General features: G+C 70.6%; 51 protein-coding genes, 1 tRNA gene and 3 pseudogenes (1 of these 55 only partly in view). 23 read left to right on the forward strand and 32 right to left on the reverse strand.

Annotated features, from left to right (window positions below; all coding sequences use genetic code 11):
- The 5 genes from AC2W7E_RS09390 to AC2W7E_RS09410 all read left to right on the forward strand — a co-directional run.
- A partial coding sequence (locus AC2W7E_RS09390) for a putative PEP-binding protein (protein ID WP_485988982.1) occupies positions 1-1,049 on the forward strand: 1,049 nt, incomplete at its 5' end.
- Positions 1,046-2,680 carry a PTS mannitol transporter subunit IIBC gene (locus AC2W7E_RS09395; protein ID WP_303709472.1) on the forward strand — a complete coding sequence of 545 codons (1,635 nt, stop codon included), beginning with the start codon at positions 1,046-1,048 and terminating at the stop codon, positions 2,678-2,680. The genes AC2W7E_RS09390 and AC2W7E_RS09395, both read left to right, overlap by 4 nt.
- A complete protein-coding gene (locus tag AC2W7E_RS09400; RefSeq protein WP_025105671.1) occupies positions 2,677-3,111 on the forward strand; it encodes a PTS mannitol transporter subunit IIA in 435 nt (144 codons plus the stop codon). Before AC2W7E_RS09395 ends, AC2W7E_RS09400 begins: the two co-directional genes overlap by 4 nt.
- Positions 3,108-4,262, forward strand: coding sequence for a mannitol-1-phosphate 5-dehydrogenase (locus tag AC2W7E_RS09405; protein WP_485988983.1), 1,155 nt, complete (start codon positions 3,108-3,110; stop codon positions 4,260-4,262). Before AC2W7E_RS09400 ends, AC2W7E_RS09405 begins: the two co-directional genes overlap by 4 nt.
- Before the next feature lie 36 nt (positions 4,263-4,298).
- Complete coding sequence (locus AC2W7E_RS09410; protein WP_485988984.1) at positions 4,299-5,045, forward strand: alpha/beta hydrolase; 747 nt, start codon at positions 4,299-4,301, stop codon at positions 5,043-5,045.
- On the opposite strand, the gene AC2W7E_RS09415 is transcribed toward AC2W7E_RS09410, so the two are convergent.
- From AC2W7E_RS09415 to AC2W7E_RS09460, 10 genes are all read right to left on the reverse strand, one after another.
- Complete coding sequence (locus AC2W7E_RS09415; protein ID WP_485988985.1) at positions 5,042-5,911, reverse strand: carbohydrate kinase family protein; 870 nt, start codon at positions 5,909-5,911, stop codon at positions 5,042-5,044. The two genes, AC2W7E_RS09410 and AC2W7E_RS09415, sit on opposite strands and share 4 nt — an antisense overlap.
- Before the next feature lie 27 nt (positions 5,912-5,938).
- Entirely contained in the window at positions 5,939-7,045 is a 1,107-nt protein-coding gene (locus AC2W7E_RS09420) for a polysaccharide deacetylase family protein (RefSeq protein WP_062764737.1), read from the reverse strand.
- Position 7,046: 1 nt separating this feature from the next.
- Positions 7,047-8,162: an adenosine deaminase gene (locus AC2W7E_RS09425; protein ID WP_485988986.1), complete on the reverse strand. Its 1,116-nt coding sequence runs from the start codon at positions 8,160-8,162 to the stop codon at positions 7,047-7,049.
- A 48-nt stretch (positions 8,163-8,210) separates the two neighbouring features.
- Positions 8,211-9,503: a thymidine phosphorylase gene (locus AC2W7E_RS09430; RefSeq protein WP_485988987.1), complete on the reverse strand. Its 1,293-nt coding sequence runs from the start codon at positions 9,501-9,503 to the stop codon at positions 8,211-8,213.
- Positions 9,500-9,919, reverse strand: a complete 420-nt coding sequence (locus AC2W7E_RS09435) for a cytidine deaminase (protein WP_062636553.1) — start codon at positions 9,917-9,919, stop codon at positions 9,500-9,502. Before AC2W7E_RS09435 ends, AC2W7E_RS09430 begins: the two co-directional genes overlap by 4 nt.
- A gap of 28 nt (positions 9,920-9,947) precedes the next feature.
- Positions 9,948-11,231, reverse strand: a complete 1,284-nt coding sequence (locus AC2W7E_RS09440; protein WP_082749974.1) for an ABC transporter permease — start codon at positions 11,229-11,231, stop codon at positions 9,948-9,950.
- The gene (locus AC2W7E_RS09445) at positions 11,231-12,538 is read right to left on the reverse strand and encodes an ABC transporter permease (protein WP_303709465.1); all 1,308 of its coding nucleotides are present in this window, start codon (positions 12,536-12,538) and stop codon (positions 11,231-11,233) included. Before AC2W7E_RS09445 ends, AC2W7E_RS09440 begins: the two co-directional genes overlap by 1 nt.
- Positions 12,535-14,049: an ABC transporter ATP-binding protein gene (locus AC2W7E_RS09450; RefSeq protein ID WP_485988988.1), complete on the reverse strand. Its 1,515-nt coding sequence runs from the start codon at positions 14,047-14,049 to the stop codon at positions 12,535-12,537. Before AC2W7E_RS09450 ends, AC2W7E_RS09445 begins: the two co-directional genes overlap by 4 nt.
- 105 nt (positions 14,050-14,154) lie before the next feature.
- Positions 14,155-15,273 carry a BMP family lipoprotein gene (locus AC2W7E_RS09455; RefSeq protein WP_025105660.1) on the reverse strand — a complete coding sequence of 373 codons (1,119 nt, stop codon included), beginning with the start codon at positions 15,271-15,273 and terminating at the stop codon, positions 14,155-14,157.
- A 147-nt stretch (positions 15,274-15,420) separates the two neighbouring features.
- Positions 15,421-16,536 carry a mannose-1-phosphate guanylyltransferase gene (locus AC2W7E_RS09460; protein ID WP_060921492.1) on the reverse strand — a complete coding sequence of 372 codons (1,116 nt, stop codon included), beginning with the start codon at positions 16,534-16,536 and terminating at the stop codon, positions 15,421-15,423.
- A gap of 165 nt (positions 16,537-16,701) precedes the next feature.
- Here AC2W7E_RS09460 and sdhC point away from each other — a divergent pair, with 165 nt between their 5' ends.
- The 6 genes from sdhC to AC2W7E_RS09490 all read left to right on the forward strand — a co-directional run bounded on the left by sdhC (position 16,702) and on the right by AC2W7E_RS09490 (position 22,379).
- Complete coding sequence (sdhC, locus tag AC2W7E_RS09465) at positions 16,702-17,136, forward strand: succinate dehydrogenase, cytochrome b556 subunit (protein WP_081811659.1); 435 nt, start codon at positions 16,702-16,704, stop codon at positions 17,134-17,136.
- Positions 17,136-17,576, forward strand: a complete 441-nt coding sequence (locus AC2W7E_RS09470) for a succinate dehydrogenase hydrophobic membrane anchor subunit (protein WP_025105657.1) — start codon at positions 17,136-17,138, stop codon at positions 17,574-17,576. Before sdhC ends, AC2W7E_RS09470 begins: the two co-directional genes overlap by 1 nt.
- Positions 17,577-17,595: 19 nt before the next feature.
- Positions 17,596-19,422 (forward strand): succinate dehydrogenase flavoprotein subunit, encoded by a 1,827-nt coding sequence (sdhA, locus tag AC2W7E_RS09475; RefSeq protein ID WP_025105656.1) that lies wholly within the window; start codon positions 17,596-17,598, stop codon positions 19,420-19,422.
- A gap of 2 nt (positions 19,423-19,424) precedes the next feature.
- Positions 19,425-20,192: a succinate dehydrogenase iron-sulfur subunit gene (locus tag AC2W7E_RS09480; protein ID WP_485988989.1), complete on the forward strand. Its 768-nt coding sequence runs from the start codon at positions 19,425-19,427 to the stop codon at positions 20,190-20,192.
- Positions 20,193-20,324: 132 nt separating this feature from the next.
- Complete coding sequence (locus tag AC2W7E_RS09485) at positions 20,325-21,530, forward strand: YihY/virulence factor BrkB family protein (RefSeq protein WP_303709464.1); 1,206 nt, start codon at positions 20,325-20,327, stop codon at positions 21,528-21,530.
- 9 nt (positions 21,531-21,539) lie between these two features.
- Positions 21,540-22,379 carry an exodeoxyribonuclease III gene (locus AC2W7E_RS09490; protein ID WP_025105653.1) on the forward strand — a complete coding sequence of 280 codons (840 nt, stop codon included), beginning with the start codon at positions 21,540-21,542 and terminating at the stop codon, positions 22,377-22,379.
- Here AC2W7E_RS09490 and AC2W7E_RS09495 read toward each other — a convergent pair.
- Positions 22,376-23,038 (reverse strand): DUF4166 domain-containing protein, encoded by a 663-nt coding sequence (locus tag AC2W7E_RS09495; protein ID WP_485988990.1) that lies wholly within the window; start codon positions 23,036-23,038, stop codon positions 22,376-22,378. The two genes, AC2W7E_RS09490 and AC2W7E_RS09495, sit on opposite strands and share 4 nt — an antisense overlap.
- A 62-nt stretch (positions 23,039-23,100) precedes the next feature.
- On the opposite strand from AC2W7E_RS09495, the gene trpS reads away from it, so the two are divergent.
- Positions 23,101-24,105 carry a tryptophan--tRNA ligase gene (gene trpS / locus AC2W7E_RS09500; protein ID WP_374459396.1) on the forward strand — a complete coding sequence of 335 codons (1,005 nt, stop codon included), beginning with the start codon at positions 23,101-23,103 and terminating at the stop codon, positions 24,103-24,105.
- A 445-nt stretch (positions 24,106-24,550) separates the two neighbouring features.
- A complete protein-coding gene (locus AC2W7E_RS09505; protein ID WP_485988991.1) occupies positions 24,551-24,763 on the forward strand; it encodes a hypothetical protein in 213 nt (70 codons plus the stop codon).
- A gap of 21 nt (positions 24,764-24,784) precedes the next feature.
- On the opposite strand, the gene pth is transcribed toward AC2W7E_RS09505, so the two are convergent.
- Together pth and AC2W7E_RS09515 are read right to left on the reverse strand one after the other, a co-directional pair.
- Positions 24,785-25,366 carry an aminoacyl-tRNA hydrolase gene (gene pth, locus AC2W7E_RS09510; RefSeq protein WP_025105649.1) on the reverse strand — a complete coding sequence of 194 codons (582 nt, stop codon included), beginning with the start codon at positions 25,364-25,366 and terminating at the stop codon, positions 24,785-24,787.
- Between the two features lie 96 nt (positions 25,367-25,462).
- On the reverse strand, positions 25,463-26,080 hold the full coding sequence (locus AC2W7E_RS09515; protein WP_025105648.1) for a 50S ribosomal protein L25/general stress protein Ctc: 618 nt from the start codon (positions 26,078-26,080) through the stop codon (positions 25,463-25,465).
- A gap of 224 nt (positions 26,081-26,304) precedes the next feature.
- Between AC2W7E_RS09515 and AC2W7E_RS09520 the strand changes: the two genes are divergently transcribed.
- On the forward strand, positions 26,305-26,430 hold the full coding sequence (locus tag AC2W7E_RS09520; RefSeq protein ID WP_255218687.1) for a hypothetical protein: 126 nt from the start codon (positions 26,305-26,307) through the stop codon (positions 26,428-26,430).
- Here the strand turns inward: AC2W7E_RS09520 and AC2W7E_RS09525 are convergent.
- Positions 26,415-26,939, reverse strand: a complete 525-nt coding sequence (locus tag AC2W7E_RS09525; RefSeq protein WP_374459400.1) for a gluconokinase — start codon at positions 26,937-26,939, stop codon at positions 26,415-26,417. The genes AC2W7E_RS09520 and AC2W7E_RS09525 overlap by 16 nt on opposite strands.
- Before the next feature lie 17 nt (positions 26,940-26,956).
- Positions 26,957-28,015 (reverse strand): D-2-hydroxyacid dehydrogenase, encoded by a 1,059-nt coding sequence (locus tag AC2W7E_RS09530; protein ID WP_374459402.1) that lies wholly within the window; start codon positions 28,013-28,015, stop codon positions 26,957-26,959.
- Positions 28,016-28,223: 208 nt separating this feature from the next.
- Between AC2W7E_RS09530 and gndA the strand changes: the two are divergent.
- Positions 28,224-29,632: pseudogene (gene gndA / locus AC2W7E_RS09535) on the forward strand (NADP-dependent phosphogluconate dehydrogenase).
- Between the two features lie 51 nt (positions 29,633-29,683).
- Here gndA and AC2W7E_RS09540 read toward each other — a convergent pair.
- The 3 genes from AC2W7E_RS09540 to AC2W7E_RS09550 all read right to left on the reverse strand — a co-directional run bounded on the left by AC2W7E_RS09540 (position 29,684) and on the right by AC2W7E_RS09550 (position 33,244).
- Positions 29,684-30,934 carry an FAD-binding oxidoreductase gene (locus AC2W7E_RS09540; protein ID WP_485988992.1) on the reverse strand — a complete coding sequence of 417 codons (1,251 nt, stop codon included), beginning with the start codon at positions 30,932-30,934 and terminating at the stop codon, positions 29,684-29,686.
- 76 nt (positions 30,935-31,010) lie between these two features.
- The gene (locus tag AC2W7E_RS09545) at positions 31,011-31,730 is read right to left on the reverse strand and encodes an ABC transporter ATP-binding protein (protein WP_485989048.1); all 720 of its coding nucleotides are present in this window, start codon (positions 31,728-31,730) and stop codon (positions 31,011-31,013) included.
- Between the two features lie 47 nt (positions 31,731-31,777).
- Positions 31,778-33,244 (reverse strand): ABC transporter permease, encoded by a 1,467-nt coding sequence (locus AC2W7E_RS09550; RefSeq protein ID WP_485988993.1) that lies wholly within the window; start codon positions 33,242-33,244, stop codon positions 31,778-31,780.
- A gap of 164 nt (positions 33,245-33,408) precedes the next feature.
- On the opposite strand from AC2W7E_RS09550, the gene AC2W7E_RS09555 reads away from it, so the two are divergent.
- Both AC2W7E_RS09555 and AC2W7E_RS09560 read left to right on the forward strand, forming a co-directional pair.
- Positions 33,409-34,137: a response regulator transcription factor gene (locus AC2W7E_RS09555; protein WP_025105641.1), complete on the forward strand. Its 729-nt coding sequence runs from the start codon at positions 33,409-33,411 to the stop codon at positions 34,135-34,137.
- 26 nt (positions 34,138-34,163) lie between these two features.
- On the forward strand, positions 34,164-35,651 hold the full coding sequence (locus tag AC2W7E_RS09560; RefSeq protein WP_485988994.1) for a sensor histidine kinase: 1,488 nt from the start codon (positions 34,164-34,166) through the stop codon (positions 35,649-35,651).
- A gap of 258 nt (positions 35,652-35,909) precedes the next feature.
- On the opposite strand, the gene AC2W7E_RS09565 is transcribed toward AC2W7E_RS09560, so the two are convergent.
- From AC2W7E_RS09565 to AC2W7E_RS09590, 6 genes are all read right to left on the reverse strand, one after another.
- Positions 35,910-37,484, reverse strand: a complete 1,575-nt coding sequence (locus tag AC2W7E_RS09565; RefSeq protein ID WP_485988995.1) for an FAD-dependent oxidoreductase — start codon at positions 37,482-37,484, stop codon at positions 35,910-35,912.
- The gene (locus AC2W7E_RS09570) at positions 37,481-38,374 is read right to left on the reverse strand and encodes an FAD:protein FMN transferase (protein ID WP_485988996.1); all 894 of its coding nucleotides are present in this window, start codon (positions 38,372-38,374) and stop codon (positions 37,481-37,483) included. Before AC2W7E_RS09570 ends, AC2W7E_RS09565 begins: the two co-directional genes overlap by 4 nt.
- A 15-nt stretch (positions 38,375-38,389) precedes the next feature.
- The gene (locus AC2W7E_RS09575; protein ID WP_062636521.1) at positions 38,390-38,866 is read right to left on the reverse strand and encodes an FMN-binding protein; all 477 of its coding nucleotides are present in this window, start codon (positions 38,864-38,866) and stop codon (positions 38,390-38,392) included.
- A 92-nt stretch (positions 38,867-38,958) separates the two neighbouring features.
- Positions 38,959-39,993 carry a ribose-phosphate diphosphokinase gene (locus AC2W7E_RS09580; protein ID WP_025105636.1) on the reverse strand — a complete coding sequence of 345 codons (1,035 nt, stop codon included), beginning with the start codon at positions 39,991-39,993 and terminating at the stop codon, positions 38,959-38,961.
- A gap of 7 nt (positions 39,994-40,000) precedes the next feature.
- Positions 40,001-41,431, reverse strand: a complete 1,431-nt coding sequence (glmU, locus tag AC2W7E_RS09585) for a bifunctional UDP-N-acetylglucosamine diphosphorylase/glucosamine-1-phosphate N-acetyltransferase GlmU (protein ID WP_025105635.1) — start codon at positions 41,429-41,431, stop codon at positions 40,001-40,003.
- 1 nt (position 41,432) lies between these two features.
- A tRNA-Gln gene (locus tag AC2W7E_RS09590) sits at positions 41,433-41,504 on the reverse strand.
- Between the two features lie 121 nt (positions 41,505-41,625).
- On the opposite strand from AC2W7E_RS09590, the gene AC2W7E_RS09595 reads away from it, so the two are divergent.
- Positions 41,626-42,135 carry a GNAT family N-acetyltransferase gene (locus AC2W7E_RS09595; protein ID WP_249521350.1) on the forward strand — a complete coding sequence of 170 codons (510 nt, stop codon included), beginning with the start codon at positions 41,626-41,628 and terminating at the stop codon, positions 42,133-42,135.
- Entirely contained in the window at positions 42,132-42,626 is a 495-nt protein-coding gene (locus tag AC2W7E_RS09600; protein ID WP_025105633.1) for a MarR family winged helix-turn-helix transcriptional regulator, read from the forward strand. Before AC2W7E_RS09595 ends, AC2W7E_RS09600 begins: the two co-directional genes overlap by 4 nt.
- Positions 42,627-42,838: 212 nt before the next feature.
- On the opposite strand, the gene AC2W7E_RS09605 is transcribed toward AC2W7E_RS09600, so the two are convergent.
- Positions 42,839-43,309 (reverse strand): RrF2 family transcriptional regulator, encoded by a 471-nt coding sequence (locus AC2W7E_RS09605; RefSeq protein ID WP_485988997.1) that lies wholly within the window; start codon positions 43,307-43,309, stop codon positions 42,839-42,841.
- 62 nt (positions 43,310-43,371) lie between these two features.
- Between AC2W7E_RS09605 and AC2W7E_RS09610 the strand changes: the two genes are divergently transcribed.
- Both AC2W7E_RS09610 and AC2W7E_RS09615 read left to right on the forward strand, forming a co-directional pair.
- Entirely contained in the window at positions 43,372-44,121 is a 750-nt protein-coding gene (locus AC2W7E_RS09610) for an SDR family oxidoreductase (protein WP_485988998.1), read from the forward strand.
- Positions 44,122-44,339: 218 nt separating this feature from the next.
- The gene (locus AC2W7E_RS09615) at positions 44,340-45,263 is read left to right on the forward strand and encodes a pseudouridine synthase (protein ID WP_366215282.1); all 924 of its coding nucleotides are present in this window, start codon (positions 44,340-44,342) and stop codon (positions 45,261-45,263) included.
- Positions 45,264-45,269: 6 nt separating this feature from the next.
- Here the strand turns inward: AC2W7E_RS09615 and AC2W7E_RS09620 are convergent, their stop codons facing one another.
- The 6 genes and pseudogenes from AC2W7E_RS09620 to AC2W7E_RS09645 form a co-directional block, all read right to left on the reverse strand.
- The gene (locus AC2W7E_RS09620) at positions 45,270-45,929 is read right to left on the reverse strand and encodes a methionine ABC transporter permease (protein WP_025105629.1); all 660 of its coding nucleotides are present in this window, start codon (positions 45,927-45,929) and stop codon (positions 45,270-45,272) included.
- Complete coding sequence (locus AC2W7E_RS09625) at positions 45,929-46,972, reverse strand: methionine ABC transporter ATP-binding protein (RefSeq protein WP_025105628.1); 1,044 nt, start codon at positions 46,970-46,972, stop codon at positions 45,929-45,931. The genes AC2W7E_RS09620 and AC2W7E_RS09625 overlap by 1 nt, the downstream gene beginning before the upstream one ends.
- Positions 46,973-47,077: 105 nt before the next feature.
- Positions 47,078-47,980, reverse strand: coding sequence for a MetQ/NlpA family ABC transporter substrate-binding protein (locus AC2W7E_RS09630; RefSeq protein WP_025105627.1), 903 nt, complete (start codon positions 47,978-47,980; stop codon positions 47,078-47,080).
- A gap of 101 nt (positions 47,981-48,081) precedes the next feature.
- Positions 48,082-49,859: pseudogene (locus AC2W7E_RS09635) on the reverse strand (Na+/H+ antiporter).
- Positions 49,860-49,898: 39 nt separating this feature from the next.
- Positions 49,899-51,743: an ABC-F family ATP-binding cassette domain-containing protein gene (locus tag AC2W7E_RS09640; protein WP_374459420.1), complete on the reverse strand. Its 1,845-nt coding sequence runs from the start codon at positions 51,741-51,743 to the stop codon at positions 49,899-49,901.
- Positions 51,744-51,785: 42 nt separating this feature from the next.
- On the reverse strand, positions 51,786-52,550 hold the full coding sequence (locus AC2W7E_RS09645; RefSeq protein WP_374459421.1) for an alpha/beta fold hydrolase: 765 nt from the start codon (positions 52,548-52,550) through the stop codon (positions 51,786-51,788).
- A 102-nt stretch (positions 52,551-52,652) separates the two neighbouring features.
- Here AC2W7E_RS09645 and AC2W7E_RS09650 point away from each other — a divergent pair, with 102 nt between their 5' ends.
- Positions 52,653-54,059 carry an HNH endonuclease signature motif containing protein gene (locus AC2W7E_RS09650; RefSeq protein ID WP_485988999.1) on the forward strand — a complete coding sequence of 469 codons (1,407 nt, stop codon included), beginning with the start codon at positions 52,653-52,655 and terminating at the stop codon, positions 54,057-54,059.
- Between the two features lie 98 nt (positions 54,060-54,157).
- Positions 54,158-55,338 (forward strand): annotated as a pseudogene (locus AC2W7E_RS09655) (Cmx/CmrA family chloramphenicol efflux MFS transporter).
- Positions 55,339-55,445: 107 nt separating this feature from the next.
- Here the strand turns inward: AC2W7E_RS09655 and AC2W7E_RS09660 are convergent.
- Positions 55,446-56,418: the 3' portion of a substrate-binding domain-containing protein gene (locus tag AC2W7E_RS09660; RefSeq protein WP_025105621.1), read on the reverse strand. Its footprint extends 146 nt past the window's final position; only the last 973 of its 1,119 coding nucleotides appear in the window; its start codon lies beyond the right edge, outside the window; the stop codon is at positions 55,446-55,448.

Consider the following 56,418-nt stretch of genomic DNA (forward strand, 5'->3'; position numbering starts at 1 on the left):
GCACTCGACCCAGCCCGGAGCGATGCTCCCCGAGATCCTGCAGGCAGCGGGTGCACACGTCAGCCGTCACGGCGGCGTGCTCACCGTGCGGGCCGGTTCCGGAATCCGCGGACTGGATCTCCGCCGACGGCACGCCGGTCGCGCTGCTCGCGAACCTGGGGAAGCCCGCCGACGCCGCCGACGCGGTCGCGCGGGGGGCCGAGGGCGTCGGCCTGTTCCGGACGGAGTTCCTGTTCCTCTCCGCGTCGCAGGCGCCGACGGTCGCCCAGCAGCGGGACGCCTACCGCGAGCTCCTGGAGGCCTTCCCCGGCAAGAAGGTCGTCGTGCGGATGCTCGACGCGGGGGCCGACAAGCCGCTGGCCTTCCTCAACGACGCACACGAGGAGAACCCGGCCCTGGGATTGCGCGGCCTGCGGGCACTCCGCGCGAGCGAGGACATCCTCCGCGAGCAGCTGACCGCGCTGGCCGAGGCCGAGGCCGCGACCGACGCCGACCTGTGGGTCATGGCACCCATGGTGGCCACCGTCGAGGAGACCGTGTACTTCACCGGCCTCGCCCGCGAGTACGGGCTGAAGACGGCCGGCGTCATGGTCGAGGTGCCCTCCAGCGCCCTGCTCGCCGACCGGGTGCTCGCGCACGCCGACTTCGCGTCCATCGGCACCAACGACCTCACGCAGTACACGATGGCTGCGGACCGCCTCCTCGGCTCCGTCGCGTCGTTCCAGGACCCCTGGCACCCCGCGGTGCTGCGCCTGGTGCGCGAGGTCGGCGAGGCCGGTGCCCGTCTCGGCAAGCCCGTCGGCATCTGCGGCGAGGCCGCGGCCGATCCGCTGCTCGCCGTCGTCCTCGTGGGCCTCGGTGCGACGAGCCTGTCCATGGCACCGTCCGCCCTCGCCGACGTCCGCCAGGCGCTCGCCGCCCGGACTCGCGACGATGCCCTCCGTCTCGCGGAAGCCGCGCTCGGCGCGGACGACGCCCCCTCCGCCCGCACCGCTGCGGCGACCCTCGCCGCGGCACTCCCCCCTCATCAGAAAGAGACCACATCATGACGACGACGTCACCCGCCGCCACCGCCCCCGGTGGCCTCCGCGTGGGCGTGCAGCGTTTCGGCACGTTCCTCTCCGGCATGATCATGCCGAACATCGCGGCCTTCATCGCCTGGGGCTTCATCACGATGCTCTTCATCCCGAAGGGCTTCTTCGGGGCCGAGAGCCCGTTCGGCTGGCACTGGGCCGGCGTCGCCGAGATCATCGGCGGCGGCGGCGACTCCGCCGTCCTCGGCTGGCAGGGCGCGATGACCGCGGTCGCCGAAGGCGCGGACGGCAACATCCTGGCCTATGTGGGCCTGGTCGGCCCGATGGTCACCTACCTACTGCCCCTCCTGATCGCGAACACGGCCGGACGCATGGTCTACGGCGAGCGCGGCGGCGTGGTCGCCACGATCGCGACCGTCGGCGTGATCGTCGGGACGAACATCCCGATGTTCCTCGGCGCCATGATCATGGGCCCGATCGCCGCCTGGATCATGAAGCAGGTCGACAAGCTGTGGGACGGCAAGATCCGCCCCGGCTTCGAGATGCTCGTCAACAACTTCTCCGCCGGCATCCTGGGCATGATCCTCGCCATCGTCGGGTTCTTCGCCTTCGGCCCGGTCATGCTCGGCATCAGCGCCGCGCTGGGGGCGGCCGTCGACTGGCTTGTCTCGCTCAACCTGCTGCCGCTCGTGTCGATCATCGTCGAGCCGGCCAAGGTGCTGTTCCTCAACAACGCCATCAACCACGGCGTGTTCACCCCGCTGGGGATCGAGCAGGCCGCGGAGACGGGCAAGTCGATCCTCTTCCTCATCGAGGCGAACCCCGGCCCCGGCCTCGGTCTGCTGCTCGCCTTCACCTTCTTCGGGGTCGGCGCGGCGAAGGCCTCCGCTCCCGGTGCCGCCATCATCCAGTTCTTCGGCGGCATCCACGAGATCTACTTCCCGTATGCGCTCAGCAAGCCGACCACGATCCTCGCTCTCATCGCGGGTGGAGCGGCCGGTGTGACCACCAACATGGTCCTCGGCGGCGGGCTCGCCTTCCCGGCGGCCCCGGGCAGCATCATCGCCGTGACCGCCGCGGCCATCGGCCCCGGCGTCGCCAACCTCCTCGTCGTCTACCTGTCGGTCATCATCGCGGCGACCGTGACGTTCCTCATCACCGGCGTCATCCTGCGGGCCTCGCGCAAGCGCGACCTCGCCGCCGAGGGCGACGCGTTCGGGGCGGCCATCGCACAGACCGAGGCGAACAAGGGCAAGTCGTCCGCGGCGATGGACGCCCTGCGCACCTCGACCGCGACGACGGCTCCGGAGACCACGCCGGCTCTCGCCACCACCGCCGTCGCGGCGGCCCCGATCGAGACCATCGTGTTCGCGTGCGACGCCGGCATGGGCTCGTCCGCCATGGGTGCCAGCGTGCTCCGCAACAAGCTGAAGAAGGCCGGCATCGAGGGCGTCACCGTCACGAACGCCGCCATCGCCAATCTCGACGGCGCCGCCGACGTGGTCATCACGCAGCAGCAGCTCACCGACCGGGCCACGGCGAAGTCGCCGGACTCCCTGCACGTGTCGGTGGACAACTTCATGAACTCGCCGAAGTACGACGAGGTCGTCGAGATGGTCAAGGAACAGCGAAAGGACGAAGAATGAGCGTTCTCACTGCCGAGCAGGTCCGCATCCACCCGGGAGGCGCGTCGCGCGACGACGCCCTCCAGGAGGCGACGGACATCCTCGTCGCCGCCGGTGCGGTGACCCCGGCGTACGTCGACGCGATGCGCCAGCGCGAGGAGACGGTGTCGACGTACATGGGCAACGGCCTGGCCATCCCGCACGGCACGAACGAGGCGAAGGACGCCATCCTCGCCTCCGCCCTCTCCGTCGTCCGCTACGACGGCGGCGTCGACTGGGACGGCGAGCAGGCGCGGTTCGTGATCGGCATCGCCGGCGTCGGCGACGAGCACCTCGACATCCTGTCGCGCATCGCGATCCTCTTCTCCGAGGAGGACGACGTCGCCCGGCTGGAAGCGGCGGCGACGCCGGACGAGCTGTTCGCTCTCCTCTCGGAGGTGAACGAGGGATGAAGGCGGTCCACTTCGGGGCGGGCAACATCGGGCGCGGTTTCGTCGGCCTGCTCCTGCACGAGGGCGGTTACGAGGTCGTGTTCAGCGACGTCGCGGACGCGCTCGTGGAGGCGATCGACCGGGCGGACTCGTACACCGTGCACGAAGCCGGCCCCGGAGGGACCGACCACGTCGTCTCCGGGTTCCGTGCGGTGAACAGCCGCACGGACCCCGCCGTGGTCGCGGAGGAGGTGGCGACGGCCGACGTCGTCACGACCGCCGTGGGCCCCACCGTGCTGCGGTTCGTCGCCCCGTCAATCGTCGCCGGACTCGCGCTGCGCTCCCCCGAGGCCGCGCCGCTGCAGGTGATGGCCTGCGAGAACGCCATCGGCGCCACCGATCAGCTGCGGCAGGAGATCGTCGCCGCGGCGGGGCCGGATGCCGATACGCTGCTCGGCCGCGCCGTGTTCGCGAACACCGCCGTCGACCGGATCGTGCCCGCGCAGCCGGAGGGCGGCGGCATCGACGTCACGGTGGAGCCGTACTTCGAGTGGGCGATCGAGGCCCGGCCGTTCGGCGACACCCCGCCGCGCATCCCCGGCGCCCACTTCGTCGACGACCTCGCTCCGTACATCGAGCGCAAGCTCTTCACGGTGAACACCGGTCATGCCGCCACCGCGTACTTCGGTGCACGGGCGGGCATCGAGCGGATCTCGGACGCCCTCGCGGACGAGGCGATCGCCGCGCAGGTCTCCGCCGCCCTGGAGGAGACCTCGGCGGTGCTGGTCGTCGAACACGGTCTCGATCCCGCGGAGCTCGCGCAGTACCGCGCGACCATCCTCGAACGGTTCCGCAATCCCGCACTGGTGGACACCGTGCAGCGCGTCGGCCGGCAGCCGCTGCGGAAGATCTCCCGGCACGAGCGCTTCATCGGTCCCGCGGCGATGGCCGCCGAGCACGGGCTGTCGACGGACGCGCTCGTGGCTGCCGTCGCCGCCGCGCTGGAGTTCGACGACCCTGCCGACGAGCAGGCGGTCGAGCTGCAGACGCTCCTCCGCTCCGAAGACCCGGCAGGCTTCACCGTCCGCGCCACGGGGCTCGATCCGGAGCACCCGCTCTTCCCCGCCGTCCGCGACGCGGTGGCGCTCCGTCAGGCGGCACTCGCCGGCTGAGCGGACGCGGCGTCCGGGCGGAGTAGCGTTGCTGCTGTGCAGCAGAAGCCCCGACGCCGCGTCCTGAGACGAGTCCTGTGGAGTGTGGTGATCGTCCTCGTGCTCGCCGTCGGCGGGATCCTCGTGTGGAGCCAGGTCGGCGTCATGGCCGCGGAGCCCGAACCGCTCGCCGCCGTCCGGGACAACCCCGCGATCACGGTGAACGATGCCGAGGAGGGGATCGTCCTGGAGCCGGCGGACGGCGCCTCGGACCGCGGACTCGTCTTCATCCCGGGGGCGAAGGTCGACCCGTGGGCCTACGCCTCGATCCTCCAGGGGATCGCGGAGGAGGGCACCACGGTCGTGATCACGCGGCCCTGGCTCAACCTCGCCTTCTTCGATCCCCGCGGCCTCGGCTCGTTCACGAGCGCGGCGCCCGACGTGGACACCTGGGCCGTGGGCGGCCACTCCCTCGGCGGGGTGCGCGCCTGTCAGCTCGCGACGGACGCCGATGCCCTCGTCCTCTTCGCCTCCTACTGCGCGACCGACCTCGCCGGAACCGACCTCTCGGTGCTCAGCGTCTCCGGCGGTGAGGACGGCCTCTCCACACCCGAGAAGATCGCGGACGCCCGCTCCGAGCTCCCCGCGGACGCCGAGTTCGTCGAGATCGACGGCGCCTCCCACGCCTCCTTCGGCGACTACGGCCCCCAGTCCGGTGACGGTACCCCGACCATCGACGGCGAGGAGATGCACGCCGAGGTCACCGAGGTCGTCGGCGGCTTCCTGGAGCAGGTCGCTCCCTAGGCCGCCCGCGGATCACCGAGGATCGGGTCGAGCAGCGGATGCAGGTGCCGGGTGGTCAGCACTCCGGTCGCCGAGCGCGCACCCGCCGAGAGCGCCGACGCCAGGTCCGCCCCCGCCAGCCGCGCGTCGAGGACTCCGGCCAGGAACGCGTCGCCCGCGCCATTGGTGTCGACGACGGTGGTCGGCAGCGCGGGCACCCGCAGCTCGGCGCCGTCCGCTCCGACCGCGACCGCTCCCTCCGCGCCGAGCGTGCACACGGCGAACGCCGCTCCCTCCGCGACGACGGCGCGGAGGAACTCCACCGGCGCGGCCAGCCGATCCGCGTTGCAGAAGGCCGCCGCGGCCGCCGCCAGGAAGGGCCGGTGGTACCCGTCGACGCCGTCATAGTCGTGCACGTCGACCCAGAGCGGCGTGCCGCTGCCCGCCGCGAGCGGGAGCAGCCGCCGGGGCTCGGCGGCCAGATCGAGCACGACGGCGTCGGCCGCGGCCATCTCGGCGGCATGCGCGGCATCGTCCGTGCCTGTCGTCTCCGCCGGCGTGGAGAGGTACAGCGACACCCGGTCGCCCTGCGCCGTCATGAGGTTGAGGTGCCGCTCCGTGGTTCCGTCCGTCCACTGCGCGACCACCCCGGCCGCCTCCAGTGCCGCACGCACCCGCAGCCCCTCCTCGTCCTCCCCGGCGACGGCATGCAGCACGACGGATCGGCCGAGCGCCGTCAGGCTCAGCGCCTTGCCCGCACTCGTGCCGCCGACCGTCTCCCAGCTCGCCTGCGCGAACTGCATGTGCGGCACGGGCTCGGGGAGCCGGTCGAGGAGGACCATGCGGTTCCAGGAGGCGGGACCGGCGAGGAAGACGGAAGCGGGCATGCCCTCATCCTCGCGCCTCGTGCGGGGTCACCCGATGCGCGACACCAGGGCATCCAGGCCCATTCCGTAGTCGATGCGCACGACGGGGAGTGCCAGCTTGTCCGTCCCGATCACCACGTATCCGGGATCGATGGTCCGCGCCAGCTCGTAGCCCGCCTGGCGGACGCCCTCCTTCGCCGTGTCGTCGTAGTGGCCGAACGGGTAGGCCACCACCTCGCGGACGCCGAGCACGTCCCCCGACGTGGTGAGATCGGCGGCGATCTGCGCGGGCGTCCCGTTGACCATGCGTCCCCTGCCGTCCTCGCCGGCCTGATGCATGTCATGGGTGTGCGAGCGCCGCTGGACCCACGGCGAGGGCGCGGGGTCCTGACGATAGGCCGTGACCATGAACGAGGTGCTGAGGAGCCGGTGTGCGTCCACCACCGGCACCGCGAGGTCGAACCACGTCTGATCGGCGTCGTCGTCGGTGATGATGACGCTCCGCGCCGGGAGGGAGAGCCGCCCGTCGATGAACGCGCTGAGCTCGTCCCAGGTCGGCAGATAGAAGCCGGTGGTCGCAATGTGCGCCATGTGCGCCTCGAAGTCGCCGATGTACGCGTAGTTGCCGCGCAGCCACCCCTTCTCCCCTGCCGGGTCGGCCGTGAACTGGTGGTACATCAGGATGGGTACGCGCACGCCCTCGGCCGCGTTCTCCTCGGGCGTCTTCCAGGCGGCGAAGAGCTCCGTCTGCTGCTGCTCGCACGCGACCGGATCCGCGCCGTTCACCCGAGCTTCCACCGTGAAGGCGGCGGCAGCGTCGGCGCTGGCGTACCAGCCCGCGAACACCCGACCGTCGAGCCGAGGGATCGGCAGCCCCCGATACGGCTCGTCCTGGAGCTGCAGCATCGGCGCGGTCGGCGCCCCCTCGCCGCGGAAGGTGACCGCGCACGCGCGGGGATCGTCCGCGTCCGCCAGGATCTGCTGCGACGGCGTGAGCGGAGGCGCCGTGACGCTGCCCTGGGCCTTCGGAATCCGCTCTTCTGGCGTGCGATGGAGCCCCGCGAACGCCGCGACGGCCCCTCCGACGACGACGACGGCGACGAGCGCGCCGACGAGTCCGGCTCGTGACCGCGACGACCTCCCCCCGGAGCGCATGTCAGGCGTCGAAGCCCTCGGCGATCATCTCGACGAGTTCCTCCCGTTCCTCGACGGGGAGGAAGGCCGCGGCGGCGGCGTTGAACTGGAAGGCCTCGAGGTCGTCGAGGTCGTACTCGAAGGTCTGCACGAGCAGCGCCAGTTCCCTGGTGAGCGAGGTGGCGCTCATGGTGCGGTTGTCCACGTTCACGGTCACCGCGAAGCCGAGCTGGTAGAGCAGGTCGAACGGGTGATCGGCGAGCGTCTTGCCCCACGCGGCGACCGCCCCCGTCTGCAGGTTCGACGACGGGGAGAGCTCCAGCGGGATCTCCCGGTCGCGCACCCAGCGCGCGAGGTCGCCGAAGCGCACCTGCACCTCGTCGCCCTCCTGAGTGACGACCTCGAGGTCCTCCGCGATGCGGACGCCGTGTCCGAGGCGGAGCGCACGACCGTCCAGCAGCGCCGAGCGGATCGAGGCGAGGCCCGCCGCCTCCCCCGCATGCACGGTCACCGGGAAGAAGTTCTCGGAGAGGTAGTCGAATGCCGCGCGGTGGTCGGACGGCGGGAAGCCGTCCTCGGGTCCGGCGATGTCGAAGCCGACGGCACCCCGTCCGCGGAAGTCCACAGCGAGCTCGGCGATCTCCCTGGCGCGGTCGGTGTGCCGCATGGCGGTGAGGAGCTGTCCGACGCGGATGCTGCGACCGTCCCGGTCCGCTGCGTCCTCGCCCTCCTCGATCCCCTGCTGCACGGCCTCGACGGCGTCCTCCAGCGAGAGACCGCCGGCCTGGTGCTGTTCCGGTGCCCAGCGCACCTCGCCGTAGATGACGCCGTCGGCCGCGAGGTCCTGCACGAACTCGCGCGCCACGCGGGTCAGTCCCTCCCGGGTCTGCATGACCGCGGTGGTGAGCTCGAAGGTCTTCAGGTACTCCTCCAGCGACCCTGCGTCGCTCTTCTTCGCGAACCAGGAGCCGAGCGCCGCCGGGTCGGAGGCCGGGAGGTCGAGACCGATCGCGTCGGCGAGCTCGATGATCGTGGCCGGACGCACGGCGCCGTCCAGGTGGTCGTGCAGCGACACCTTCGGCAGACTCCGCAGGGAGACGCCCTGGATGGCGACGTCGCCGTTCGCATCGATCGACATGGGGATCCTCTCGGTCGCGGGGTGTCCGTCCAGGCTAGCGCCCGGGCCTCACGCCGTGATGCGCTCGCGGACGATCGGACCCACGGTCGGCGCCTCGTCGCCGAGCTCCCAGGCCCCTTCGAGTGCCTCGATGGCCCGGGGGAAGCGCGCCTCGTCCGCCGCCGACAGCGTGAACAGCGGCTGCCCGGCGGCGACCCGGTCACCGGGCTTCGCGTGCAGGTCGATGCCCGCCTCGAAGATCACCGGGTCCTCGGCCCGCGCGCGGCCGGCGCCGAGACGCCACGCGGCGATGCCGAAGGGGAGCGCGTCCATCCGGGTCACGACGCCGTCCGCGGGCGCCGTGACGACGTGCGTCTCCCTCGCGAGCGGGAGGGCCGCGTCGGGGTCGCCGTCCTGGGCGCGGATCATCGCCTTCCAGGTGTCCATGGCGCGGCCGTCGTCCAGCGCCGCCTCCACGTCCGCATCGGGCCGGCCGGCCAGGGCGAGCATCTCCCTGGCGAGCGCGATGGTCAGCTCCCGCACGTCGGCGGGTCCCCCGCCGGCGAGGATCTCGACCGACTCGCGGACCTCGTTCGCGTTGCCGATCGCGCGGCCCAGCGGGACGTTCATGTCGGTCAGCAGCGCCGTGGTGGCGACGCCGGAGTCGGTGCCGAGCGCGACCATCGTGCGGGCGAGCTCGCGGGCGCGGTCGATGTCCTGCATGAAGGCGCCGGAGCCGAACTTCACGTCCAGGACGAGAGCGTCGGTCCCCTCGGCGATCTTCTTCGACATGATGCTGGAGGCGATCAGCGGGATGGCCTCGACCGTGCCCGTCACATCGCGGAGCGCGTAGAGCTTCTTGTCGGCGGGAGCGAGACCCGACCCCGCGGCGCAGATCACGGCCCCGACGTCACTCTGCATCTGCGCGAACATCTCCTCGTTGCTGAGCGCCGCGCGCCAGCCGGGGATGGACTCCAGCTTGTCGAGCGTGCCGCCGGTGTGGCCGAGGCCGCGGCCGCTGAGCTGCGGGACCGCCACGCCGAACGAGGCGACAAGCGGGGCCAGCGGCAGGGTGATCTTGTCGCCGACGCCGCCCGTGGAGTGCTTGTCCACGGTCTTCTTGCCGAGGGTCGCGAAGCTCATCCGCTCGCCGGACGCGATCATCGCGTCGGTGAGCACGCGGATCTCGTCGCGCTCCATTCCGCGCTGGAAGATCGCCATCGCGAAGGACGCCATCTGCGCGTCGGACACGTAGCCGCGCGTGTAGGCGTCGACCATCCACCGCAGAGCGGGCTCGGGCACGACGCCCCCGTCGCGCTTGGCACGGATCACATCGACCGCGTCGAACGGCTCCACGGTCATCGTCCTTCTCCCTCGGGTCCCTGAGCCTGTCGAAGGGCGCGCGGCCCGAACGCATCGGGCAGCACCTCGTCGATCGTGCGGATGCCGGAGACCGTCTCCAGCAGCATGCCGGGTACGGCGTGCTCGAACAGCAACTGCCGGCATCGGCCGCAGGGCATGATGGTCTCGCCGTCGTTGTTCACGCACACGAAGGCGACGAGCTGGCCGCCGCCGGACATGAACAGGTCGCCCACGAGCGCGCACTCGGCGCACAGCGTGACGCCGTACGAGGCGTTCTCGACGTTGCAGCCGGCCACGATCCGCCCGTCGCTGACGAGCGCCGCCGCCCCCACGCGGTAGCGGGAGTACGGCGCGTACGCCTTGGTCATGGCCTCCGCGGCGACTTGGCGCAGCTCGTCCCAGTCGATGTCCGTCATGGTGATGACTCCTTCTTCCCTGCGGGTTCTACGACTTGATGTACGGCTTGCCGCTGGCGGCAGGACCCCGGATCTGTCCGGCGAACCCGGCGACCGCGAGCAGGGTGACCACGTACGGCAGCATGAGCATGAACTCGCCGGGGATCGGCGTCTTCAGGATCGAGAGCAGGTTCTGCAGGTTCGTCGCGAATCCGAAGAGCAGGGCGGCGAGCGTCGCGCGGATCGGGTCCCAGCGTCCGAAGATCACCGCGGCGAGGGCGATGAACCCGAGCCCGGCCGTCATCTCCTTGCCGAACTGCGGGACCGAGACGAGGGTGAAGTACGCGCCGCCGATGCCGGCGATCGCGCCCGCGAGCAGCACGTTCCAGAACCGCGTCGGGTTGACCCGGATGCCGACCGTGTCGGCCGCCTGCGGGTGCTCGCCCACGGCGCGGAGGCGCAGGCCCCACTTGGTGCGGTACAGGCCCCACGCGACGACGGCCACGGTGATGAACATGAGGTACACGATGAAGGTCTGGTTGAAGAGCACCGGACCGATGATCGGGATGTCGCTCAGCACCGGGATCTCGATGCGGGAGAAGCGCACCGGGGTGTTCAGCTCGGCCTCGTTCGGGGCGAGGAGCGCGCCGTAGAGGAAGCCGGTGAGGCCGGTGACGAGGACGTTGAGGACGACACCGACGATGACCTGCTCGACGAGGTACTTGATCGCGAACGCCGCCAGCACGCTCGCGACGAGAACGCCGCCGATCATGGCGCCGATGAGGCCCACGAAGGCGTTGCCGGTGATGCTGGAGAGCAGCGCCGCCGAGAACGCGCCGAGGAGCAGCTGCCCCTCGATGGCCACGTTGACGACACCGGCCCGCTCGCCGATGACACCGCCGAGCGCGCCGAACACGAGCGGCACCGACAGCGACACGGCGCCGAAGAGGAGGCTCGTGACGGGGACGAGACCCCCGGCCGCGGCCCAGACGAGGAACGCGAAGACGGCGAGCACGCCATAGGCGACGATGAGCCAGATCGACGGCGCACGGTACGTCCATGCCCGGAGGAAGGCCCCGACCGTGAGGACGACGAGCACGGCGAAGACGACCCAGAAGGTCGGCGCGGTGGGCAGCTCCACGTCGGGGAGCTCGAAGGCCGACGTGCGGTCGCCGAGCCGGAAGGTGCTGATACCGCTGCGCGGCACGGCGAGGAAGAGCACCGCCAGCAGCGCGGTGACCACCGCGAGGCTGATCGGCGCCTTGAGGTGGCGCTCCCGGACGGTGGCGAGCTGCACCGTGCCGTCGGCGGCTTCGGTCTGCACCAGCGACATCATGCCGTCACCGCCTTCTTCGCGGCCTTCGCTCTCGCCTTGGCCGCCTTCTCTGCATCGGACTTGGGGAGGAAGAACACCGTGCGCAGCAGCGGCGGCGCGGCGATGAACAGCACGACGAGCGACTGCACGACGAGCACGATGTCGACGGGGATGTCCTGCGCCTGCATCGAGAACGAGCCCGCCTTGAGGGCACCGAACAGGATTCCGGCCGCGAAGGTCCCCCAGGCGCGGCTGCGCCCGAGGAGGGCGACCGTGATGGCGTCGAAGCCGATGCCGGCGTCGATGGTCTCGGTGACGCCGGTGGTGACGGCGCCCTGGAGCTGGTTCATCCCGGCGAGGCCGGCGAGGGCGCCCGCGAAGAGCATCGCGTAGACGTAGACGCGCTTGACGCTGATGCCCGCGGCGCGAGCGGCGTGCGGGTTCTCCCCCACCGCGCGCATGCGCATGCCCAGCGAGGAGCGCTCGATGAGCCACCACACGAACACCGTCGCGATGACCACGATGACGAAGCCGAGGTCAAGCAGCGGGAACTGCGGGCCGAGCAGGGTCGGGAACTGCGCGCTCTCCGGCGTGGCCGAGCCGAGCGCCTGGTTGGTCCCCGGCTTCTGCAGGAGCCCGGGCGTGCGGATCATCCACAGCAGCAGGTAGTACGCGATGTAGTTGAGCATGATCGTGAGGATCACCTCGTGCGCACCCGTGCGTGCCTTGATGAGACCGGCGATGCCGCCCCAGAGCGCACCGCCGGCGATACCGGCCAGCAGCGTGACGGGGAGGTGGAACCAGATCGGCAGGTCGAGGTTGAAGGTCAGCAGGGCCGCGACCGCGACGCCGACGAGCATCTGACCGCGGGCGCCGATGTTGAACAGACCGACGCGGAAGGCGAGCGCGACGCCCAGACCGGCGGCGATCAGCGGAGCCGCGAAGCCCAGCGTGTTCGTCAGCGGACGGATCTGGGCGGCGAAGTCGGCGCCGCGGGCGTTGAAGATCGCTCCCCGGAACAGCGCCTCGTAGCCGTTGTAGACCGCGTTCCAGGCCGCGACGAACGTGTCGCTCGGCTTGGCGAAGAAGTACCCGGAGGCCTTCTGCACGTCTTCGTTGGTGAAGGCGATGAGGATGCCGCCGACGATGAGCGCGAGGACGATCGCCAGGATCGTCGTGACGGCGCTGCCGCGGAGGATCTCCTTGAGGACGACGTTGCCGCGCGGAGGCGGGGGTACCTCGTCCGCGAGGCCCGTGCTGGGCGGGAGCTGCTCGGGAGGCAGCCCCTTCGTGACGTCTCCTGCACCGGGTGTCGCGCCGCTCACGCGGTCACCTCCGCATCGGCCGCTCCGGCCATCATGAGTCCGAGTGTCTCCCGGGGCGTGTCACCGGGGACGATGCCGACGATGGTGCCGCGGTACATGACCGCGATCCGGTCGGCGAGGGCGGCGACCTCGTCGAGCTCGGTCGAGACGACGATCACGGGGATGCCCGCGTCCCGCGTCTCGATGATGCGCTTGTGGATGAACTCGATCGAGCCCACGTCCACCCCGCGGGTCGGCTGCGCGGCGACGAAGAGCCGCAGTTCGCGGCTCATCTCGCGGGCGATCACGACCTTCTGCTGGTTGCCTCCGGAGAGGGTGCCCGCGGGGGTGTCCGGGCCCTGCGTGCGGATGTCGTACTCCGCGATGCGCTCCTTCGCGAAGTCCTCCAGGGCCCCGCGGCGCAGCGTCCCGGCCCGGCTGAACGCGGGATCGTCTGAGCGGTCGAGGATGAGGTTCTCGGCGACCGAGAACCCGGCGACGAGGCCGTCCTCGGTGCGGTCCTCCGGCACGAACCCGACGCCGGCGTCGAGGATGCCGCGGACGCTCTTGCCCACGAGCTCGGTGCCGTCGAGGATGATGTTCCCCTCGACGCGTGCGGCGAGGCCCACGATGGCCTCGACGAGCTCGGTCTGGCCGTTGCCCTGCACACCGGCGACGGCGAGGACCTCGCCGGGTCGCACGGTGAAGTCGACGTCGTCGACGACGATGGCTCCAGTGGCGGTGAGCACGCGGAGGTTGCGGACCTCCAGGCCGCCCTCGCCCAGCCGCGGAGCCTCCTTGTGCACGGTCAGCTCGACCGCGCGGCCGACCATCAGCGAGGCCAGTTCGGCGTTGGTGGCGGTCGGCGAGGCCTCCCCCACCACCTGACCGAGCCTGACGATCGTGATGCGGTCGGCGACCTCGCGCACCTCGCGCAGCTTGTGCGTGATGAAGACGATCGCGGTGCCCTCGTCTCGGAGCTGGCGCATGATGGCCATGAGCTCGTCGGTCTCCTGCGGCGTCAGCACCGCGGTCGGCTCGTCGAAGACGAGGACCTTGGCGTCGCGGGACAGCGCCTTGATGATCTCGACGCGCTGCTGCACACCCACCGGAAGGTCGCCGACGACGGCGTCCGGATCGATGTCGAACCCGAACCGCGCGGCGACCGCGCGCACGTGCTCGCGGGCCTTCGCGATGTCCAGCGTGCCGAGGCCCTTGGTCTGCTCGTGCCCGAGCATGACGTTCTCGGCCACCGTGAACACCGGCACGAGCATGAAGTGCTGGTGCACCATGCCGATGCCGGCGGCCATCGCGTCGCCCGGGCCGCGGAAGTGCTGCACGACGTCGTCGAGGAGGATCTCGCCCTCGTCGGCCTGATACAGGCCGTAGAGCACGTTCATCAGCGTCGACTTGCCTGCGCCGTTCTCGCCGAGGAGAGCGTGGATCTGACCGGGTTCGACCACGAGATCGATGTGGTCGTTCGCCACGAGGCTGCCGAATCGCTTGGTGATGCCGCGAAGTTCGAGCTTCATATCTGCACCTTATCCAGAAGAGTCACCGAGGAGAATCGTCGCCGCCCACAGTGCGGGGCGAGTGGCAGCCTGCGCCACTCGCCCCGTGCTGGGTACGGCTCCGACTCAGCGGGTGGGAGAGTTCTCGGACTCCACCGTGATGTCACCGGAGATGATCTGCTCCTGCAGAGCGGACAGCTCGTCCGTCAGGCCCTCGGGCAGGTCTGCCTCGAAGTCGCCGAAGCCGGAGAGCTTGACGCCCTCGTTCTCGAGCGTGCCGATGTAGGGCTCCGGGTCGAACTCGCCGGCGGCGGCCGCGAGCGTCGCGTCGCGGACGGCCACGTCGATGGCCTTCATGATCGAGACGAGCGTGATGTCGGCGACGCTGGGGTCAGCGACGGCGAGGTCGCTGTCGACACCGAGCATCAGCGTGTCCTTGCCGCTGTCGTTGATCGCCGCTGCGGCGCTCTGGTAGACCGGGCCGCCGACGGGGAGGATGACGTCGACACCCTGGTCGAGCACGCCCTGGGCGGTCTGCTTGGCCGTGTCGTTGGCGTCGAAGCCACCCGTGAAGGAGCCCTTCTGGGTCTCGGCGTCCCATCCGAAGACCTGGACGTCGGCCGACTTGTCCTCGTTGTACTTCTCGACGCCGAGCTGGTAGCCGTCCATGAAGACCGCGACCGACGGGATCTGCATGCCGCCGAAGGTGCCGACCTTGTTCACGCCGGCCTCCGCGGACCAGGCGGCCGCCGCGTAGCCACCGAGGTAGGCGGCCTGGGCGGTGTCGAAGACGAGGGGCTTGATGTTCGGCGCGTCGGTGGTGCCGTCGAAGTCGTTGTCGGCCCAGTCGTCGATGATCGCGTAGTCGATGTCGGGGTTCGCGAGCGCGGACTCGACCGTGGCGGCGGACAGCTTGAAGCCGACCGAGACGATGAGCGAGCAGCCCTCGGAGACGGCGGTCTCGAGGTTCGGCGCGTAGTCGTTGTCGTTCGCGGACTCGAACTCCAGCGGCTTGATGCCGAGCTCGTCGGCGGCGCTGTCCATGCCCTCCTTGGCCGACTGGTTGAACGACTTGTCGTTCCAGCCGCCGGCGTCGGAGATGAGGCAGGGCTTGAAGTCGGAGTCGACGGGGGCGGATCCGCCCTCGGACTCGTCGGTCGGCGCCTGACCGCAGCCGGCAAGAGCGAAGACGACACCGGCGGCGACCGTCGCGCCGAGCAGCTTCTTGGTGGTGGAGATGGTCACGGATGCCTCCCTCAACGAACCCGCGGCCATCGCGGATCGATCAAAGTTACCTAGTGTTTCGACGTTCGTGCACGTCGGCCCCGGGCGGCCGGGCCAATGGTTACAAAGCTGAAATCAACCCTGCCGATGAGCACAGACCGATGCTCATCAGAGCACGTCGCCCTGTCCGTTGAGTTTCAACGACTCCACCACGCCCTTCACCCGCTGCGCGTTCTCGACCGTCGTGACCAGGAGCGCGTCGGGGGTGTCGACCACGACGATGTCCTGCACGCCGACGAGGCTGATCACGCGGGTGGTCTGGCTGACGAGGATGCCGCTGGCCGCGTCGGTGAGCACCCGGGCACGGGGGCCGAGGACGGCGAGGTCGTTCTTGCGGCCGTTCGTGATGAGCTTCGTCAGCGAGGCGAAGTCCCCCACGTCATCCCAGTCGAAGTGCCCGGGGACCACGGCGAGGCGCCCGCGCCGCGCCGCCGGCTCCGCGACGGCGTAGTCGATCGCGATCTTCTTCAGCCGCGGCCAGATGCGGTCGACGGCGGGCCCGCGGAGCTCCCGGTCGTCCCAGGCCTCGGCGAGCTCGAGCAGACCGGCGTGCAGAGCGGGCTCGTTGGCCGCGAGCTCGTCCAGCAGGACGCTCGCCTTCGCGATGAACATGCCCGCGTTCCACAGGTAGGTGCGCTCGGCGAGGTAGGCCTTGGCAGTCTCCAGATCCGGCTTCTCGACGAAGCTCTCGACGAGGGCCGCCTCCCTGGCGCGCTCGACGACCAGCTCCGGCCCCTTCTTGATGTAGCCGAAGCCGACCGCCGGCTCGGTCGGCGCGATGCCGATCGTGCAGATGTAGCCCTCCCTCGCGACCTCGACGGCGTCGCGGACGGCGAACTCGAAGACCCGCGTGCCCCGGATGACGTGGTCGGCGCTGAACGAGCCGATGATGACGTCCGGGTTGCGCCGGTGCAGCACGGCCGCCGCCAGCCCGATCGCCGCCGCGGACTCGCGGGGCTCGGACTCCAGGAAGACGTTGAGGTCGGCGATCCCCGGCAGCTCCGCCTCCACCGCCGCCCGGTGCGCGCGCCCGGTGACCACCGCGATCCGGTCCGGACCGGCGAGCGGCTCCAGACGGTCCCACGTGTCGCGCAGCAGCGAATGCCCGGACCCGGTGAGATCGTGCAGGAACTTCGGGGCGTCCGCCCGGGACAGCGGCCACAGCCGACTGCCGATGCCGCCGGCAGGGATGACCGCGTAGAAGTCTTCGATCGGCTCGCTCATGCAGGCCAGCGTAGCGGCGGGCCCGACTTAGGATCCCCTTCGTCGCCCGGGGCGTCCGCGCGGGAATAGGATGGACACCGATCGGGCGTGCCTGACCCTCCTCCAGGCCAGATGTGGACGAAGCAGCGCACGCGACCGAAACACATCGATCCAGGGAGGACGACCGTGTCCACAAGCGCTCGCTTGACACCGTCGATTTCGGAAACCACGTCCAAGACCCCCCGCGGCACCCTCTATCGGGGTCGCGAAGGCATGTGGTCGTGGGTGCTTCACCGCATCACCGGAGTCGCCATCTTCTTCTTCCTGTTGGTGCACGTGCTCGACACGGCGCTGATCAGGGTGTCGCCGGAGGCGTACGACGCGGTCATCGGCACATACAAGAACCCGGTCATGGCGATCGGCGAGGTCGTCCTCGTGGCGGGCATCGTCTTCCACGCCATGAACGGCCTGCGCATCATCGCCGTCGACTTCTGGTCGAAGGGCGCCAAGTACCAGCGCCAGCTCTTCTGGGGCGTGCTGCTCGTGTGGGGCGTCATCATGGCCGGCTTCGTCCCGCGCCACCTGATGCTCGCGTTCGCCGGCTTCGGAGGAGGACACTGATGACCGCCCAGACCGTCGCCGCTCCCGCCCGTCGCCAGCGCGGCGTCAACCTCGAGAAGTGGGGCTGGGTCTTCATGCGCGTCTCGGGCGTCGTGCTCGTCGTGCTGATCTTCGGCCACCTCTTCGTGAATCTCATGGTCGGCGAGGGCATCCACGCCCTCGACTTCGCCTTCATCGCCGGCAAGTTCGCCACCCCGTTCTGGCAGTGGTGGGACGTGCTGATGCTCTGGCTCGCACTCATCCACGGTGCCAACGGCATGCGGACGATCGTGAACGACTACGTGACCAACCCGACCGCGCGCAAGGCGCTCGTCTGGGCCCTCGGCCTGGCCGCGGGCCTGCTCATCCTCCTCGGCACCCTGGTCGTCTTCACGTTCGACCCGTGCCTGGGTGTGACCGAGTCGAGCACGCTGTGGGAGACCTGCCAGGCGCAGGGCTAGAAGAAGAGGCAAACGAGAAGTGACTACCCAGACGCAGGATTCCGTCGTCCGTGACGGCGTGCACTACCACCAGTTCGACATCGTCATCGTGGGCGCCGGCGGCGCCGGCATGCGGGCGGCCATCGAGGCCGGCCCCGGCGCGAAGACGGCCGTGATCTCCAAGCTGTACCCGACGCGCTCGCACACCGGTGCCGCGCAGGGCGGTATGGCGGCGGCCCTCGCGAACGTCGAGGAGGACTCCTGGGAGTGGCACACCTTCGACACCGTGAAGGGCGGCGACTACCTCGTCGACCAGGACGCGGCGGAGATCCTCGCGAAGGAGGCCATCGACGCGGTCATCGACCTCGAGAACATGGGTCTCCCCTTCAACCGCACCCCCGAGGGCAAGATCGACCAGCGTCGCTTCGGCGGTCACACGGCCGAGCACGGCAAGACCCCGGTCCGCCGCGCCTGCTACGCCGCCGACCGCACCGGTCACATGATCCTGCAGACGCTGTTCCAGAACTGCGTCAAGCTCGGCATCAACTTCTTCAACGAGTTCTACGTGCTCGACCTCATCACCGTGAAGGACGCGGCGGGCGCGACGCAGATCGCCGGCGTGGTGGCCTACGACCTCGCCACGGGCGAGCTGCACGTCTTCCAGTCCAAGGCCGTGATCTTCGCGACCGGCGGTTTCGGCAAGATCTTCAAGACGACCTCCAACGCGCACACCCTCACGGGCGACGGCGTCGGCATCGTCTGGCGCAAGGGCCTCCCCCTCGAGGACCTCGAGTTCTTCCAGTTCCACCCGACCGGCCTCGCCGGCCTCGGAATCCTCCTCACCGAGGGCGCCCGCGGCGAGGGTGCGATCCTGCGCAACGCCTCGGGTGAGCGCTTCATGGAGCGGTACGCCCCCACCATCAAGGACCTGGCGCCCCGAGACATCGTCGCGCGCTGCATGGTCCAGGAGGTCGCGGAGGGCCGCGGCGCCGGTCCCCACAAGGACTACGTGCTGCTGGACTGCACGCACCTGGGCGCCGAGGTGCTGGAGACCAAGCTCCCCGACATCACCGAGTTCGCCCGCACCTACCTGGGCGTCGACCCGGTCGTCGAGCCGGTCCCCGTCATGCCGACCGCGCACTACGCCATGGGCGGCATCCCCACGAACAACAACGGCGAGGTGCTCGCGGACAACGACACCGTCGTCCCCGGCCTCTACGCCGCCGGCGAGTGCGCCTGCGTCTCGGTGCACGGCGCCAACCGCCTCGGCACGAACTCGCTGCTCGACATCAACGTGTTCGGCAAGCGGTCCGGCCGCAACGCCGTCGAGTACGTCAAGACGGCCGAGTTCGTCCCGCTGCCGGAGAACCCCGCCGGGTTCGTCTCCGACATGCTCGAGGGCCTGCGCAACAACCAGGGCACCGAGCGGATCGCGGTCCTCCGCAAGACGCTGCAGGACGAGATGGACAAGGGCGCGCAGGTGTTCCGCACGCACGAGTCGCTGCAGCACGTCCTCGGCGTGATCGCGGAGCTCCGTGAGCGCTACAAGAACGTGCACGTCGACGACAAGGGCCACCGGTTCAACACCGACCTGCTCGAGGCCGTCGAACTGGGCTTCCTGCTCGACATCGCCGAGGTCGTCGTCTACGCCGCGCAGAACCGCGAGGAGAGCCGCGGCGGCCACATGCGCGACGACTTCCCGAAGCGCGACGACGAGAACTACATGAAGCACACCATGGCGTACCTCACGGGCGACCCGCACTCCTCCGACCCGAGCGACCACATCAAGCTCGACTGGAAGCCGGTCGTCTTCACCAAGAACGACAAGGGCGAGTTGAACTACCCGCCGATGGAGAGGAAGTACTGATCATGTCGAACGCCATCGCCGAAGCGCCGGCCGAGACGACCGAAGACACCGGGATCCAGTCCTTCATCGTCACCTTCAACATCCGCCGGTTCGACCCCGAGGTCGACGCCGAGCCGCACTGGGTCGACTACGACGTGGAGCTCTACTCCACCGACCGCGTGCTCGACGCCCTGCACAAGATCAAGTGGGAGGTCGACGGCTCGCTGACCTTCCGCCGCTCCTGCGCCCACGGCATCTGCGGTTCCGACGCCATGCGCATCAACGGCCGCAACCGCCTGGCCTGCAAGACGCTGATCAAGGACCTCGACATCTCGAAGCCGATCTACGTCGAGGCCATCAAGGGCCTGCCGCTGGAGAAGGACCTCGTCGTCGACATGGAGCCGTTCTTCGCGTCGTACCGCGAGGTGCAGCCGTTCCTCGTCGCGAACTCCGTGCCGGAGAAGGGCAAGGAGCGCACGCAGTCCATCGCCGATCGCGAGATCTTCGACGACACCACCAAGTGCATCCTGTGCGCCGCGTGCACCTCGTCGTGCCCGGTGTTCTGGACCGACGGCCAGTACTTCGGTCCGGCCGCGATCGTCAACGCGCACCGCTTCATCTTCGACTCGCGCGACGAAAACGCCGCGGTGCGTCTCGACATCCTCAACGACAAGGAGGGCGTCTGGCGCTGCCGCACGACCTTCAACTGCTCCGAGGCGTGCCCCCGCGGCATCGAGGTCACCAAGGCCATCGCCGAGGTCAAGCAGGCAGTCCTCCGCGGGCGTCCCTGACGCGCCGGCACAGGCAACCACGCGAGAACAGGCGGTCCCGGACGGGGCCGCCTGTTCTCGCGTCTGCGCCTGTTCTCGCTGAGGCAGGCCGGGCGCGCGAAGGCGGGGCCCGCGCTTGGGTAGGGTGGGGGCGTGTCCGAGCCCGGTTCGGCGACCGACGGTCGCCTCGATGCCGCGGTCGAGCGCGCGACCGCGCTGACCCGACGCACCCTCGGCCTCTTCCCGGTGCGGGTGTGGCGGCACTTCCTGCAGCACAACGGCTTCCTGCTCGCCGCCGGGGTGAGCTATCAGGCGCTGTTCGCCATCTTCGCCGCGATCTACCTCGCGTTCGCCATCGCGGGCCTCTGGCTCGGCGGCAGTGAGGAGGCGGTGAACGGCCTCATCGACATCATCAACAACTACATCCCGAACCTCATCCTCGACGAGGGCGGCGTCTTCACCCCCGCGCAGGTGCAGGAGATCGCCTCGAACACCAGCGGATTCCTCGGCATCACCGGTCTCATCGCCCTCGGCACGGTGATCTGGACCGCGATCGGGTGGGTGACCTTCTCGCGGCGGGCCGTGCGCGACATCTTCGGCCTCGAGCCCGACCGCCGCAGCTACCTCCTCCTCAAGGCGCGCGACCTGCTCGCCGCCCTGATCTTCGGCGTCGCGCTCATCGTCGGCTCTGCCCTCAGCTCCGCCAGCGCCGCGGTCCTCAGCTGGGTGCTGTCGCTGCTGGGCTGGGATGCCGGCTCCGACGGAGTCAACATCAGCATCCGGATCGGCACCGTCCTGGTGTCGTTCGTCCTGCTGACGGGAGCGCTGGCGGCGATGGTGCGCTTCCTCACCGGCACCTCGCTGCACTGGGGCACGATCTGGCCGGGAGCCCTCCTCGGCGGCGCGGCCATGACGGTGCTGCAGTTCGGGGTCGGGTTCCTGCTGAGCTACACGCCGTCGAACCCGCTGCTGGCGACCTTCGCGATCTTCGTCGGACTGCTGCTGTGGTTCCGGGTGAACGGGGTGGTCATGCTCGTCGCCGCCTCGTGGATCGCCGTCGCCGCCCAGGACCGCGACCTCCCGCTCCTGCTGCCGACGGAGGCCGAGCGGCGGGTGGCGGAGCACGCCACGCTGCTCTCCGCGGCACGGATCCGACTGCGCGACGCCCGCGCCGCGCGCGACGAGGCCCCGTGGTACCAGAGCTGGGCGGCCGGGCACGCCGTCCGCGCGGCGGAGGACGAGGTCGCACGGCTGGAGGCCTCCGCTCCCCCGCCCGCACCCCCGACCTCCCCTCTCGCGCAGCGCCTGCTCTCCGAGCTCGATCACCGTCAGAACCGCGATGTCGGCGGTGCTCGTTAGGCTGGAGGAATGCCTCACCTGCGTATCGCCTCGGTCAATGTCAACGGGATCCGGGCGGCCGCCCGCAACGGGATGAGCACGTGGCTGGACGCCGCAGACATCGACATCCTCACCCTTCAAGAGGTGCGCGGGCAGGACGAGCACATCGAGGCCGCCCTTCCCGGCTGGACCTTCGTGCACGACGAGGCCACGGCCAAGGGGCGCGCGGGCGTCGCGATCGCCAGCCGCCTCCCCGCGCTCGCCTCCCGGGCTGACTTCGGCCCGGAGGACTTCGACTCCAAGGGGCGCTGGATCGAGGCAGACTTCCTGATCGGCGACCGTCCGCTCACCGTCGTCAGCGCCTACGTGCACTCCGGCGAGGCCGACACCCCCAAGCAGGACGAGAAGTGGAAGTTCCTCGACGCGTTCGAGGCTCGACTGGCGAGCCTGAACACCGACGGCGCCCTCGCCCTCGTCACCGGCGACCTCAACGTGGGGCACCGCGAGCTCGACATCAAGAACTGGCGCGGCAACCGCACCAAGGCCGGCTTCCTGCCGCGCGAGCGCGCCTACTTCGATCGCTTCCTCGGTGAGGCCGGGACATCGGTCACCGGCGTCGACGGCTCGGTCGGCACGGGCCTGGGCTGGGTCGACGTCGGACGTCGCTTCCACGGCGAGGTGGACGGGCCGTACACCTGGTGGTCCATGCGCGGGAAGGCCTTCGACAACGACTCGGGATGGCGCATCGACTACCACTTGGCCACGCCCGCTCTCGCCGAGCGCGTGCAGGCGTACCACGTGGCCCGTGCGGCCGCGTACGACCAGCGCTGGAGCGACCACGCGCCGGTCGTCGTCGACTACACCTACTAACCCGGTTCCGGCCGCTCGGAGGGCGACGGATCCGACTCCCGGTACCATCCGCGGTACTCCAGCACGGTGCCGAGCATGGGGTTCACGGCGCGCATGTCGATCGTGCGCCGGCGGTGCTCGGCGTCCCAGCCGTCGACGAGGTCCACGCGCACGCCGAGCGGTCCGGGCAGAGCGAACCGCCGCCCGAACAGCCGCAAGGCGACCCGGACGGTACGCATCCGCAGGAAGCCCTCCGCCGTCACACTGCACTCCTCGATGAGCTCCACGCGGCCACGGGCGCCGAGGAGATTCCGCACCAGCCCCGGCCGCACGCTCACCGTCAGCCGGTCCACGATCCGTGCCGTCCGACCGGGGAAGAGGAACTCGCGGGTGGAGTCGAGCGTCGCGCGGCCCGTCGCCGCGCGCCCGGTCGTCGTGCGCAGCACGAACGGCACGTCCCGCCCCGACGTCGGCACCAGCAGCCCCGGTCCCACGATCGGACGCGCGAGGGCCGCCCAGCGGCCGAACCGGCTCCCCGCGACCGCGAACACGCCCTCCGCGTGCCCCGCCGAGACGGGCGCACGGTACTGCGCGAGGATCTCCGGGTGGAGGCGCTCCGCCTCCGTGCCCAGGGCGTCGAGGAACACCTGTCCGCGTCTCAGGGGCATGCCGTCCGTCATGACGTCAGCGTAGGGGATGCGACGGCGCCGGGCACCGCGGCGCGGGCGCATAGGATTGACGGGTGAACAAGCCTCGCCTCTACTCCGGAATGCAGCCCTCCGCCGACTCCCTCCAGATCGGCAACTACATCGGCGCGCTCCTGCAGTGGCGGGAGCTCCAGACCTCGTATGACGCGTTCTTCTCCGTCGTCGACCTGCACGCCCTCACGGTCGCCCAGAACCCGGCCGAGCTGCGCGAGAAGACCCGCCGGACCGCCGCGCAGTACATCGCCGCGGGCATCGAGCCGTCGCAGTCGACGCTGTACGTGCAGTCACACGTCCGTGCGCACGCCGAGCTCGCCTGGATCCTCAGCACGATCACCGGCTTCGGCGAGGCCGGACGGATGACCCAGTTCAAGGACAAGTCGGCCCGCTACGGCGCTGATGCGACCAGCGTCGGCCTCTTCACCTACCCGGTGCTCATGGCCGCCGACATCCTGCTGTACCAGACCGATGTCGTGCCGGTCGGAGACGACCAGAAGCAGCACGTCGAGCTCACCCGCGACCTTGCGGAGCGCTTCAACTCGCGGTTCGGCGAGACCTTCACGGTGCCGGTCCCGGTCATCCAGAAGGAGACGGCGCGCATCTACGACCTGCAGAACCCGACGGCCAAGATGTCGAAGTCGGCCGAGAGCGACGCCGGTGTGCTGTGGATGCTCGACGACCCGGCGAAGTCGGCGAAGAAGATCATGCGCGCGGTGACCGACAACGAGGGCTCCGTGCGGTTCGATCGCGAGGCCAAGCCGGGCGTCTCGAACCTGCTCACCATCTACGCCGCGTTGACCGGACGCCAGATCCCCGCGATCGAGGACGAGTACGCGGGCCGCGGATACGGCGACTTCAAGAAGGGCCTCGCCGAGGTCGTCGTGGAGGAGTTCGCTCCGGTGCGCAGCCGTGCCCTCGAGCTCCTCGACGACCCGGCGGAGCTGGACCGGATCCTCGCCGAGAACGCCGCCCGCGCCGACGCCGTGGCCGATCGCACGCTGTCCGACGTGTACGACCGCGTCGGACTGCTGCGCCGGGTGTGAGCCGCGGCCGAGCCTAGGATGACATCGTGACCGACCCGCAGCTACCCCCTCCGCCCGGCGCCGTGCCGCCCCTGCCCTCGGCGACCTCGGTCCCGCAGGAGCCGGTATCCGGTGCGGTCCCGCCGCCCGCGTATCCGTCGACACCGCCGGCCGCTCCGGCACCGTACCCGCCCGCGTATCCGCCGGCACCCACTGCCGCGCCTCCCGGCGCGTATCAGGTGCCTGTGGGCGGCTACGCGGCACCGTCCGGCTCGTACACCGCACCGGATGCCGCGCCGAAGCCCTCGGGGTTCCTCGGCCTGATCGCTCTCGGCCTCTCGATCCTCGCGGCCGTCGTCATGCCGATCATCGGCGGCGTCAGCGCCTTCGAGGTCGGCCGCCGCATCCCGCAGGGCGTCAGCGGCTCCACGAGCGATCTCGGGTTCCTGTCCCCGCGCGGGACCAGGTGCTGTGGACGGAGCTGTCCTTCTGGGCCGGCACGGTGTTCGGCATCGCCGCGATCGTGCTCGGCATCATCGCGATCCGCCGGAAGCGGGGGCGCGGAGCGGGCATCGCCGCGCTCATCGTCGCCGTCCTCGGCGCGATCATCTTCTTCGTCGCCGTCTTCACCGCTTTCGCCGTCGGCGGGGCGGCGGGGTACGCCACCTTCACCACCTGACGCGCGGCGCGCGCCGGAACCTCAGCGGGGGGCGTGGTGCTTCTGCTGTGCGGCAAGAAGTCCTTCGTCGACGAGGAGCTCGACGGCGTCGGCCGCGTCGCCCACGAGCAGGGGCAGGTTCGCGCGCTCGTCCTTGCCGAACGGGGAGAGCACCCAGTCGGCCGGGTCCTGACGCCCCACCGGGCGACCGATGCCCACGCGCACCCGGGGGAAGTCCGGGCTCGTGAGCGCTCGCGCGATGTCGCGGACGCCGTTGTGCCCGCCGTGGCCTCCCCCGGTCTTGAGCTTGACCGTGTCGAACGGGATGTCCAGCTCGTCGTGCACGACGACCACGTGATCGAGGGGGACGGAGTAGAACCGGGCGAGCGCCGCGACGGGCGTGCCCGAGACGTTCATGAACGTGTTCGGCTTCGCGAGCACGAGCTTGTCGGCGCCGGGGCGGAGCCAGGTCTCCACGACCCGCGCGCCCCCCTTGTGCTCCCGGAAGCTCTCGCCGCGGCGGGCTGCGAGCTCGTCGACGACCATCTGGCCGATGTTGTGGCGGGTCGCTTCGTAGCGGGGTCCGGGGTTGCCGAGACCGACCACGAGCCAGGTCGCTGCCATTCCTCGTCCTCTCTCGCCGGAGCCGTCGCCCCGGTCAGGATACGACGGAGGGGACGCGATCCGATCGCGTCCCCTCCGTGATGAAGCAGGCGGAGATCACTCCGCGGCGGCCTCCTCGGACGCCTCGGCGGCACCCTCGGCGGACTCGCCCTCGGTCTCCTCGTCCTCGACCGGAGCGGCCGGGACGGAGATGGCGACCACGAGGACCTCGGCGTCGGTGAGGAGCGTCGAGCCCTTCGGGAGGGTGACGTCGGCGGCGGTGATGTGCGCGCCCTCCTCGAGACCCTCGACCGAGACCTCGATGTTCTCGGGGATGTGCGTGGCCTCGGCCTCGACCTGGATGGTCGTGGCGTCGAGGTTGACGATGGTGCCGGGGGCCGGCTCGCCGGTCACGACGACGGGGACGTCGATGGCGACCTTCTCACCCTTCTTCACGACCAGGAGGTCGATGTGCTCGATGATCTGGTGCACCGGGTCCTTCTGCACGTCCTTGACGAGGGCGAGCTGCGAGGTGCCCTCGATGTCGAGGTCGAGCAGCGCGTTGGCGCGGCGGATGATCAGGGAGACCTGGTGACCCGGCAGCGCGACGTGCACGGGCTCGGTGCCGTGGCCGTAGATGACCGCGGGGATCTTGCCGGCGGCGCGCAGACGACGGGCGAAGCCCTTGCCGAAGCTGCTGCGCAGCTCGGCGTGGACCGTGGTGTCTTCAGACATGAGGTTCTCCTTCGGGCACGCAGCGAAGGCGCCGCGCGGTGGTCTTGGAATTGTGGACTCGAACGCGGACGCGTGAGGAAAGCCACCGGGCTTGCTTCGCCGCGTCGATCACGGACGTCCGCGCACGCGCAGAAGCGTCCCTCGCCGAGGTACGACTCCATGGTACCGGATGACCCGATAGGCTGAGGACACCGGTCCCCTCTGCAGAAATTCGGAGTACCTCCATGCTCGACGCCGCGTTCCTCTCTCACGTCCTCCTCTGGGTGATCGGCGCCATGTCGCTGTGCGCCGCCGTCGCGACCGGCGCCGCCCTGTTCTCCCTCGGCCGCTCGGGCTACCGCAAGGACTGAGCGTCCCCCGGCGCTCTCGTGATCGCGATGAGCGCCTTCCGGATCGCCGCCACCTCGCGCCTCAGCGGAAGCGCGGCATCGACGCGGAGCCCGACCTCGTCGTCCCGCAGCGGTTCCCACGCGTCGAGCTGGGAACCGAGCAGCGCGGCCGGCATGAAGTGATCGGGCCGGTCGCCCAGCCGTCGTGCGAGCGTCTCCCGAGCCACCCCGAGCTCGACGAAGACGGCGTTCGGCGCCTCCGCCCTGATGGCGTCCCGGTAGTGCCGGCGCAGGGCCGAACAGGCGACGACGATGCGCGTCTCGGCGGCGAGCGTCCGTCCGACCACGCGGAGCCACGGCATCCGGTCGTCGTCGTCGAGAGGGATGCCCGCCGCCATCTTCTCGACGTTGGTGAGCGGATGCAGGTCGTCCCCGTCCACGAAGCGCGCCCCGAGGTCCTCGGCCAGCGCCGCGCCCACCGTCGACTTCCCGGAGCCGCTGGGCCCCATCACGACGATGCGCACGCTCATGCCCGTCGCCTCCCGGCTCAGTAGAACTCGACCGTGTCGACCACGGCACGCAGCTCCCGGCCGTCGAGCAGCCGGGTGGCGTTCTCGGCGAACCTCCGTGCGATGCGCTCCTCCTCCTTCGAGCTCAGAGCCGCCGTGTGCGGGCTGACGAGGACGCGGGGGTGCGTCCAGAGCGGCGAGTCGGCGGGCAGCGGCTCCTGCTCGAAGACGTCCAGCCCGGCGAAGCCGACGCGGCCATCGTCGAGCGCGGCGAGAAGCGCCGTCTCGTCGACGACGCTGCCGCGTCCGACGTTGGTGAGGATGACCCCGGGCTTCACGGCCCGGAGGACCTCCTCCCCGATGAGATGCCTGGTCTGCTCCGTGCCCGGCAGCGTGACGACGATCGCGTCGACCTCGCCCACCGCGTCCACGAGCTCGTCGGGCGCGATGAGACGGTCGACACCCTCGACCGCGCGGCCGGAGCGGCTGGTTCCCCACACCCGGGCGCCGAGCGCGTGGAAACGGCGGGCGCACTCCGCGCCGATGCCGCCGAGTCCGACGACGAGCACGGTCATCTCGTCGACCTGACGCATCTCCCAGCGGTCGGGCCAGGTGCGCTTCCGCTGGTCGTCGAGCAGCCGCGGGAGGTCCTTCGCCCCGGCGAGCACCGCGAAGAGCGCGAACTCGGCCAGCGTTCCGCCGTGGACGCCCGCGCTGGTGGTGAAGACGATGCGGTCGAGGTCGGCGCGGTCGAGTCCCGCCGCCTTGACGGTGCTGCCGCCCCCGGCCGCCGTGGTCATGACCCAGCGCAGTCCCGGATTGGCGGATACCGTCCGCGCCAGCGCCTGCGGGTCGACATCGGGGATGCCGAAGAGCACGTCCGCGGAGTCGACGAGATCGTCGAACGCGCGCTGCTGTTCCGGGGTCCGGCTGAATTCCGGGTCTCCCGACCAGTCGGCAGGGCCGCGCATAGGAGGCACGAGCGCCGCATCGTGGACGACCTCGAGCCGCGGCTCGAGCTCTTCGATAAGCCCGCACAGCTCCTCCGCCAACGGCACCGCGACGACGGCGCGGACCTTCTTCTCGGACTCCGTCACGACCGACTCCCTCCAGCTCCTGTGCTCTCCTCAGCGTAGAGGTCCCGAGCGTCCCGGCCGCCCGGCACCGCGGACGATGACCGGGTCGCGTCACGGGTGCGCCTCGATCCGCCCTACAGCGATACGCTGAACTCAACCCTTCTTCACGATCGAGGAGCCTTCCGTGCCCGAAGCATCAGCGAACATCGGAGTCGTCGGACTCGCCGTCATGGGGTCGAACCTCGCCCGCAACCTCGCGAGCCGCGAGGGCAACACCGTGGCGATCTTCAACCGCAGCTACGAGAAGACGCAGACCCTCCTCGACGAGCATCCCGAGGCGGGCTTCATCCCGGCGAAGACCTACCAGGAGTTCGCCGATTCGCTGCAGAAGCCGCGTACCGCCATCATCATGGTCAAGGCCGGAGCTCGACCGACGCCGTGATCGACTCTCTCGTCGAGGTCTTCGAGCCGGGCGACATCATCGTCGACGGCGGCAACGCCTACTTCCCGGACACCATCCGCCGCGAGAAGGCCGTCCGCGAGACCGGCATCAACTTCGTCGGCGCCGGCATCTCCGGCGGCGAGGAGGGGGCCCTCACCGGCCCCTCGATCATGCCGGGCGGCTCCGACGAGTCCTGGGTCACGCTCGGGCCCATCCTGAAGTCCATCGCCGCGGTCGCCGAGGGCGAGCCCTGCGTGACGCACGTCGGCCACGACGGCGCCGGCCACTTCGTCAAGATGGTGCACAACGGCATCGAGTACGCCGACATGCAGCTCATCGCCGAGGCGTACGACCTCATCCGGCGCGGCACCGGCAAGACGCCCGCGGAGATCGCCGAGATCTTCGCCGAGTGGAACCGCGGCGAGCTGGAGTCGTACCTCATCGAGATCACCGCCGAGGTGCTGCGGCAGGTCGACGCGTCCACCGGCAAGCCGCTGGTCGACGTCATCCTGGACCAGGCCGGCGCGAAGGGCACCGGCGCCTGGACCGTGCAGACCGCGCTCTCCCTGGGCGTGCCGGTCTCGGGTATCGCCGAGGCGACCTTCGCCCGCTCCCTCTCCTCGCACCCCGAGCAGCGCGCGGTCGCCGCGGCGCTTCCTGGCCCGGACGAGGAGTTCACGGTCCCGGCCGACGAGGTCGACGCCTTCGTCGAGGACGTCCGCCTGGCGCTTTACGCCTCCAAGATCGTCGCCTACTCGCAGGGCTTCGACGAGATCCGCGCCGGTGCCGCCGAGTACGGCTGGAACATCGATCTCGGTGCGATCTCCAAGATCTGGCGCGGCGGCTGCATCATCCGTGCACAGTTCCTGAACCGGATCGCGGACGCCTACGCCGAGACCCCCGACCTGCCGGTGCTGATGACGGCTCCGTACTTCGCCGAGGCGCTCACCCGCGGCCAGGCGGCATGGCGCCGCGTGGTGGTCACGGCGGCGCAGTCCGGCATCCCGGCTCCGGCGTTCTCGTCGTCGCTGTCGTACTACGACGGCATCCGCGCCGACCGCCTCCCGGCCGCTCTCGTGCAGGGCCAGCGCGACTTCTTCGGTGCGCACACCTACAAGCGCATCGACAAGGAGGGCACCTTCCACACGCTGTGGTCGGGCGACCGCTCCGAGATCGAGGCCGAAGACACGCACTGACCTCGGGTCTTCGAAGGGCCGGGCACCGCAGGGTGCCCGGCCCTTCGTGCGTCAGACGAGGATGTTGTGGTTGCGGCGGAACACGTTCTGCGGGTCCCACTGCGCCTTCACCGCCCGCAGACGCGCGTAGCCGTCGCCGTCGTACATCCCGGACACCGCGTCCGGCCGCTCGCGGTCGACGAAGTTGCTGTACTCGGCGAGGCGGCGCCCGACGATCCGCTGCGCGTCGGCGGCGGCCTTCTCACGCTGCTGCTCGTCGAGCATCCCGGGGACGTCGAAGGCACCGGCCATGACGAACCACGTGGCGCTGCGCGCCGGGAAGGCCGTCTCCTCCTGCTGCACGTCGCCGAACGCCCCGCCGAGGGACCGGAGGAAGACGACCGAGGCGGGGTACTCCCGCCGATAGGCCACCAGCCGATCGATCGTCTCGTCGTCGAGATCGGCGACGAGACCGTTCCCGCCGAGGAACCCGGGAGGGGCGGGGGCCTCGCCGCCCTCGGGCTGCGGCATCTCCATCAGGATGTCCCGGTAGGCGGGCTCGGTGATCTCCGTCGTGACACCGTCGAGCGCGGTGATCGGCGCCAGTTCCACGCGCAGCGCTTCCGGGTCGGGCGCCGCCCATACGGAGGTCAGCCGGGCATCGGCCGGAGCACTCGGGTCCATGGGCGGCACGCCCATGTACGTGACGGTGAGCTCGCGCGGGGCGTCGCGGAGGAGTTCGCGCGCGGCCCGGAGCACGGCGGTCGCGTCGCCGTCGACGACGGACTCGGCCAGCGCGATCCCCGGCAGGCGATGCGCGTCGAAGTCGAAACGGGTGACGATGCCGAAGTTGCCGCCACCGCCGCGCAGCGCCCAGAACAGGTCGGGATGCTGCGTGGCAGACACCTCCACCACGTCTCCGCTCGCGGTGACGACCTGGGCGCCGACGAGCTGATCGACGGCGAGGCCCCAGGCGCGCACCATCCAGCCGATGCCGCCGCCGAGCGTGAGGCCGCCGACACCGACGCTGGCCGTGTCGCCGGAGCTCAGGGCGAGGCCGTGGCCGGCGAGGGCTGTCGCGACATCGCCCCAGACCGCACCGCCACCGATGCGCACAGCGGTGCCGTCGACCTCGATCGAGGAGAGCTCCCCGAGTTCGAGCCGCAGACCGGGAGCGGAGGCGTGGGACCAGGGCCCGTGTCCGCCGGAGACGACGGTCAGGGGGACAGCCTCCTGCGCGGCGGCGCGGACGAGCGCGGCGACCTCGGAGACGGTGGAGGGACGGTGGACGGTGGGCTGTGCGGATTCGACGTGGTCGACCATGAGCACACGGTAGACCCGGGGTCGGACATCGGGGAAGAGGGGCGGCCCACCGTCCGCCCCTCCCCCGCGCCGCCCGCTATCGGGTGATGTCCCTCACCGTCCCCTGCGTCAGACGCAGCCGTTTCGTCGCCCGCCGCGCCACCGCGGAGTCGTGCGTGACGACGACCATCGTGATGCCCTCCGCGCAGAGGCGTTCCAGCAGGTCGAGGATCTCGTCGCGCATCCTCTCGTCGAGGTTGCCCGTCGGCTCGTCCGCGAGCAGCACCCGGGGGCGCTTGACGATCGCCCGCGCGATCGCGACACGCTGCTGCTGCCCACCGGACAGCTCCGCCGGACGATGGTCTCCGCGGTCCGCCAGGCCGACGTGGGCGAGAGCGGCGGCGACCCGGGTGCGTCGTTCCGCCGGGTCGATGCCGAGCGGCTCCAGGGCCATGTCGACGTTCTCCGCCGCCGTCAGCGTGGGGATCAGGTTGAACCCCTGGAAGACGAATCCGATCTCCTGCGCGCGGATCCGTCCCAGCTCCGACGGCGAGGCCGACGACAGTTCACGGCCGTCCAGCTGCAGCGTCCCGGAGGTCGGTCTGTCGAGCGCCCCCAGTAGTTGCAGCAGCGTCGACTTGCCCCCTCCGGTCGGCCCCTGGATCGTGACGAAGGCGCCGGGCATGATCTCCAGGTCGACGCCGGTGAGTGCCGTCACCCTCCGTCCCCTCCGCGTATAGGTGCGGGTGACGCCCGTCGCCCGGTACAGCGGGGTCGCCGCCGACGAGGCCGGAACGCGGGCCTCGGAATCCGTCATCGTGGTCATCTCGGTCTCCTTCTCTCCTGTGTGGTTCGCGACGCCGCTCATGCGACGGACCGCAGGGCCTCGGCGGGGCTCAGCCGCGCCGCCCGCCAGCCTCCGAAGGCGCCGGCGACGAGCCCGCCCAGCACGGCGAGGCCCACGGCGGCGACGAGCACCCAGGGGGTCAGCGGTGCCTGCAGCACGATGTCGGTGGCGGTCTCCGCGCCCGGGGCCATGCCGCCGGGGCCGCCGAAGCCGCCTCCTCCCTCCGGGCCTCCGCCGACGGCCGCGGAGCCGGCGGCCACGGTCGGCTGCGCGACGGTGATGATCAGGATCCCGGCGAGGCCGAGCACGAGACCTGCCGCTCCTCCGAGGAGTCCCTGCACCATCGACTCCCCGGCGACCTGGCGCACGACGCGGCCGTTCGACCACCCCATCGCCTTCAGGGTGCCGAACTCGCGGGTGCGGCGGCCGACGCCGGAGAGGGTGAGGAGCACCGAGAGCAGCACGGCGACGGCGAGGACGATGATCGACAGCCAGGTGCCGAGGTTCGTGACGAGCGCCGTCGCGTTCGAGAGCGAGCCGGACACGGTCGCGGCGAGCTCGGACTGCGAGGAGACGGTGGCGTCGGGAAGCTCCTCCGCCAGGGCCGTCTGCACCTCGTCGATGGACGCCGCCGAATCCGCCTGCACGTACACCGTGGAGATCACGTCCTCCACCCCGGCCAGCTCCTGCGCGGTGTCGAGCGGGAGGTAGACATCCGCCGCGGTGTCTGCGGCATCCGACGCCGACGTGAGGAGGCCGACGACCTCGACGTCGGAGCCCGCGACGTCCAGGGTGTCGCCGACGGCGATGTCCTCGCTCGCGGCGTACGTGCTGTCCACCAGCGCGACGAGCGCTCCGCTGTCATCGGTGTCCAGCCCACGCCCCTCGCCGATCGCGGCGGAGGCCAGCGGGCCGACCTCCGACGCGGACGGGTCGATGCCCAGGACGGTGAACGAGTCGATGCCGAAAGCACCGCCTCCACCCCCGCCGCCACCCTGCGGAGGAGCCTGGCCCTCCGCGGGCGCCTCGCCGCCCTCCGCACCGTCCTGCCCGCCGAAGCCGCCGCTCGGCAGCTCACCGGAGAAGGTCGAGTTCGTCAGGCTCAGCGCACCGGTCGCGGCGGCGACGCCGTCGGTACCGGCCACCGTGTCCAGCACCGCCGCATCGAGCGTCGTCCGGCCGAAGTCCGTGCGCAGGGTCGACTGCTCCAGGGTCGTGGTCTCGCCGTCGCTCTCCCCCGCGTCCTCGTCGAACTCGAACCGCGGCCCCGTCCCGTCGCCCGGTTCCGCGGCGGCACCCGTGACGGTGAGATCCGTCCCGACCCCGTACACCGCCGCGAGCGACTGCGCCTGGGCGTCGCGCACACCGGTCGTCAGGGCGTTCACCACGATCACGAGTCCGATCGCGATCGCGAGACCGATGGCCACGATCGCCGTCTGCTTCTTGCGGCCCGCGAGTTCGCGCCGCAGATATCGTCCGTACATGTCTCTCCTCCCGCCGCGACGATCGCGGCGCGGAACCGACGCTAGGGACGGCCGTTATGCGGATTCGAGGGACGGATGATGAGGGTTCTATGAGGCGGACATCTCCCAGAGAACCCATAGCCCGCTCCATAGAAATCACATAGGAAGTTCCGCAGAATAGAGGCATGACCAGCGACCTGCCCGAACTGCGCCGCCCCGACGGCTCCCCTTTGCGCATCCTCGCCGTGGACGACGAGCAGATGCTCACCGATCTGCTCGCGATGGCCCTGCGCATGGAGGGCTGGGAGGTGCGCACCGCCTCCTCCGGTCTCGAGGCGATCCAGGTCGCGAAGGAGTTCGAGCCGGACGCCCTCGTGCTCGACATCATGATGCCCGACCTCGACGGGATGGCCGTGCTCAAGCGTCTCCGCGAAGCGGGCAATCTCGTCCCCGTCCTCTTCCTCACGGCCAAGGATGCCGTGGGCGACCGCGTCGCCGGGCTCACCGCCGGGGGCGACGACTACGTGACCAAGCCCTTCAGCCTGGAGGAGGTGATCGCCCGGCTCCGCGCGATCATCCGGCGCACCGGACACGCCAGCGCCGACGACGGGCAGTCGATCCTCCGGGTCGCCGATCTCACGCTCAACGAGGACAGCCACGAGGTCGTCCGGGACGGCGTGGAGATCGAGCTGACCGCGACCGAGTTCGAACTGCTGCGCTACCTCATGCGCAACGAGCGCCGGGTGCTGTCCAAGGCGCAGATCCTGGACCGCGTCTGGAGCTACGACTTCGGCGGCAAGTCGTCGGTCGTGGAGCTCTACATCTCCTACCTCCGGAAGAAGATCGACGCCGGGCGCACGCCCCTCCTGCACACCGTGCGCGGCGTCGGCTACATGATCAAGGCCCCGCAGTGAGCGGAGCGACGGTGACGCGACGGCCCATGAGCCTGCAGACGCGGCTGATGACCGCGGTGATCGGGTTCGTGTCGCTGATCCTCGTCATCGTCGCCGTCATCACCAGCGCCACCCTCGGCAGCACGCTCGAGGACCAGCTCGACAACAAGGTGAAGAGCTACGCCGCGACGATCCGGGATCGGATCGTGGAGGGCATCGCACCGTCCGAGGCCACCGTCGACAACATCCTGTATCGCCTGGACCCCATGCCCGGACTTCTGCTGTCGCTCGGCAGCCCCATCGCGGGACCGAGCGGCGTCGCCTTCGAGGACAGCCGCGGGGCGCTGAACAGCACGCCGCAGCCGCTCACCCCCGGTCAGCTGCAGCAGCTCTACGGAACGGTCGCACTCGGGACCCCTGCGACGGTCTCCTTCGACGGTCTCGGCTCGTATCGGGTCGTCGCGACCACCGCGAGCAACGGCGTCGTCGTCGTCACCGGGCTCCCGCGCGACGACATCCAGCATCAGCTCACGCAGCTCCTCACCGTGATCCTGCTCGCGACGGCGGGCGGCCTGATCCTCCTCGCCCTGACGACGGCGGTCACGATCCGTGTCGGGCTGCGGCCACTGCGGGCGGTTGCGGCGACCGCGACGAGGGTCGCCAATCAGCAGCTCGACCGCGGCGAGGTCAGCATCACCGAACGCGTGCCGGCGAGCGAGGCCGATCCGCGGACGGAGACCGGGCTCGTCGGCGCCGCGCTCAACAAGCTCCTCGACCACGTGGACACGTCCCTCTCGGCGCGGCAGAAGAACGAGGAGCAGATGCGCCGGTTCGTCGCCGACGCGAGCCATGAGCTGCGTACGCCCCTGGCCTCGATCCGCGGCTACTCGGAGCTCTCCTTGCGGGCACTGCGTCAGGCACCGGAGGCGACGAAGGAAGACGCGGTCATCGAGGGCACGACCTCCTCCCTGGAGCGCATCCAGGCGCAGTCGCTGCGGATGACGCGGCTCGTGGAGGACCTCCTGCTCCTGGCCCGCCTCGACGAGGGCCGCGAGCTCGTGTACGGCACGGTCGACCTCGCCCAGCTCGCCCTCGAGGGCCTCTCCGACGCGCGGCCGACCGCGGCCGACCATCACTGGAACATCGAGGTGCCGGACGAGCCGGTCACCGTCCTCGGGGATGCCGGGCGGCTGCATCAGGTCGTCGCGAACCTGCTGGCCAATGCCAGGACCCACACCCCCGCGGGGACCACGGTGACGCTGAGCGTGGCCCGGGAGGGCGACGAGGCCGTGCTCCGCGTGCACGACGACGGCCCGGGGATCGATCCCGCCCTCCGCGACGAGCTCTTCGCCCGTTTCGCCCGCGGGGACAGCTCCCGCGCCCGGCAGACCGGAGGGACCGGGCTCGGTCTCGCGATCGTCAAGGCCATCGTGGAGGGCCACCACGGCCGCATCTCGGTCGACAGCGAGCCCGGCGACACGACCTTCACGGTCCGGATCCCGATGACTCCTCCCGGCGAGACCCCCGACGTCTGACCCGGGGGTTCCTTCTACCCCGTTCAGCTGCACGACCGGAACCCGCCCGCACGACTGATCCGTTCACACCTTCGTGCACCCGTCCCCCAGTCGTGCAGGTGTCCCGGCCGGTCAGGTGTCCCCCGGTCGTGCACCCATCCCGTCGGCACGATCCGGGGGCGGATGCACGACGAGACCGGGGATTCGGTCGTGCGGGTGTCGCGGGGTCGTGCAGGTGTCGCAGCGTCCCCGGGCCGGGGGGACGGAGGACGATCCGGGTCAGTAGCCGGCGAAGGCGTCCGTGGTGAGGGAACGGGCCTTCTGCAGCGCGGGCGCGAGGTCGGCGATGAGCCGCGGCGGCCCGGAGATGAAGGCGTGCCGCGCCGAGAGGTCCCCCACCGCGTGCTCCAGGGTCTCCGCGTCCAGGCGGGCCCCCTGCGCCCAGGTCCAGTGCGCGGGGAGGCCGGCCGGCTGGTCGCGGGTGAACACGACCGCGCGCACACCCGTCGCGGCGAGCTCGTCACGGAAGGCGAGCTCTTCCGCCGAGGACGCCACGTAGACGAGGACGATGTCGCGCCGCTCCCCCGTCGCCTGGAGCTGCCGGAGCTGCGACACGAACGGGGTCACGCCGATGCCGGCCGCGACCATGAGCACCGGCTGCTCGCCGCGCGGGAGGATGAAGTCGCCCCAGGTTCCGGTCACGGCGAACGTCGCACCGGGCTCGGCCGCCGCGAGAGCCCGCTTGTAGCTCGACGGGTGCTGCTGGTCGCCGTTCTTGTACGCGATGCGAAGGGTCGGAAGGTCGGCCGGAGCGGACACGATGCTGAACTCGCGGCGCGTCCCCCGCGCGTCCGGCCGTCGGTGCGGCACGTCGAGCTCGAGATACTGCCCGGGGAGGAACCGCACGCGGCCCTTCGCCCGGAAGGTGAGCTCCTGGGCGGTCGGCGTCACGGAGGTGCGACTCTCGAGGACGAGACGCACGGACCCGCGGAGCGCGAACGCGAAGGCCACGAGGTTCCCGATGAGCAGAGCGCGCTCCTGCCCGAGCGTGAACAGACCGGCCACCGAGATCGGCCACCCCGCGAGCACGCCCACCACGACGGCGACGACGAGCTGCTGCCGACGACGCGGCGGGAGCGTCAAGGGCTCCGACAGCATGAACGCGCCGAGGAAGAGGAACGGCGACTGGAGCACCGCGAACGACAGCGCCGTCACGACGTCGAAGGCCACGTCGAACTGCACGGCCTGCACCGCCTGCCGCACGATCGAGGTGGCGACGGCGACGACGAGGAAGAGCAGGACGACCCCGACCTTCTCCGTACGCCAGAGCACGGCGAGCCCGAGGAGGACGACGGGGATCACGAGCACCGGCGTGCCGACCCACCAGGAGGACGAGGTGCCGAGCCAGTCGAACACCCCGAACGCCCCCAGGATCGACACGACCGCGGCACCGAACGCCGCCGGGTTGAAGATGTGCCGCCCCCGCCAGGCGATGAGGTACTTGGACACGCTGGCCACCGCGCCCGCGATGGCGAGGCCGAGCAGCGCCGACGGCTCGATGCCGGGACGCAGCACGAACAGGAGGATGAGCGCCGTGACGAGTGAGGACTCCACGCGCCAGGGCAGGCGGAGCAGGCGCTGCGCGACCGCGTCCACGGCCGAGATCACGACCGCGAGCACGAGGAAGGACGCCACCAGCTCCATCGGCGTCGGAGAGACGATCGCCCCGAGCAGGGACAGCACGAGGGCGATGAGCGCGAGGGCCGTCAGCGCGAACAGCACGAGACGGTACATCGACAGTGAGCCGAGCACGGCGAGGACGCGCTGGCGGGCGGCGGCGAAGGCGGTGGTCATGGTGTCCTGTCTCCCACGGTTCCGGCGGCTCGCGCAGGAGCTGCGGTGAAGAGCTCGGCGTGGCAGCCGGGCGAGCGCTGCACACGGCCGTCGGTGGTCATGCGCACCCATTCGACGCCCCAGCGGGCGGCCAGCTCCGGGCCGCCGTCGAAGAAAAGCGCGGTGGCCACGGCATCCGCCCTCATCGTCTCCGGGGCGAGTGCCCACGTCGCGGCCCAGGTGCGGACGGGCTGTCCTGTCCGCGCATCGAGCACGTGGTGGAGGCCCTCACCCCAGGCCCGTCGATTGACGGCCGATGCGCACAGCGCGCCGTCGGTGACCTCGACGACGCCGATCGCCTTCCGCGCATCGAACGGGTGCTCGAGAGCGACCCGCACGCCGGCGCCGCGCACCCGGATGTCCCCACCGGCATCCACGACCACGTCCCCGGGGACGTCGGCCAGCACCGCCATCACCCGGTCGACGAGACGGCCCTTGCCGAGGGCGCCCACGTCGAGGAAGGCGGGCGCGTGCGCCTCGACCGTGTCCGCCGACCAGGTCAGCAGGGACGTCCAGGACGCGGGAGCGGGGCGGGGCTCCCCGGCCCGCAGCGAGTACGCGGCGTCATAGCCCAGGGCCTCCAGGCTGTCGGCGACCAGGGGGTTCACCGCACCGACCGTCGCGGCATCGAGCTCGCGATAGGCGTCAAGCATCGGCCCCGCGTCCGGCGAGGACAGGCGACCGCCCGACCGGCCGAGACGCACCACGTCGGAGTCGTCTCGGAAGCGGGACCAGAGGCGATCGAAGCGCTCGATCTCGGCGGTCACGGCCGCGCGGACGTCATCCGTGAGCGCGGCACCGGTCTCGATCTCCCACCCGGTGCCGATCGCCTCGAATCGCCACTCCCCCATGAGGACGCCTCGCGCCTAGGCGGCGGCCTGCTCCTTGATGGAGGCCACGGCATCGTTGAAGCCGCCGCTCGTGAGCGAGGATCCAGCGACCCGGCTGACGTTCAGCTCGTCGATCGGCTTCCCTACGACCTCGTCGGCGATCCCGTCGATGAACTCGCCCTGGTACCGCTCGGTCTCCGGAGCCTTCGGGTCGCCGGTCACCTCGACCTCCGTCACGACGCCGTCGGCGAGGGTGAGCGTGACGGTGATCTCCTCCACCGTCTCCGGAGTCTGGTACGAGCCGTCGGCGGTGTACGTGCCGTCGGTGTAGGTGCCGGAGGCGTCACCCCCGCTCGAGGAGGACGAGGTGCTCGACCCCGCGGTCTCGTCGGTGCCGGTCGAGGTGTCTGCGGCGTCGCCGGTCGACGAGCATCCGGCGAGGACGAACAGCCCCGCGATCCCGAGAAGGGCGGAGCCCGTGCGGACAGAGGTCGGAACGGTCGTGCGGATCATGGGGTCCTCCGTGGTCGTCGTCGGTCGACTCTTCCGTCGATGACTCGACCGTAAGCACCGGGGCTATGCGCGGGCTGTGCCGTCCCGATGAGTTACGCGTCCCCGCCGAACATGCTCGTGACGGAGCCGTCTTCGAAGACCTCATGGATCGCCCGCGCGAGCAGCGGCGCGATCGGCAGCACCGTGAGGTTCTCCCAACGACGCGACGCGGAGAGCGGGATGGTGTCCGTGACGACGACCTCGTCGATCGCCGCGTCCTGCAGCCGCTCGGAGGCCGGGTCGCTGAAGATCGCGTGGGTCGCCGCGACGATCACGCGGTGCGCGCCGTTCGCCTTCAGCGCCTGCGCGGCCTTGACGATCGTGCCGCCGGTGTCGATCATGTCGTCGACGAGGAGGCAGGTGCGCCCCTCGACGGTGCCGACGATCTCGTGCACGGAGACCTGGTTGGCGACCTTCGGGTCGCGGCGCTTGTGGATGATCGCGAGCGGCGCGCCGAGGCTGTCCGACCAGGTGTCGGCCACACGCACGCGGCCCATGTCCGGAGAGACCACCGTGAGGATCTCGCGGTCCTCCGGCGTGAGCGTGCGCTCGAAGTGGTCGAGGAGCACCGGCTTGGCGAACAGGTGGTCGACGGGGCCGTCGAAGAAGCCCTGGATCTGAGCGGCGTGCAGGTCGACGCTCATGACGCGGTCGGCGCCGGCCGTCTTCAGCAGATCGGCGACGAGGCGGGCGCTGATGGGCTCGCGGCCGCGGCCCTTCTTGTCCTGACGCGAATACGGATAGTACGGCGCGACGACGGTGATGCGCTTCGCCGAGGCGCGCTTGGCAGCGTCGATCATGATGAGCGTCTCCATGAGCCACTCGTTGACCGGCTCGCCGAAGGTCTGCACGAGGAAGAGGTCGCAGCCGCGGATCGAGACCTCGAAGCGGGCGTAGATCTCGCCGGAGGCGAAGGTACGGTGCTCGACCGGAGCGATCTCGGTGCCGAGCGACGCGGCGACGGCCGCCGTCAGCTCGGGATGCGATCGACCACCCGCGATGACCAGACGCTTCTTCGTCTTGGCGACGAGGCCGGGGGCCACGCCGTTGTCGCGATCCAGGTCGACCGTCTTCTTCTTCCGGGCCATGCTCCGCCTATTCCGCCGAATTCTCCCGGGCCGCGGCATCCGCCGCGCCCGTCCCTGCTCTGTTCTTCTCGACCCACCCCTCGATGTTGCGCTGGGGGGCCACGCTCATGGCCAGGGCACCGGCCGGGACGTCCTTACGGACGACGGCGCCGGCGCCGGTCTTCGCACCAGGACCAAGCCTAACGGGCGCGACCAGCACCGTGTGCGAGCCGGTGTGCACCTCGTCGCCGATCTCCGTGCGGTGCTTGTTGACGTCGTCGTAGTTGGCGGTGATGGTGCTCGCCCCGAGGTTCACGCCGCGGCCGATCGTCGCATCACCGACGTACGACAGGTGCGGGACCTTGCTGCCCTCGCCGATCTCCGCGTTCTTCGTCTCGACGTAAGCGCCGATCTTGCCCTTCGGGCCGAGCACGGTGCCGGCGCGGAGGTAGGAGAACGGGCCGACGGTCGCCTCGGCGCCGATCACGGCCAGGGTCGCGTCGGTCCGGCGGACGACCGCGTCCTCCCCGACCTCGCAGTCGACGAGAGTGGTGTCCGGACCGATCGTCGCCCCCGCGGCGATCGTCGTCGCGCGCAGGATCTGCGTGTTCGGCAGGATCGTGACGTCGGGGGCGAGCGTGGCGTCGTCGTCGATCCAGGTGGTCGCCGGGTCGACGATCGTGACGCCCTCGAGCTGCCAGCGACGGACGATGCGGGCGTTCAGACGACGGCCGACCTCGGCGAGCTGGGCGCGGTCGTTGACCCCGAACGTGACCTCGACGTCCGACACGATCGACGCCGCGACCCGGTCGCCGTCCCGACGCACGAGGCCGGGCACGTCGGTCAGGTACATCTCGCCCTGGGCGTTGTCCACGCCGATCCGCGGCAGGTAGGTGCGCAGCGTGGCGGCGCGGAACACGTACATGCCGGCGTTGATCTCGCTGACCGCCGCCTCCTCCGCCGTGGCGTCCTTCTGCTCGACGATCCGGTCGACCGTGCCGTCGGCGTCGCGGATGACCCGTCCGTAGCCGGTGGGGTCGTCGACGAGGGCGGTCATGAGGGTGGCCGGGGCTCCGGAGGCGCGGTGCTCGTCGAGGAACGTGGAGAGCGTCTCGGCATCGGCCAGCGGGCAGTCGCCGGAGAGCACGAGCACATCGCCGTCGAAGTCCGCGGGCAGCGCGTCGACCGCGACCTGGACGGCGCGGCCCGTGCCCGGCACGTCGTCCTGGTCGACGAAGACCGCGTCCGGGTAGTCCTCGCGCAGCGCCGCCACGACCTGATCGCGCTCATGGCGCACGACCACCTCGATGTGCGCCGGCTGCAGACGGGTGGCCGTCGTCAGCACGTGTCCGACCAGAGGCCGCCCGCTGATCCGGTGCAGCACCTTCGGCAGGCGCGACTTCATGCGCGTGCCTTGGCCCGCGGCGAGGACGACGATGGCGAGGTTGTTCCCAGTCATGCTCCGCCGCCAGGACTCGAACCTAGACCTCACAGCTCCAAAGGCTGTCGTGCTGCCATTACACCACGGCGGACCGCGGCGCCCGGGGCGCCGCCCGATAAGTCTGCCACGTCCCGGTCTCCGTTCCTGTGTGTGCGACTCGCGTCGCGCCGGCCCGTCATCCGCCCGAAACACCGCTCTGCGATGCTGGGACGATGAGCCTCGTGATCGACCGTGTCACCGTCGCCACCCCCGAGATCGCGGCCTTCGTCGCCGCCCACCACGCGGAGATGGACGGCACCGCTCCACCCGAGAGCCAGCATGCGCTCCCGCTCGACCGGCTGCTGACTCCGCGCGTCCGGTTTTTCACGGGACGGGTCGACGGACGGATCGCTGCGACGGGCGCCCTCGCGGTCGTGGAGGACGGACATGAGGAGCTGAAGTCGATGCGCACCGATCCCGCCTTCCGCGGACGCGGGTTCGGGCGGACGATGCTCGGTCATCTCCTCGACGACGCCGGCGCGCGGGGCGTCCGGCGGCTCTCACTCGAGACCGGCCGCGACCCCTTCTTCGCACCCGCGCGCGCGATGTACGCCGCCGCCGGGTTCCGCGAGGGCGCCCCGTTCGGCTCCTACCTCCCCGACCCGCACAGCGCGTTCCTCACGATGCTCCTCCCCGCGTCCTCCGCGGCCACGACCCCGCCGCACGCGATAATGAACGGATGAGCGAGGCGGATGAGGTCGATCGGATCGTCGGCGCGTGGAACACGCAGCGCCCCGACCTCGACTTCTCCCCCCTCGAGGTGCTGTCCCGCATGGACCGCCTCTCCCGACACCTCGACCGCGCGCGCCGCGAGGTGTTCCGCCGAAGCGACCTCGAACCGTGGGAGTGGGACGTGCTGTCGGCGCTGCGCCGCGCCGGGTCGCCGTTCCAGCTCTCCCCCAAGCAGCTCCTGCAGCAGACCCTCGTGTCGAGCGGCACCATGACCAACCGCATCGACCGTCTGGTCGGCCGTCGCTTCGTGCGCCGTGAAGCCGACCCGGCCGATGGTCGCAGCGTGCTCGTGACCCTGACCGACGACGGCCGGGTCCGGGTGGACGCCGCGATCACCCGGCTCGTGGACGCCGAGGCCGACCTGCTGCGCGCCCTCTCCCGCGCCGACCGGGACCGACTGGCCGCCCTGCTGCGGAAACTGAGTCTCAGCTTCGACACCTGACCCGGACCCTGTGCGGTTCGGTCCGACCCGTCCGGTCTGTTCCGCCTGCACGATCCGTGCACGGCTGCCCGGGAGAAGTAGTCACCTGGTCGTGCATCCGGACCCGGGTCGTGCAGGCGTCGCAGGACCGATCCGACACGAGTCGTGCATCCGGACCCGGGTCGTGCAGGCGTCGCAGGACCGACCCGGCACGGATCGTGCGAACGGGCAGGTCAGGGTCCGAGGAGGAGGCGCCGGTTCTTGGCCGGGACGGTGTCGGGGAGCGTGCCGACGACCTCCGCGATCGACACCGCCTCGAGAGAGGCCCTCCAGGCCTCGTGGGCACGGCGCATGACGACGGCGAGTCCGCACGGCGCGGTGCAGTCCTCCGGACGGGCGGCGCCTCTCCCCTGCTGACGGAGTTCGCGGCAGATGTAGGGGTCGGCGGCGCCGTCGACCGCGGTGACGAGGTCGAGGATGGTGATGCTCTCGGGCTCCCTGGCCAGGCGGAAGCCGCCGCGGGGCCCCGTGCTCCCGGTGAGGATGCCGGCGCGGACGAGCTTCGCGAGCTGCTTCGACAGGTACGGCCCCCGCACGCCGAAGTGCTCGGCGAGCTGTGCTCCGGACACCGTCGAGCCCGCGGGGAGCTGAGCGATCACCGCGACGGTGTGCAGCACCCACTCGGAGGTCTCCGGGAGTTTCACTTGCCCATCGTATCCGGGCGTCCTATTGTGGACACGCAATATCCATGATTGAAGGATTGGGCATGCGCATCGCGGTCGCAGGAGGAACGGGCCGGATCGGGCGCCTAGTCGTCGAGGAGGCCCGGCGTCGGGGGCATGATCCGCTGTCGCTCAGCCGCGGCGAGGGTGTCGACCTGACCGCGGGCGAAGGTCTCGCGACGCTGCTGCGCGGAGTGGACGCGGTCGTCGACGCGACGAATCCTCCGGTATCCGACGTCGCCGAGGCCGAGCGGGTGTTCACCACGCTCAGCCGCACGCTGCTCGCCGCCGAGGACGAAGCCGGGGTCGGCCACCATGTGGCCCTCTCGATCGCGGCGCTCGATCGCGTGCGCGGCAACCCCCACTACGCAGGCAAACGCGCCCAGGAGCGAGAGGTCACTCGTGGCCCCGTTCCGTTCACCATCGTGCGGGCGACGCAGTTCCACGACTTCCCCGCGATGATCGCCGAGTGGAGCATCGAGGACGGCGAGGGCGTCGTGCCCCCGCTGCTGCTGCAGCCCATCGCGCCCGCGGACGTGGCTGTCGCCCTCGTCGACGCGGCGGAGTCGCCGGCGCTCGGCGGCTCGTTCGACATCGCCGGACCCCGCACGGAGGACGCCGTCGACATGGCGCGCCGCACTCTCGCGGCGTGGGGTCGCGACCTTCCGCTGCGCGCCGCGTGGAAGGGTGCCGCGCTCGGCGTCGAGTTCGCGGGTGAGGTGCTGCTCCCCGGCGACGACGCGCGCACGGCGGCGACGACCTTCGACGACTGGCTCGCCGCCGAAACCCGCTGACACCCCGACCGGTTCCGGGCCTCCCGTCCGGTCCCCTCGTTCCGGATGCACGACCAGGGTTGAGACGTGGGACGAGAACCCCGGAACGGTCGTGCAGGCGCAACGGGATCGTGCAACCGAGGCAGGAGTGGCCGCGGCCCACGGACCCTGCCCGAGCGGTCGCCTAGGCTGGGAGCACCCGGTCGCAGCCCCGCGACCCCCGCTCCGAAGGCCGAGACATGGGCATGCCCTCCCCGCTTCCCGTGCGCGACGGGGTCGGCGCGACCCGGCTGCACGTGCCGATGACGGGTGCGTGGCCGACCATCGCCGCCTACATGGTCGAGCGGTTCTTCCACCTCGATCCGGAGCGGCTGCTCGTGCGCTTCGACCGCGGGGAGATCGTCGCGCGCGATGGCCGGCCGCTCTCCCGGGACACGCCTCTCGGCGCCGAGGAGTTCGTCTGGTACTACCGGGAGCCTCCGGTCGAGAAGGAGATCCCGTTCACCGAGGAGATCCTGCACCAGGACGAGCATCTGGTGGTGGTGGACAAGCCGCACTTCCTCCCCACCACGCCGGGCGGCAAGTACCTGCAGAACTCCACCCTCGTCCGGCTGCGCAATCGCCTCGGCAACCCGGATCTCACGCCCATCCACCGCCTCGACCGGGCCACGGCGGGGCTGCTGATGTTCTCCGCCCGCCCTGCCACCCGCGGCGCCTACCAGCTGCTGTTCGAGGACCGTCGTGTGGAGAAGGTGTACGAAGCGGTCTCCGCGCGCCCGGCGGACTGGGATCCGTCGCGGTTCCCCCTCGTCTACCGCAACCGGATCGAGAAGCTCCGCGGCCGGGTGTGCGTGCAGGTGGATGAGGACGGCGAGCCGAACTCCGAGACGCTCATCGAGGTCATCGCCGCCGACGATCGCGTCGTGCACACGCTTCTCCGTCCGCACAGCGGGAAGATGCACCAGCTCCGCGTGCACCTCGCCGCGCTCGGCCTCGGCATCCTCCACGACGGCTTCTACCCCGTGCTGGAGCCGGAGCGTCCGGACGACTTCAGCCGCCCGCTCCAGCTCCTCGCACGCGAGCTCCGGTTCACCGATCCGCTGAGCGGGCAGGAGCGCACGTTCACCACGTGCCGGAGCCTGCAGGAGGCCCCGGCACGCTGATCGGCCTCAGCGGCGCATGACCTTCCGCGCGAGCCGGGTGCCGAGAAGCTGCACGAGGTGGACGAACACCACGATGAGGATGATCGCCGCCCACATCACGAGCGGCTCGAACTGCCGGAAACCGTAGATCTGCGCGAAGGCCCCGAGCCCGCCGCCGCCGATGAGCCCGGCCATCGCGGTCATGTCGATGAGCGCGACGACGATGAAGGTGTAACCGAGGATGAGGGGGCCGAGCGACTCGGGGATCGCGACGGTGAAGAGGATCCGCCACGGCCCGGCGCCCATCGCCCGCGCCGCCTCGATCACGCCCGGCGACACGGAGACGAGATGCTGCTCGACGATGCGGCCGATCGCGAACGCCGCCGCGAGACCGATGATGAAGGCTCCGGCGGTGGTGCCGATGCCGCTGCCGACGACCAGGCGCGCGAACGGCTGCGCCACCGCCATGAAGATGACGAACGGGATCGGTCGGAAGAAGTTCACCACGAAGTTGATGAGCCCGGAGACGACGCGGTTCGGCATCAGTCCGCCGGGGCGCGTCACGTACAGCAGGACGCCCACCGCCAGCCCGAGGATCCCTCCGAGCACGAGCGCGAACGACGTCATGTACAGGGTCTCGAGCGCGGCCTGCCAGAACTCCGGCCACAGTTCGTTCAGACGATCCATCAGCGACCCTCCTCTCCGGCGATGACGGTGACTTCGACACGCTCCGCGATACGCGCCAGGGCCCTGTCGATCGCCGCGCGGTCACCCCGGATGGCGAGCGTGAGGTGGCCGAACGCACGACCCCGGATGTCGTTGATCCCGCCGTAGACGAGCTCGAAGTCGAGACCCGCCGAGGCGAGGTCGAGGAACACCTGGGCCTGCGACGAGTCGCCGTCGCGGAACGACAGGGTCACCAGGCGTCCGGTATGCCGGTCCCGCAGCACCGCGAGTTCCGACGGCGAGGGCACCCCCTTCACCACCGTGCCGACGAACCGCTGAGACGCCGGATTCCGCGGGGCGGAGAAGACATCGAAGACGTCGCCCTGCTCGATGACCCGCCCGTTCTCCATGACGGCGACGCGGGTGGCGATGGTCTGGATCACATCCATCTCGTGGGTGATGACGACGATCGTGACGCCCTGCTCCTCGTTGACGCGCTTGAGCAGGTCGAGGACCTCGTGCGTGGTCTGCGGATCGAGCGCGCTCGTCGCTTCATCCGCGAGGAGGATGGCGGGCTTGGTGGCGAGCGCGCGGGCGATCCCGACGCGCTGCTTCTGTCCACCGGAGAGCTGCTCCGGGTATGCCTTCGCCTTGTCGGCGAGCCCCACGAACGACAGCAGCTCGGCGACGCGCGCCTCGATGTCCGGCTTCGACCAGCCGGCGAGCTTGAGCGGGTACGCGATGTTGGCCTTGACGCTGCGCGAGGAGAACAGGTTGAACTGCTGGAAGATCATCCCGATGCCGCCGCGCACGGCGCGCAGCTCGCTCTCCTTGAGCGCCGTGATGTCGACGCCGTCCACCGTGATGGTGCCGCGGGTGGCCGGCTCGAGCGCGTTGATGAGACGCACGAGCGTCGACTTCCCCGCACCGGAGTATCCGATGATGCCGAAGACATCGCCCTTGTCGATGGAGAGGGTGACGTCGTCGACGGCGACGATCTCACGATCGCCCTGGCTGCGGGAGGGATAGGTCTTGGAGACGTTCGTCAAAGTGACGATCGGCATGAGGTGCTCCGGTCTGGTTCTCGGGAAACGGAGAATCGGGCGGCGCACGAAGCGCCACCCGATTCTCCCTCATCGAACAGGGGGCAGATGACGCCCCGCGGCCGACTACTTCTCTGCGGCGTCCTTCTGGACCTTCTCCAGCGAGGCCACGAGGTCCTCCACCGGCGTGCGCAGCGCCACTGCGGTGTCGCCCGAGGACTCGAGCAGCCCCGCCTGCACATCCTCGTTCGTCTGGAAGATCTCGACGAGCTTCTGATACGTCTCGTTGTCCGCGTCCTCCGCACGCGCGGCGAAGATGTTGACGTACGGGAGGGCGTTCGGGTCCTCCGGGTCGTCCTGCGCGATCGCGTCGTCGAACGTCAGTCCGGCGTCCTCGACGAAGTCGTTGTTGATGATCGCGGCCGCGACGTCCGGGAGCGAGGTCGGGATGAGCGCACCTTCGAGGGCCGTCACCTTCACCTTCGACTTGTCGGCATCGATGTCGGCGAGGTCGGAGTACGGCGTGCCGCCGCTCTTGAGCTCGAGCAGGCCCGCCTGCTGCAGCACGTTGAGCGCGCGTGCCTGGTTCGAGGCGTCGTCGGGAACCGCGACCGTGTCGCCCTTCTTGATGTCGTCGACGTCGTCGTACTTCGTCGAGTACAGGCCGAGCGGGTAGATGGCGGTCGAGCCGATGGGCGTGAGGTCGGAACCCGAGGCGTTGTTGTACTCCGCGAGGTACACGATGTGCTGGAACTGGTTGAGGTCGATCTCGCCCTCGGTCAGCGCCGGGTTCGGCTGCTCGTAGGACCCGAAGTCGACGAGCTCGACCGTGATGCCCTCGTCGGCGGCGGCCTCGACGAAGGGCGCCCACTGCGCGTCGCCCTTCCCGACGACACCGATCTTGACGGTCTCGTTCTCGGAGCCGCCGTCGCCGGAACCCGCGTCGGACGAGGTGGCGCACCCGGCGAGGGCGACGAACAGCGGGACCACGGCGAGCGCGGCGAGGGCGGAGGTGGTGCGGCGGGACATGATGAGGGTTCCTTCCTGGCGGGACTCGACAACGTTAGGCAGGAGGGCGCGCTGTCGCGGAATCGGGATGTCACACGGCGTCACAGCCGTGCGGGATCGGGTCAGTCGAACTCTTCGATGCCCTGCAGACGCACCTGCTCCAGGTCGAGACGGGCGGAGATCCGGCGGACCACCATGTCGTCCACGGTGCCGGCGCCGCGGAGCCCGAGCAGCACCTCGCGCTTGCGGTCGAGCAGCGCGAGCTTGAGCCGGGTGTGCTCCTCGTGCCGCACGAGCGGCGAGCGCTGGGCGAGGTCGACGTCGGCGGAGGTCGCGATCATCTGCAGCGTCGTGCCGTCCGTCGCCTCGGGGTCGGGGGCGGTCCCTGCCGACACCGCCACGTCACCCGCGTCATCGTCCTCGCGGCTGCGCGCCTCTCCCCCGGTGCCGTAGGGATCGGGGTCGCCGAGCATCTCGTCCAGGGCGTCGGCCTCGGCGTCGATGAGCGCCTGCTCCCTCGCGAGCGTCCGGGCGTTCGCGAACTCCAGCGCCTGGTACCCCTCGGCGCGCACCCGATCGCGCACCTCCTGGCCGATGCCGTGCTCCGCGGCGAGGTCGTCGAGCGCGGCCAGGGCCGCACCCGAGATCGCCCGCTCGGCGAGCTCGTACTCCTCGTCCTCGGCATGGTCGACCGGGAATCGCGCCCAGCGCACGAGCGCCGGAAGGAGAGGCGCCTGCACGAGGAGGCTGAGCAGGATCACCCCGGCGGTCACGAAGACGATCTCGTCACGCCCGCCCACCATGCTCCCTGCGGAGACACCGGTCGGCACCGACAGCGCGATCGCCAGCGACACCGCGCCGCGCATGCCGGCGACCGTGGACACGAGTCGGGCGCGGGAGCGGGCGCGCGCGGCGGGCGTTCGGCCGGGCGGCGCTGGAACAGCACGTTGAGGAGCTGGAACACGTACCGCACGGCGAAGAGCGTCGCCCACACGGCGAGCGTCACGAGCACCAGGCGGCCGATGGCGGCGGCGGAGATCTCGTGCGCGACGAACTGCACCTCGAGGCCGATGAGCACGAACAGCGCCCCGTTCAGCAGGAAGACGCCGAACGGCCAGGCCGCGTCGGCCTGTCGGCGCGAGGCCGCCGTCGTCACGCGCGGCGACACCCAGGCGACGATGAGTCCGGCCACGACCACGGCGAGCACCCCGGACGCGTGGACGAGTTCGGCGAGCAGGAACGCGGAGAACGGCACGAGCAGCAGCGTGACGTTGATGACGATGGTGGAGGAGATGCGGCGCAGCAGCAGCGTGGCCAGGGCCGCGACGACGATCCCCGCCGCGATCCCGCCCACGTACGACACCAGCACGTCCCAGGTGACCGAGAGCGGCGTGACCTGGCCGCCCAGCGCGAGGGACACCGCGATGGCGTAGAGCACGAGCGCGGTGCCGTCGTTGGTCAGGCTCTCGGCCTTGAGCTTCATGAACATCCGACGAGGCAGCAGCCGGCCGAGGGCGGCGACGGCCGTGGCGTCGGGCGGCGCGACCGCGGCCCCGAGGATGAGGGCGATCTCCCAGGGCATCCCGAACAGCACGCCGATGCCGGCCACCGCGAACGCGGAGGCGACGACGAGGAGCGTGCTCATCGGCACGATGTAGCGGAAGTCGCGGCGGATCGACCGCAGCGATGTCGTGAGGCTCTCCCAGAACAGCATCACCGGCAGGAACAGCAGCAGGACGGTCTCCGGCGGCAGCTGGACCTCGCGCAGCGGCGGGACGAATCCCAGCAGCAGTCCGAGGATGACGAGGACGAGCGGCAGCGCGAGACGCACGCGCGGGGCGATCAGGGTTCCGACGAGGATCGTGAGTCCGAGCAGGACGGTTACTTCGAGGCCTTCCATCGCTACTCCCAACAGTCGTGGGAGAAGGATATTCCTCCGTCAGCCGATCTGCTCCGTGAGTTCGAACCAGCGCAGCTCCAGCTCCTCGATCTCGGCCTCCTGCGCCGTGATCGCCTTCATCCGCTCGCCGAGGCCCGCATAGTCGGACTGGTCGTGGTCGGCGAGGGCGTGCTTGGCCGCGTCGACCTGCTGCGTGAGCTTCTGGATGCGACGCTCGAGGGCGGCGGCTTCCTTCTGCGCCGCCCGGAGAGCCGCGCCGTCGAGACCGCTCGCTGCGGGGGCAGAGGCCGCCGTCGAGGTCGCCGGGGCGCTCTCGACGCGCTGCCGCAGCCGCAGGTACTCGTCGACGCCGCCCGGGAGATGCCGCAGGCGCCCCGCGCCGTCCGGACCGGGAAGGATCGCGTACTGCTGATCCGTCACCCGCTCCAGGAAGTACCGGTCGTGGCTCACGACGAGGAGGGTGCCCGACCAGGAGTCGAGGAGGTCCTCGATCGCGGCGAGCATGTCGGTGTCCATGTCGTTCGTGGGCTCGTCGAGGATGAGCACGTTCGGCTGGTCGAGCAGCACGAGCAGCAGCTGCAACCGGCGCTGCTGGCCGCCGGAGAGATCCTTCACCGGCGTCGAGAGCTGAGCCGAGGAGAACCCGAGCCGCTCCAGGAGCTGTCCTGGTGTGAGGTCCTGCGCCTTCGACCCGGCGCCGAGCGTGTACGACGTGCGCAGACCCGAGATGACCACGCGCACGGGGTCGTTCCAGTGCGGGAGGAGTTCGTCGAGGCGCTGCGTGAGCGTGCGCACCTGCACGGTCTTCCCGCGCTTGATCCGCCCCTCTGTGGGCTCGACCGTGCCGGAGATGAGCCCCAGGAGTGTGGACTTCCCGGCGCCGTTCACCCCGAGGATGCCCGTGCGCTCGCCCGGCGCGATCCGCCACTCCACGTCCTTCAGCACGGTCTTCCCGCCGGTTCCGGATCCCGCCTGGGTCCCTGAGCCTGTCGAAGGGTACGTCACCCCCACATCGAGCAGGTCGACGACGTCCTTGCCCAGCCGCGAGACGGCGAGCGACTGCAGCGAGACCTTGTCGCGGATCTCGGGCACGTCGGCGATGAGCTCGTTGGCCGCATCGATGCGGAACTTGGGCTTGCTGGTGCGGGCCGGGGCACCGCGGCGCAGCCAGGCGAGCTCCTTGCGGGCGAGGTTCTGCCGCTTCGCCTCGGTCGCCGCCGCCATGCGGTCGCGCTCGACCCGCTGCAGGATGTACGCCGCATAGCCGCCCTCGAAGGGCTCCACGATGCGGTCGTGCACCTCCCACGTCTCGGTGCAGATCTCGTCGAGGAACCACCGGTCGTGGGTCACGACGAGGAGGGCTCCGGCGTTCGCGGGCCAGCGCTTCTTGAGGTGCCCGGCGAGCCAGGTGATCGCCTCGACGTCGAGGTGGTTCGTCGGCTCGTCGAGAGCGATGACGTCCCAGTCTCCGGTGAGCAGCTTCGCGAGCGACACGCGGCGGCGCTGACCGCCGGAGAGGGAGCCGATCTGCGCGTCCCAGGGAAGATCGGTCAGCAGCCCCTCGATCACGTCGCGGACGCGGGCGTCTCCGGCCCATTCGTGCTCTGCCATGTCGCCGACCACGGCGGCGCCGATCGTGATGTCGTCGGGGAGGGTGTCGGCCTGGTCCAGCACGCCGATGCGGGTGCCGCCGCGGACGGTCACCCGGCCGGAGTCCGGCTCCTTCGTGCCGGCGAGCATGCCGAGGAGGCTCGACTTGCCGTCGCCGTTCCGGCCGACGATGCCGATGCGGTCGCCCTCCTCGATGCCGAGGGTCACGGCGTCGAAGACGACGCGGGTCGGGTATTCGAGGTGCAGGGCTTCGGCCCCGAGAAGATGTGCCATGTCCTCTCCAGGGTAGTCGCGCCGCGTCGGACGGTCTCCCGGTCAGACCAGCGACGGGGCGAAGAGCTCCGGCAGCGCGGCCGTGAAGACCTCGAAGTGGCTGTACCAGACGGTGTGGGCGGCCCCGGGGATGCTGCGCACCGTCACCCCGCCGTGCTCGAACCGCCGCGCGTCCTCGTCGGTGACCCAGGCACTGGGTTCCGCGCGGACGACGATGGAGCCGGGGGCGGCGGTCCAATGACCGTCCTCCCCGCAGGAGACGGAGGCCGCGGTCGGCGGATCGAAGCGCTCGGCCGCCCGCGCCTCGACCGTGGCATCGTCGACGGAGTAGAAGGGCCGGAGCTTGCGGAGTTCTGCGGGCGACATGCGCGCGCGGCGATCATGCTCGTACTGCGAGATGAGAGAGGCGCGGTCCTGGCCGCCCTGGAGGGCGAGCGGCGCGTCGACATAGACCGCGAGACTCGGATCGAGGCGGGGCGCGGCGGCGGCGAGCACGGTGGCGCCGAAGGAGTGCCCGACGGCGACGGCGAGCGGGAAGGCCGCCCCGTCCCCCGCTGCGGAACCTGCCCCCGGAGGGAGCGCCGTCTGCGCGAGCGTGGCGACGACGGCGTCGGCCGCCGTCTCGATCGTGAGCTCCGGGTCACGCGGAGAGAGGCCGTGGCCGGGCAGATCGAGCGCGAGCACGCGGAAGCCGCGTTCCACGAGCAGCGGGACCACGCGGTGCCAGCTCTCGGCGGACCCCATCATGCCGTGCAGCAGCACGGCGACGCGGTCGCCCTCCCCGGCTTCGATGACGTTCAGGAGCACGGAGCCAGTCAACCACGGTCGTTATCCTTTCGTGATACGACTTTCGGCCAGAATCCTTCGAATCTTCGTTCGAATGTCGGTGGTCGGTGATGGACTGCCGTCATGCCCGCACTGCTCGACGCGACCGACTCCCAGATGGCGATGCTCGCCGATCTGGTGGAGGGGCTGGAAGCGGCGGAGAAGACGCTGAGCAGCATGCAGGCGGCCCGCGACGGACTGCTCGCGATGGCGGGGCGACTGGCGGTCGACATCGCCCGGCAGGCTCGGCATCCGGACGGCGGCGACATGGCGATCCGCACGGTCGCCGCGGAGATCGGGGCCGCACAGCGCGTCAGCGACCGCACGATCGAGCGGCGGATGTCCGATGCGTCCTGGTTGGTCGAACGGTTCCCCGCCGTCTGGGAGGCTCAGGGCGCCGGGCGGATCAGCGCCGCGCATGCACGCGTGATCGTGGAGGCGGGGGCTCACCTCCATGACCCGGACGACCGTTCGCGTTTCGCGGCGGAGGCGATCGAGGTGGCCGCTGCGGAATCTCCGAACCGGATACGCCGACTCGTGCGCCGACTGGCCGACCGGTTCCGGGAGCGGACCCTCGTCGAGCGACATCGTGACGCCAGGGAGCTGCGCCGCGTCTGGGTGACCGATCTTGAGGACGGCATGGCCGAGCTCGGCGCGCGTGGCCCCGCGGCGCTCGTGCACGGGATGTACGACCGGCTCTCCCAGATGGCGCATGCCGTGCGGGAGGAGAACGCGCAGGCACGGCGTCGGGAGGCGGAGGAGAGCATCCTCGACGACAGGACCGTGGATCAGCTGCGCGCGGATCTGCTCGCCGACCTCGTCCTGACCGGCGCTCCGGCGGGCCATGACTCGGAAGAGGGGCTGCTCTCGGAGCTTCGGGCGCGCGTCGAGGTCACCGTGCCGGTGCTGACGCTGATGCACGGGGAGCAGGAACGGACGACAGAGGGCACTCGGATCCTCGCCGCCGAGCTGGACGGGATCTTCCCGATCGATCCGGCCACGGCCCGCCGTCTGGCCGGCGCGGCGAGCGGCTGGGACCGGGTGCTCACCCACCCGATCAGCGGGGCGCTGCTGGCCGTCGACCGGTATCGCCCGAGCGAAGACCTCCGCCGACACCTGCGGGCCCGCGATCAACGCTGCCGCTTCCCGGGCTGCGGCCTCGCACCGCGGAAGTGTGACCTCGATCACAATCACGATGCGGCGCTCGGCGGAGAGACCGCGCACGACAACCTGGCGACCTTCTGCCGACGACATCACATGCTCAAACACCACTCCCCGTGGCACGTCGAGCAGGGGCCGGGCGGCGTTCTGGAGTGGACGAGCCCCACCGGCCGGACCTACATCGACCGACCGCCGCCTCCGCACACCGTCACCTTCGCCGAGGAACCTCCGTGGTCTCCCGCCGTCAACCCTAGAGTGGAGGGCATGTCGAGCCCCGAATCAGACAGGTCGGGGGCTGCCGGTCACACCGTCAGCCCCGCGAACCGCTGATCCCTTCGTCCGCCCTGCCGGCGGGCGCGCGCCGGTGACCCGGGCGCTGACCGTGGTGACGAGAAGCATTCCTCTTCCCTCTCACCTCGGAGCACTCGATGCCTTTCCCCCTCTATGCCCTTGCCCTGGCGGTCTTCGTCATGGGTACCTCCGAATTCATGCTCGCGGGACTCCTCCCCGCGATCGCGCACGAGCTCGACGTCCCGGTCGGCACGGCGGGCCTCCTCACCTCCGCCTTCGCGGTCGGCATGGTCATCGGCGCACCCGCCATGGCCGCGTTCGCGCGCAGCTGGCCCCCACGCCGCACACTCGTCGCCTGCCTCGCGCTCTTCGCCGCGTGCCATGCCGTCGGCGCGGTGACGTCCCTGTTCGAGCTTCTGCTCGTCACGCGCGTACTCAGCGCCCTCGCGAACGCCGGCTTCCTCGCCGTCGCCCTGCGCACGGCGACCCTCCTCGTCCCCCGCGAGCGCACCGGACGAGCGCTCGCGGTGCTGCTCTCCGGGACGACCGTCGCCACCATCGTCGGCGTCCCTGTGGGCGCCATCCTCGGCACCGCGCTGAGCTGGCGGGCGACCTTCGCCGCTGTCGCGCTCCTCTGCCTCCCTGCGCTGCTCGGAATCCTCCGCGGCGTGCCGACGACGATCCCGGGCACGGAGCCCGACCCCGCCCCGGCACCACTCCCCCGGAAGGAACCGGCCCTCCGCACGGAGCTCGCGCTCCTGGGGACACCGCGCCTGGCCCTCGCGATGACCCTGGCGGCCCTGGTGAACGCGGGGACCTTCGCGGTCTTCACGTTCCTCGCGCCGATCGTCACCGAGATCGCGGGCCTGCCCGACGCTGCGGTCCCCCTCGCGCTGGTCCTGTTCGGCATCGGCTCGTTCCTCGGCGTGACCATCGCGGGTCGGTTCGCCGATCGACATGCCGCTGTGCTCCTCGCGGTCGGCGGCCCGCTGCTCCTCGGCGGCTGGATCGTCCTGGCGGCGGTCGCGACGCAGCCGCTACCCCTGCTGTTCCTCGTCTTCGTACAGGGCATGGCCTCGTTCGGCGTCGGAAGCACACTGATCACCCGGGTGCTGTATGCCGCCTCCGGCGCCCCGACCATGGGAGGTCCTACGCGACCGCGGCCTTGAACATCGGCGCCGTGATCGGACCGGCGTCGGGAGCGTGGACCCTCGCGAGCGGGGCGGGTCCGCTCTCCCCCGTCGCTCTCGCGGCCACGCTGACGATGGCGGCGCTCCTCCTCGCCCTGGCGACGCGGCGATGGCGGCCCGTCGGCTGAGGGCAGACGGTGACGCGCCGCAACGGCGACGAGCCGCCCGGACCCGAGGGTCCGGACGGCTCGTCGTGTCCGATGTTCTCGGGGAACCCGGATGTTCGCGCTGAGGCTTACTCGTACGACTTCACGATCTCGAGGAGGCTCGGGACGTTGGCGTAGGCCTCGGCCGCGTTCTCCTTGGTCACGATGACCGGCGGGAGCAGGTAGGCCGGGACGACCTTCTTGCCGTTGTCGTACTGGTCGGTGTCGTTGACGTCGACCTCGTCACCCTTCTGGAGCTGACCGACCATCTTGATGGCCTGCTCCACGAGCAGCGTGGTGTCCTTGTTGATCGTGGAGTACTGCACGCCCTCCATGATCGACTTCACCGACTCGACCTCGGAGTCCTGACCGGTGACCACCGGGACGGGCTTGCCGGCCTGCTGCGCCGAGGTGATGATGGCGCGGGCGAGGGTGTCGTTCGGGGACAGGACGCCGTCGAGGGTCTCCGAGCCGTAGCTCGACGTGAGGATCGAGTCCATCCGGCGCTGGGCGTTCTCCGGCTTCCAGCCCTCGGTCGCCGTCTGGGAGATCTCGGTCTGCCCGGAGACGACGTTCAGCGTGCCGTCGTCGATCTTCGGCTGCAGCACCTCCATCGCCCCGTTGAAGAACACCGCCGAGTTGGCGTCGTCCGGCGAGCCCGAGAACAGCTCGATGTTGTACGGCGCCTCGTGATCCGCGCGCTCGGCGAGCCCGTCGAGCAGCGCCTGGCCCTGGAGCTTGCCGACCTCGAAGTTGTCGAAGGCGACGTAGTAGTCCACCGCGTCGGTGTTCTCGATGAGACGGTCGTAGGCGATGACCGCGACACCGGCGTCGCGCGCGGCCTCCACCTGCGTGGTGAGCTGCTTGCCGTCCTTGGCGCCGATGATGATGACCTTGGCGCCACCGGTGACCATCGCCTGGATCTGGTTCTGCTGCTCGGCGACCGTGTTGCTGGCGGGCGCGTACTGCACGTCCGCCTTGAAGCCGGCCTTCTCGAGGCCGTCGGTGAACAGCTGACCGGCCAGGACCCAGTTCTCCGAGGTCTTGTCGGGCAGAGCGACA

Source organism: Microbacterium sp. CFSPD4_SD4 (genome assembly GCF_057364585.1).

Bases quoted from the DNA above. Each gene is read 5' to 3' on its own strand.
- AC2W7E_RS09640 (WP_374459420.1), bottom strand. From the start codon at position 51,743: ATGGCACATCTTCTCGGGGCCGAAGCCCTGCACCTCGAATACCCGACC.
- AC2W7E_RS09525 (WP_374459400.1), bottom strand. From the start codon at position 26,939: ATGAGCGTGCGCATCGTCGTGATGGGGCCCAGCGGCTCCGGGAAGTCG.
- AC2W7E_RS09615 (WP_366215282.1), top strand. From the start codon at position 44,340: ATGGGCATGCCCTCCCCGCTTCCCGTGCGCGACGGGGTCGGCGCGACC.
- AC2W7E_RS09415 (WP_485988985.1), bottom strand. From the start codon at position 5,911: ATGCCCGCTTCCGTCTTCCTCGCCGGTCCCGCCTCCTGGAACCGCATG.
- AC2W7E_RS09560 (WP_485988994.1), top strand. From the start codon at position 34,164: ATGAGCCTGCAGACGCGGCTGATGACCGCGGTGATCGGGTTCGTGTCG.
- AC2W7E_RS09575 (WP_062636521.1), bottom strand. From the start codon at position 38,866: ATGATCCGCACGACCGTTCCGACCTCTGTCCGCACGGGCTCCGCCCTT.
- AC2W7E_RS09450 (WP_485988988.1), bottom strand. From the start codon at position 14,049: ATGAAGCTCGAACTTCGCGGCATCACCAAGCGATTCGGCAGCCTCGTG.
- AC2W7E_RS09610 (WP_485988998.1), top strand. From the start codon at position 43,372: ATGCGCATCGCGGTCGCAGGAGGAACGGGCCGGATCGGGCGCCTAGTC.
- AC2W7E_RS09460 (WP_060921492.1), bottom strand. From the start codon at position 16,536: ATGAGCGAGCCGATCGAAGACTTCTACGCGGTCATCCCTGCCGGCGGC.
- AC2W7E_RS09570 (WP_485988996.1), bottom strand. From the start codon at position 38,374: ATGGGGGAGTGGCGATTCGAGGCGATCGGCACCGGGTGGGAGATCGAG.
- AC2W7E_RS09490 (WP_025105653.1), top strand. From the start codon at position 21,540: ATGCCTCACCTGCGTATCGCCTCGGTCAATGTCAACGGGATCCGGGCG.
- AC2W7E_RS09425 (WP_485988986.1), bottom strand. From the start codon at position 8,162: ATGTCGATCGATGCGAACGGCGACGTCGCCATCCAGGGCGTCTCCCTG.
- glmU (WP_025105635.1), bottom strand. From the start codon at position 41,431: ATGACTGGGAACAACCTCGCCATCGTCGTCCTCGCCGCGGGCCAAGGC.
- AC2W7E_RS09520 (WP_255218687.1), top strand. From the start codon at position 26,305: ATGCTCGACGCCGCGTTCCTCTCTCACGTCCTCCTCTGGGTGATCGGC.
- AC2W7E_RS09435 (WP_062636553.1), bottom strand. From the start codon at position 9,919: ATGACGGACATCGACTGGGACGAGCTGCGCCAAGTCGCCGCGGAGGCC.
- AC2W7E_RS09600 (WP_025105633.1), top strand. From the start codon at position 42,132: ATGAGCGAGGCGGATGAGGTCGATCGGATCGTCGGCGCGTGGAACACG.
- AC2W7E_RS09405 (WP_485988983.1), top strand. From the start codon at position 3,108: ATGAAGGCGGTCCACTTCGGGGCGGGCAACATCGGGCGCGGTTTCGTC.
- AC2W7E_RS09595 (WP_249521350.1), top strand. From the start codon at position 41,626: ATGAGCCTCGTGATCGACCGTGTCACCGTCGCCACCCCCGAGATCGCG.
- AC2W7E_RS09420 (WP_062764737.1), bottom strand. From the start codon at position 7,045: ATGCGCTCCGGGGGGAGGTCGTCGCGGTCACGAGCCGGACTCGTCGGC.
- AC2W7E_RS09650 (WP_485988999.1), top strand. From the start codon at position 52,653: ATGCCCGCACTGCTCGACGCGACCGACTCCCAGATGGCGATGCTCGCC.
- AC2W7E_RS09440 (WP_082749974.1), bottom strand. From the start codon at position 11,231: ATGTCGCTGGTGCAGACCGAAGCCGCCGACGGCACGGTGCAGCTCGCC.
- AC2W7E_RS09395 (WP_303709472.1), top strand. From the start codon at position 1,046: ATGACGACGACGTCACCCGCCGCCACCGCCCCCGGTGGCCTCCGCGTG.
- AC2W7E_RS09630 (WP_025105627.1), bottom strand. From the start codon at position 47,980: ATGTCCCGCCGCACCACCTCCGCCCTCGCCGCGCTCGCCGTGGTCCCG.
- AC2W7E_RS09470 (WP_025105657.1), top strand. From the start codon at position 17,136: ATGACCGCCCAGACCGTCGCCGCTCCCGCCCGTCGCCAGCGCGGCGTC.
- AC2W7E_RS09580 (WP_025105636.1), bottom strand. From the start codon at position 39,993: ATGGCCCGGAAGAAGAAGACGGTCGACCTGGATCGCGACAACGGCGTG.
- AC2W7E_RS09515 (WP_025105648.1), bottom strand. From the start codon at position 26,080: ATGTCTGAAGACACCACGGTCCACGCCGAGCTGCGCAGCAGCTTCGGC.
- AC2W7E_RS09625 (WP_025105628.1), bottom strand. From the start codon at position 46,972: ATGCCGATCGTCACTTTGACGAACGTCTCCAAGACCTATCCCTCCCGC.
- AC2W7E_RS09430 (WP_485988987.1), bottom strand. From the start codon at position 9,503: ATGACCGTGGAGCCGTTCGACGCGGTCGATGTGATCCGTGCCAAGCGC.
- AC2W7E_RS09495 (WP_485988990.1), bottom strand. From the start codon at position 23,038: ATGACGGACGGCATGCCCCTGAGACGCGGACAGGTGTTCCTCGACGCC.
- AC2W7E_RS09555 (WP_025105641.1), top strand. From the start codon at position 33,409: ATGACCAGCGACCTGCCCGAACTGCGCCGCCCCGACGGCTCCCCTTTG.
- AC2W7E_RS09540 (WP_485988992.1), bottom strand. From the start codon at position 30,934: ATGGTCGACCACGTCGAATCCGCACAGCCCACCGTCCACCGTCCCTCC.
- pth (WP_025105649.1), bottom strand. From the start codon at position 25,366: ATGGCAGCGACCTGGCTCGTGGTCGGTCTCGGCAACCCCGGACCCCGC.
- AC2W7E_RS09480 (WP_485988989.1), top strand. From the start codon at position 19,425: ATGTCGAACGCCATCGCCGAAGCGCCGGCCGAGACGACCGAAGACACC.
- AC2W7E_RS09550 (WP_485988993.1), bottom strand. From the start codon at position 33,244: ATGTACGGACGATATCTGCGGCGCGAACTCGCGGGCCGCAAGAAGCAG.
- AC2W7E_RS09545 (WP_485989048.1), bottom strand. From the start codon at position 31,730: ATGACGGATTCCGAGGCCCGCGTTCCGGCCTCGTCGGCGGCGACCCCG.
- AC2W7E_RS09620 (WP_025105629.1), bottom strand. From the start codon at position 45,929: ATGGATCGTCTGAACGAACTGTGGCCGGAGTTCTGGCAGGCCGCGCTC.
- AC2W7E_RS09400 (WP_025105671.1), top strand. From the start codon at position 2,677: ATGAGCGTTCTCACTGCCGAGCAGGTCCGCATCCACCCGGGAGGCGCG.
- AC2W7E_RS09565 (WP_485988995.1), bottom strand. From the start codon at position 37,484: ATGACCACCGCCTTCGCCGCCGCCCGCCAGCGCGTCCTCGCCGTGCTC.